This is a genomic window from Arenibacter sp. F20364 (genome assembly GCF_023015905.1).
GTDB lineage: Bacteria > Bacteroidota > Bacteroidia > Flavobacteriales > Flavobacteriaceae > Arenibacter.
On record NZ_JALKBD010000028.1, the window covers coordinates 1 to 57,671 of the forward strand.

Annotated in this window: 51 protein-coding genes, 1 tRNA gene and 1 pseudogene (1 of these 53 running past the window's edge); 31 read left to right on the forward strand and 22 right to left on the reverse strand. The window is 38.8% G+C overall.

Features of this window, described 5'->3' with window-relative positions:
• Window positions 1-89: 89 nt before the first annotated feature.
• Window positions 90-575, reverse strand: a pseudogene (locus MWU84_RS18615) (carboxymuconolactone decarboxylase family protein); the annotation flags it as partial.
• A gap of 55 nt (window positions 576-630) precedes the next feature.
• Here MWU84_RS18615 and MWU84_RS18620 point away from each other — a divergent pair.
• The 3 genes from MWU84_RS18620 to recJ are packed head-to-tail and all read left to right on the forward strand — an operon-like array spanning window position 631 to window position 4,706.
• Complete coding sequence (locus MWU84_RS18620; protein ID WP_246904440.1) at window positions 631-1,050, forward strand: OsmC family protein; 420 nt, start codon at window positions 631-633, stop codon at window positions 1,048-1,050.
• A 21-nt stretch (window positions 1,051-1,071) separates the two neighbouring features.
• Window positions 1,072-2,982, forward strand: coding sequence for a peptide-N-glycosidase F-related protein (locus tag MWU84_RS18625; protein WP_246904444.1), 1,911 nt, complete (start codon window positions 1,072-1,074; stop codon window positions 2,980-2,982).
• A gap of 5 nt (window positions 2,983-2,987) precedes the next feature.
• Entirely contained in the window at window positions 2,988-4,706 is a 1,719-nt protein-coding gene (gene recJ, locus MWU84_RS18630) for a single-stranded-DNA-specific exonuclease RecJ (RefSeq protein ID WP_246904447.1), read from the forward strand.
• 155 nt (window positions 4,707-4,861) lie between these two features.
• Here the strand turns inward: recJ and MWU84_RS18635 are convergent, their stop codons facing one another.
• The 3 genes from MWU84_RS18635 to MWU84_RS18645 are packed head-to-tail and all read right to left on the reverse strand — an operon-like array spanning window position 4,862 to window position 7,348.
• The gene (locus MWU84_RS18635) at window positions 4,862-5,629 is read right to left on the reverse strand and encodes a UDP-2,3-diacylglucosamine diphosphatase (protein WP_246904552.1); all 768 of its coding nucleotides are present in this window, start codon (window positions 5,627-5,629) and stop codon (window positions 4,862-4,864) included.
• A gap of 20 nt (window positions 5,630-5,649) precedes the next feature.
• Window positions 5,650-6,099 carry a 6-carboxytetrahydropterin synthase gene (locus tag MWU84_RS18640; RefSeq protein ID WP_246904450.1) on the reverse strand — a complete coding sequence of 150 codons (450 nt, stop codon included), beginning with the start codon at window positions 6,097-6,099 and terminating at the stop codon, window positions 5,650-5,652.
• A gap of 40 nt (window positions 6,100-6,139) precedes the next feature.
• A complete protein-coding gene (locus MWU84_RS18645; protein WP_246904453.1) occupies window positions 6,140-7,348 on the reverse strand; it encodes a histidinol-phosphatase in 1,209 nt (402 codons plus the stop codon).
• A 194-nt stretch (window positions 7,349-7,542) separates the two neighbouring features.
• On the opposite strand from MWU84_RS18645, the gene MWU84_RS18650 reads away from it, so the two are divergent.
• Window positions 7,543-8,187, forward strand: a complete 645-nt coding sequence (locus MWU84_RS18650) for a 2OG-Fe(II) oxygenase (protein WP_246904455.1) — start codon at window positions 7,543-7,545, stop codon at window positions 8,185-8,187.
• 158 nt (window positions 8,188-8,345) lie between these two features.
• On the opposite strand, the gene MWU84_RS18655 is transcribed toward MWU84_RS18650, so the two are convergent.
• The 4 genes from MWU84_RS18655 to MWU84_RS18670 all read right to left on the reverse strand — a co-directional run bounded on the left by MWU84_RS18655 (window position 8,346) and on the right by MWU84_RS18670 (window position 11,527).
• Window positions 8,346-8,822 carry a DUF4199 domain-containing protein gene (locus MWU84_RS18655; RefSeq protein ID WP_246904458.1) on the reverse strand — a complete coding sequence of 159 codons (477 nt, stop codon included), beginning with the start codon at window positions 8,820-8,822 and terminating at the stop codon, window positions 8,346-8,348.
• A gap of 8 nt (window positions 8,823-8,830) precedes the next feature.
• On the reverse strand, window positions 8,831-9,598 hold the full coding sequence (locus MWU84_RS18660) for an enoyl-CoA hydratase/isomerase family protein (RefSeq protein ID WP_246904462.1): 768 nt from the start codon (window positions 9,596-9,598) through the stop codon (window positions 8,831-8,833).
• Window positions 9,599-9,682: 84 nt separating this feature from the next.
• Complete coding sequence (locus MWU84_RS18665; protein WP_246904465.1) at window positions 9,683-11,017, reverse strand: MATE family efflux transporter; 1,335 nt, start codon at window positions 11,015-11,017, stop codon at window positions 9,683-9,685.
• Between the two features lie 9 nt (window positions 11,018-11,026).
• Window positions 11,027-11,527 carry a GNAT family N-acetyltransferase gene (locus tag MWU84_RS18670; RefSeq protein ID WP_246904466.1) on the reverse strand — a complete coding sequence of 167 codons (501 nt, stop codon included), beginning with the start codon at window positions 11,525-11,527 and terminating at the stop codon, window positions 11,027-11,029.
• A 155-nt stretch (window positions 11,528-11,682) separates the two neighbouring features.
• On the opposite strand from MWU84_RS18670, the gene MWU84_RS18675 reads away from it, so the two are divergent.
• The 14 genes from MWU84_RS18675 to MWU84_RS18740 all read left to right on the forward strand — a co-directional run bounded on the left by MWU84_RS18675 (window position 11,683) and on the right by MWU84_RS18740 (window position 29,478).
• Window positions 11,683-12,480 carry a universal stress protein gene (locus MWU84_RS18675; protein ID WP_246904467.1) on the forward strand — a complete coding sequence of 266 codons (798 nt, stop codon included), beginning with the start codon at window positions 11,683-11,685 and terminating at the stop codon, window positions 12,478-12,480.
• 72 nt (window positions 12,481-12,552) lie between these two features.
• A tRNA-Ala gene (locus tag MWU84_RS18680) sits at window positions 12,553-12,629 on the forward strand.
• 455 nt (window positions 12,630-13,084) lie between these two features.
• Window positions 13,085-13,765 carry a DUF6799 domain-containing protein gene (locus tag MWU84_RS18685; RefSeq protein WP_246904468.1) on the forward strand — a complete coding sequence of 227 codons (681 nt, stop codon included), beginning with the start codon at window positions 13,085-13,087 and terminating at the stop codon, window positions 13,763-13,765.
• A 68-nt stretch (window positions 13,766-13,833) separates the two neighbouring features.
• Window positions 13,834-14,736 (forward strand): hypothetical protein, encoded by a 903-nt coding sequence (locus MWU84_RS18690; RefSeq protein WP_246904469.1) that lies wholly within the window; start codon window positions 13,834-13,836, stop codon window positions 14,734-14,736.
• A gap of 833 nt (window positions 14,737-15,569) precedes the next feature.
• Window positions 15,570-16,277: a VIT family protein gene (locus tag MWU84_RS18695; RefSeq protein WP_246904470.1), complete on the forward strand. Its 708-nt coding sequence runs from the start codon at window positions 15,570-15,572 to the stop codon at window positions 16,275-16,277.
• Window positions 16,278-16,373: 96 nt separating this feature from the next.
• Window positions 16,374-16,952 carry a cytochrome b/b6 domain-containing protein gene (locus MWU84_RS18700; protein WP_246904471.1) on the forward strand — a complete coding sequence of 193 codons (579 nt, stop codon included), beginning with the start codon at window positions 16,374-16,376 and terminating at the stop codon, window positions 16,950-16,952.
• A 343-nt stretch (window positions 16,953-17,295) separates the two neighbouring features.
• Entirely contained in the window at window positions 17,296-17,964 is a 669-nt protein-coding gene (locus tag MWU84_RS18705; RefSeq protein ID WP_246904472.1) for a response regulator transcription factor, read from the forward strand.
• Entirely contained in the window at window positions 17,961-19,334 is a 1,374-nt protein-coding gene (locus tag MWU84_RS18710; RefSeq protein ID WP_246904473.1) for a HAMP domain-containing sensor histidine kinase, read from the forward strand. Before MWU84_RS18705 ends, MWU84_RS18710 begins: the two co-directional genes overlap by 4 nt.
• A gap of 294 nt (window positions 19,335-19,628) precedes the next feature.
• Window positions 19,629-23,963 (forward strand): CusA/CzcA family heavy metal efflux RND transporter, encoded by a 4,335-nt coding sequence (locus MWU84_RS18715; protein WP_246904475.1) that lies wholly within the window; start codon window positions 19,629-19,631, stop codon window positions 23,961-23,963.
• Entirely contained in the window at window positions 23,963-25,126 is a 1,164-nt protein-coding gene (locus MWU84_RS18720; protein WP_246904477.1) for an efflux RND transporter periplasmic adaptor subunit, read from the forward strand. The genes MWU84_RS18715 and MWU84_RS18720 overlap by 1 nt, the downstream gene beginning before the upstream one ends.
• A gap of 37 nt (window positions 25,127-25,163) precedes the next feature.
• Window positions 25,164-25,652 (forward strand): hypothetical protein, encoded by a 489-nt coding sequence (locus tag MWU84_RS18725; RefSeq protein WP_246904479.1) that lies wholly within the window; start codon window positions 25,164-25,166, stop codon window positions 25,650-25,652.
• Window positions 25,633-26,229 carry a hydrolase gene (locus MWU84_RS18730; protein WP_246904481.1) on the forward strand — a complete coding sequence of 199 codons (597 nt, stop codon included), beginning with the start codon at window positions 25,633-25,635 and terminating at the stop codon, window positions 26,227-26,229. The genes MWU84_RS18725 and MWU84_RS18730 overlap by 20 nt, the downstream gene beginning before the upstream one ends.
• A gap of 74 nt (window positions 26,230-26,303) precedes the next feature.
• Window positions 26,304-27,959, forward strand: coding sequence for a glycosyltransferase family 39 protein (locus MWU84_RS18735; RefSeq protein ID WP_246904484.1), 1,656 nt, complete (start codon window positions 26,304-26,306; stop codon window positions 27,957-27,959).
• A gap of 1,378 nt (window positions 27,960-29,337) precedes the next feature.
• Complete coding sequence (locus tag MWU84_RS18740) at window positions 29,338-29,478, forward strand: hypothetical protein (protein ID WP_246904486.1); 141 nt, start codon at window positions 29,338-29,340, stop codon at window positions 29,476-29,478.
• A gap of 220 nt (window positions 29,479-29,698) precedes the next feature.
• On the opposite strand, the gene MWU84_RS18745 is transcribed toward MWU84_RS18740, so the two are convergent.
• Complete coding sequence (locus MWU84_RS18745) at window positions 29,699-30,913, reverse strand: site-specific integrase (RefSeq protein WP_246904487.1); 1,215 nt, start codon at window positions 30,911-30,913, stop codon at window positions 29,699-29,701.
• A 246-nt stretch (window positions 30,914-31,159) separates the two neighbouring features.
• Between MWU84_RS18745 and MWU84_RS18750 the strand changes: the two genes are divergently transcribed.
• The 7 genes from MWU84_RS18750 to MWU84_RS18780 all read left to right on the forward strand — a co-directional run bounded on the left by MWU84_RS18750 (window position 31,160) and on the right by MWU84_RS18780 (window position 35,777).
• Entirely contained in the window at window positions 31,160-31,654 is a 495-nt protein-coding gene (locus tag MWU84_RS18750) for a fasciclin domain-containing protein (protein ID WP_246904489.1), read from the forward strand.
• Between the two features lie 188 nt (window positions 31,655-31,842).
• Window positions 31,843-32,175 (forward strand): metalloregulator ArsR/SmtB family transcription factor, encoded by a 333-nt coding sequence (locus MWU84_RS18755; RefSeq protein WP_246904491.1) that lies wholly within the window; start codon window positions 31,843-31,845, stop codon window positions 32,173-32,175.
• Between the two features lie 63 nt (window positions 32,176-32,238).
• Window positions 32,239-32,874: a hypothetical protein gene (locus tag MWU84_RS18760; RefSeq protein ID WP_246904493.1), complete on the forward strand. Its 636-nt coding sequence runs from the start codon at window positions 32,239-32,241 to the stop codon at window positions 32,872-32,874.
• 10 nt (window positions 32,875-32,884) lie between these two features.
• The gene (locus MWU84_RS18765) at window positions 32,885-33,118 is read left to right on the forward strand and encodes a DUF6428 family protein (protein WP_246904496.1); all 234 of its coding nucleotides are present in this window, start codon (window positions 32,885-32,887) and stop codon (window positions 33,116-33,118) included.
• A gap of 16 nt (window positions 33,119-33,134) precedes the next feature.
• Entirely contained in the window at window positions 33,135-33,908 is a 774-nt protein-coding gene (locus MWU84_RS18770) for a metallophosphoesterase family protein (RefSeq protein WP_246904499.1), read from the forward strand.
• Between the two features lie 88 nt (window positions 33,909-33,996).
• A complete protein-coding gene (arsB, locus tag MWU84_RS18775) occupies window positions 33,997-35,052 on the forward strand; it encodes an ACR3 family arsenite efflux transporter (RefSeq protein ID WP_246904501.1) in 1,056 nt (351 codons plus the stop codon).
• Window positions 35,049-35,777, forward strand: a complete 729-nt coding sequence (locus MWU84_RS18780) for a metallophosphoesterase family protein (RefSeq protein ID WP_246904504.1) — start codon at window positions 35,049-35,051, stop codon at window positions 35,775-35,777. The genes arsB and MWU84_RS18780 overlap by 4 nt, the downstream gene beginning before the upstream one ends.
• A gap of 131 nt (window positions 35,778-35,908) precedes the next feature.
• Here MWU84_RS18780 and MWU84_RS18785 read toward each other — a convergent pair whose 3' ends face one another.
• On the reverse strand, window positions 35,909-36,544 hold the full coding sequence (locus tag MWU84_RS18785; protein ID WP_246904506.1) for a hypothetical protein: 636 nt from the start codon (window positions 36,542-36,544) through the stop codon (window positions 35,909-35,911).
• A gap of 160 nt (window positions 36,545-36,704) precedes the next feature.
• Window positions 36,705-37,073 carry a hypothetical protein gene (locus MWU84_RS18790; protein WP_246904508.1) on the reverse strand — a complete coding sequence of 123 codons (369 nt, stop codon included), beginning with the start codon at window positions 37,071-37,073 and terminating at the stop codon, window positions 36,705-36,707.
• Window positions 37,074-38,098: 1,025 nt separating this feature from the next.
• On the opposite strand from MWU84_RS18790, the gene ccsA reads away from it, so the two are divergent.
• The gene (ccsA, locus tag MWU84_RS18795; protein WP_246904511.1) at window positions 38,099-41,224 is read left to right on the forward strand and encodes a cytochrome c biogenesis protein CcsA; all 3,126 of its coding nucleotides are present in this window, start codon (window positions 38,099-38,101) and stop codon (window positions 41,222-41,224) included.
• Window positions 41,225-41,235: 11 nt separating this feature from the next.
• On the opposite strand, the gene MWU84_RS18800 is transcribed toward ccsA, so the two are convergent.
• From MWU84_RS18800 to MWU84_RS18835, 8 genes are all read right to left on the reverse strand, one after another.
• The gene (locus MWU84_RS18800; RefSeq protein ID WP_246904514.1) at window positions 41,236-42,042 is read right to left on the reverse strand and encodes a GW dipeptide domain-containing protein; all 807 of its coding nucleotides are present in this window, start codon (window positions 42,040-42,042) and stop codon (window positions 41,236-41,238) included.
• 11 nt (window positions 42,043-42,053) lie between these two features.
• Window positions 42,054-43,637: a hypothetical protein gene (locus tag MWU84_RS18805; RefSeq protein ID WP_246904516.1), complete on the reverse strand. Its 1,584-nt coding sequence runs from the start codon at window positions 43,635-43,637 to the stop codon at window positions 42,054-42,056.
• Window positions 43,638-43,644: 7 nt separating this feature from the next.
• Entirely contained in the window at window positions 43,645-44,880 is a 1,236-nt protein-coding gene (locus MWU84_RS18810) for a cytochrome c3 family protein (RefSeq protein WP_246904519.1), read from the reverse strand.
• Entirely contained in the window at window positions 44,856-46,694 is a 1,839-nt protein-coding gene (locus MWU84_RS18815; protein WP_246904521.1) for a cytochrome c3 family protein, read from the reverse strand. The genes MWU84_RS18810 and MWU84_RS18815 overlap by 25 nt, the downstream gene beginning before the upstream one ends.
• 5 nt (window positions 46,695-46,699) lie before the next feature.
• Complete coding sequence (locus tag MWU84_RS18820; RefSeq protein WP_246904523.1) at window positions 46,700-48,040, reverse strand: NAD(P)-binding domain-containing protein; 1,341 nt, start codon at window positions 48,038-48,040, stop codon at window positions 46,700-46,702.
• Between the two features lie 145 nt (window positions 48,041-48,185).
• A complete protein-coding gene (locus tag MWU84_RS18825) occupies window positions 48,186-49,013 on the reverse strand; it encodes a hypothetical protein (RefSeq protein ID WP_246904525.1) in 828 nt (275 codons plus the stop codon).
• Window positions 49,014-49,177: 164 nt separating this feature from the next.
• Window positions 49,178-49,753, reverse strand: coding sequence for a peroxiredoxin-like family protein (locus MWU84_RS18830; RefSeq protein ID WP_246904527.1), 576 nt, complete (start codon window positions 49,751-49,753; stop codon window positions 49,178-49,180).
• A gap of 83 nt (window positions 49,754-49,836) precedes the next feature.
• On the reverse strand, window positions 49,837-50,790 hold the full coding sequence (locus MWU84_RS18835) for a L,D-transpeptidase (protein WP_246904528.1): 954 nt from the start codon (window positions 50,788-50,790) through the stop codon (window positions 49,837-49,839).
• 156 nt (window positions 50,791-50,946) lie between these two features.
• On the opposite strand from MWU84_RS18835, the gene MWU84_RS18840 reads away from it, so the two are divergent.
• From MWU84_RS18840 to MWU84_RS18850, 3 genes are read left to right on the forward strand one after another with little or no spacing between them, the layout of a single operon-like run.
• Window positions 50,947-51,729 carry an ABC transporter permease gene (locus MWU84_RS18840; RefSeq protein ID WP_246904530.1) on the forward strand — a complete coding sequence of 261 codons (783 nt, stop codon included), beginning with the start codon at window positions 50,947-50,949 and terminating at the stop codon, window positions 51,727-51,729.
• A 1-nt stretch (window position 51,730) separates the two neighbouring features.
• Window positions 51,731-52,513 carry an ATP-binding cassette domain-containing protein gene (locus MWU84_RS18845; RefSeq protein WP_246904532.1) on the forward strand — a complete coding sequence of 261 codons (783 nt, stop codon included), beginning with the start codon at window positions 51,731-51,733 and terminating at the stop codon, window positions 52,511-52,513.
• Window positions 52,514-52,517: 4 nt separating this feature from the next.
• Window positions 52,518-53,507 (forward strand): MlaD family protein, encoded by a 990-nt coding sequence (locus MWU84_RS18850; protein WP_246904534.1) that lies wholly within the window; start codon window positions 52,518-52,520, stop codon window positions 53,505-53,507.
• A gap of 56 nt (window positions 53,508-53,563) precedes the next feature.
• Here MWU84_RS18850 and MWU84_RS18855 read toward each other — a convergent pair whose 3' ends face one another.
• The 3 genes from MWU84_RS18855 to MWU84_RS18865 are packed head-to-tail and all read right to left on the reverse strand — an operon-like array spanning window position 53,564 to window position 55,953.
• Entirely contained in the window at window positions 53,564-54,781 is a 1,218-nt protein-coding gene (locus tag MWU84_RS18855) for a metallophosphoesterase (protein WP_246904536.1), read from the reverse strand.
• A gap of 14 nt (window positions 54,782-54,795) precedes the next feature.
• Window positions 54,796-55,392: a CDP-alcohol phosphatidyltransferase family protein gene (locus MWU84_RS18860; RefSeq protein WP_246904537.1), complete on the reverse strand. Its 597-nt coding sequence runs from the start codon at window positions 55,390-55,392 to the stop codon at window positions 54,796-54,798.
• Window positions 55,393-55,443: 51 nt separating this feature from the next.
• Complete coding sequence (locus tag MWU84_RS18865; protein WP_246904539.1) at window positions 55,444-55,953, reverse strand: hypothetical protein; 510 nt, start codon at window positions 55,951-55,953, stop codon at window positions 55,444-55,446.
• 354 nt (window positions 55,954-56,307) lie between these two features.
• Here MWU84_RS18865 and MWU84_RS18870 point away from each other — a divergent pair, with 354 nt between their 5' ends.
• Entirely contained in the window at window positions 56,308-57,174 is an 867-nt protein-coding gene (locus tag MWU84_RS18870) for an OmpA family protein (RefSeq protein ID WP_246904540.1), read from the forward strand.
• 456 nt (window positions 57,175-57,630) lie between these two features.
• A protein-coding gene (locus tag MWU84_RS18875) for a DUF302 domain-containing protein (RefSeq protein ID WP_093977620.1) crosses the window boundary here: on the forward strand, window positions 57,631-57,671 show its 5' end (the start). The gene runs 352 nt beyond the window's last position; the window shows 41 of its 393 coding nt (coding positions 1-41); the start codon lies at window positions 57,631-57,633; the stop codon falls past the right edge of the window.

Below are 57,671 nucleotides of genomic sequence, written 5' to 3' on the forward strand. Positions count from 1 at the left end.
AAAATTGAAATCCGTTTAATCGAAAAACCTCTGTAACTAACTATATTTCAAATATTTCAAAGAACTATTTTAGATTTTAATGGGACAGTAATGAATCCGAACAAAGAAATAACGCCCAACATTTCCACAATTTCACCTTCATCCCAATACTTGTATAAGGTTTTCTTTATTTTGGGATTCATGGTATTGGGTACTTGGGAAGCAGCCAATGCGAAATCCAATGCCACTCGTTCCGCTTCCGAAAAGGCAGCATGTGTTCTGTACGCCCAAATATTGTCCAATTGTTCTTGTTCCGCTCCATAACGCTCTGCCGCCCTAATAGCATGCGCTTGACAATAGCGGCAACCAGTGGCGTTACTGCTCACCCATGCCATCATTCTTTTCAAAGAAGAACTGACCCTTCCTTCATTGGCCATGACGGCCATATTCAAATTAATAAATGCCTTGGAAATAGCTGGCCGATGTTGCATGGTCAATACTGAATTGGGACAGAAACCCAAAGTTTCATTAAAAAATTCGGACAACTCTTTGGTCGCCACATCGTGATCGGAATCTAAAGGCTCTACAAGGGACATGGTTTGTGAATTATGCGTATTTTTGACCTATACAAGTAACGAAAAAAACAGCTACATGACAAATCAAATTACTACCAAATGGCTTGGCAATATGGCCTTTGAAAGCAATAATCCTTCCGGAAACAATCTAATTATAGATGTTGCCCCTGAAAATGGGGGCGAAGGTATGGGATATAGACCAAAAGCGCTAATGCTTACCTCTTTGGCCGGTTGCTCTGGTCTAGATGTAGCTTCACTTATTAAAAAAATGAAGCTGGAGGTGGAAGAGTTTAGAATTGAAACTATTGCCAACCTAACTGAGGAAGACCCTAAATTTTACGACAAGGTGGTGGTAGAATATCATTTTACAGGTGCTAACCTCAATGAAAAAAAATTGCAAAGGGCGGTTGATCTTTCGGTTGAAAAATATTGTGGGGTCATGGAAATGTTTAGACAATTCTCAACCTTGGAGGTTAAGACTTATTTTAATAAATAGTAACTGCCCTTCTTCTTAACTATGATCAAAAGAGTTTTATTCTTTTTAGGTAGCTTAATGCTTACCCATCAAACCTCACAGGCCCAAAATATAGAAAATATTATATCCCACAATCAGGAAACCATTGTTACCGATCCTTCAAAAGGTGAAAATAGTTATAAGCGCTGGGCCGTTTTTCCTCCCACAACCAGAGAAATTCGGCAGATAATCTTAAAACTTACTTTTGAATGCCCGGACAATATGCGCTGTGCGGACTGGGATTATGTTGATCACCTGAAAGTGAGGCAAAAGAATGACACTGTCGACTACGAAATTGCAAGAATGCTCACGCCCTATGGCGGTAGATTTCAGGAAGACTGGCGATTTGATTGGAAAGTGGACATTACGGATTTTAGTCCCATTTTAAGGGATAGCCTAGAAGTAGATTACATACATACAGGTTACGAGGATAATAAAAGTCGTGGTTGGAAAGTAACCGTAGATTTTGAAATAACGTACGGAAAACCCGTTGCAGAACAATTGACAATACATAAAATTTACGATGGCAATTACAGTTATGGCGACAAAACAGATCCCATTGAAAATTACCTGACACCAGTGGCTTTAACTGCCAATGCCCAATCCACCTATGCGAAGGTAAAAATTCATCAGACAGGACATGGAATGGATGCCGATGGCTGCGGGGAATTTTGTGACAAATACCGGCAAGTACTCTACAATGGCAAAGTTTTGGACACAAAACAGTTGTGGATGGAATGTGGCGACAACCCCTTATACCCGCAAGCCGGGACCTGGATCTTTGACCGTGCCAATTGGTGCCCCGGATACTTACTGCAACCTGATGAGGTAAAATTTGATCTGAATTCCGGACAGGAATTCACGATTGATCTTAATATGGAGCCCTACGAAACAGAAAAGCCCAGCGCCAAGGAGCTTTTAGTGGCCTTTGTTCTGGAATACGGAAAGATAAACTCTGACAATGATGTAACTCTAGTGGATATAATATCCCCTAGCAATGAAAAAATCTATAGTAGGAAAAATGAAACCGGAGCTTTAGCGGTTATCCGGATAAAAAATAATGGCAAGGACAATTTGAAATCTGTGCTGGTAAATTATCATTTGGCCGGAGAAAAGCCGAAAGAGTTTAAATGGAAAGGAGACATTCCGTTTGGGGAAACAGCATTACTAACATTGCCCGAAGAAGTATTTAGCGATGAACAGTCCACGCTCTTTTATGTAGAATTAAAAAGACCCAATGGCAGAAAAGATGGATATAAAGGGGATAATTCCAAAAACTCGGTCTATACCAGGCCAAATATTTTGCCAGAATCCAGTATTATTTATTTTAAGACCAATAATAAGCCAGGACAAAATACCTACTCGGTTACCAATAGCTATGGTAAATCTATATTTAAAAGAGACAGTGTAGATCTTAAACCCAACACAGCGTATATGGACACCCTTAAGCTCCAAGAGGGCAATTATACTTTTAAGGTAGAAGATAAGGGCGGGGATGGACTTGAGTTTTGGTTTAAGGCAAAAGATGGCAATGGTACCGTTAAATTATTGGATACTTTAGGGCAGGCCATAAAACATTTCAATTCCGATTTCGGAAGCAATATAATTTATAACTTTAGGGTAAAACCTGGAGCAACCTATCATTTGGACAATGAACCTTCCATAAACATGTTCCCTGCCAGGACACAGGGTCCGGTAACTCTGGATTATTTTGCCAACGACGAAAAGGATGTGGAGGTTATAATTACCCAACAAGAGGATGAATCGAAAATAGTGGAAACCCATACCTACTTAAATTTCAAAAAGGGTATTTTTACATATGACCTCTCCTATTTGCCTAAAATGCGCTACTATCTAAAAGTTGTTATAGACGGCAAAGAAGTATTTAAAAATAGAATTAGGCTAAAGGAGTAATTACCATGCGCTGGACCATTAAACCAAAACCCGAACAACCACAAATTGATGCGTTGGCCACCGCCTTACACGTGGAAGATCTGGTAGCGCAACTATTATTACAGCGTGGCATTGCCAACTATGAGGATGCCAAAAGGTTTTTTAGGCCACAGCTTTCAGACCTTCACAATCCTTTTTTAATGAAGGATATGGACAAGGCCGTAGAACGTATAGAAAAGGCCATTATACAAGAAGAAAATATACTGATTTATGGAGATTACGACGTGGATGGCACTACTGCGGTAGCCTTGGTTTCCTCTTATTTGGAAAGCACCTACCCCAACGTGGCCACCTATATACCAGATCGCTACAATGAAGGCTATGGGGTTTCCTATCAAGGTATAGACTTCGCGGAGGACAACGGTTTTTCCTTAATAATTGCCTTGGATTGTGGGGTAAAAGCCATTGAAAAGGTTGACTATGCCAAGGAAAAAGGTATCGACTTTATTATCTGTGACCACCATAGGCCAGGGAATACTTTGCCCGATGCGGTAGCCGTACTGGACCCAAAAAGAGCAGATTGCGAATACCCCTATGATGAACTTTGTGGTTGTGGGGTAGGCTTCAAATTAATACAGGCACTAGGGAGCAAAAAGGGCGAGACCACCGAGGATTTAGTTCATTACCTAGATTTGGTAGCCACCGCCATTGGTGCGGATATTGTACCCATGACAGGGGAAAATAGGGTGCTGGCCTATTGGGGGCTTCAAGTAATAAATCAAAATCCTAGAGCCGGATTTAAAGCCATTATCAATCAGATAAAGAAACAAGTACTTACCATTACAGATGTCGTATTCATAATTGCCCCACGAATTAACGCAGCAGGAAGGATGGAGCACGGGCAACACGCCGTGAATCTGTTAAAGGAAACCGATTTGAAACGGGCGGAATTTTTTGCCGCCGAAATAGAGCAATACAATACGGACAGAAGAAATCTTGACCAACTCATTGCTCAAGAAGCCCTTTTACAGATACAAGAAAACAAAGAAGAGGAAGGTTTTACTTCTGTAGTCTACAAGGAAACTTGGCATAAGGGGGTAATTGGAATCGTTGCCTCACGTCTTATTGAAACTTATTACAGACCCACTTTGGTTTTTACCAAGAGTGGCAATAAATTAGCAGCCTCTGCGCGATCCATTAAAGGTTTTGATGTATATGAGGCATTGGAGGGGTGTTCCGATACCATTGAACAATTTGGTGGGCATATGTATGCCGCCGGACTTACCTTACTTGAAGAAAATTACGCGGCCTTTAAATCCAAATTCGAGGAAGTAGTTGCCAATACCATGGATCCAAATCTGATGACACCTGAAATAATGGTAGATGCCATAATTGGCATGGAACAAATTACCCCGAAATTAATGCGTATTCTTAAACAATTTGCCCCTTTTGGGCCAGGCAATATGACCCCTGTTTTCATGGCCGAAAATCTCAACGATACCGGCTACGCGAAAGTGGTCGGACAAGAAGGAAAGCATCTAAAGTGTAAGCTTTTTGACAAAAATAACGGCTCCAAGAGATCGGCTATTGGTGCCATAGGATTTAATTTAGGCAAGAATTTACCTACGGTTTTAACTAATTCCGTTAGTGCCGTTTTTACACTGGACGAAAACGAATGGCAGGGTAATATATCGCTTCAAATGAAGTTAAAAGACCTAAAAGACCACAATAGTTATCAATTATAATTTATCAATAAATATTAAGCATCAATAGTATACCACTTTAACAAGCTTAGGCTACATAATTAGATAAGAATAATCTTTCTTTTTACACTGTGCAGTTAAATCGATTACCACTATGCAGATTTTTCCTTTGGATGGATCATAAAATCTGCTAAATTTCAGTTCTGAGATGCCTCATACTTTTTCAGGGACAATGAAGAACCATCAAATTCGCCATAGGTAAAATAAGAAATCCAATCCCCCAAGTTTACATAGGTGGATCGTTCATTCAGGGCAATTTCCAGAGGCAGGTGTCGATGGCCAAAAACAAAATAATCGTACTGCTGTTGTTCCAGTTTTCGTCGGCAATATTGCACCAACCATTCATTCTCCTCTCCCAGAAATTTAATGTCCTCATCACCGGAAATCATTTTGTTCTTTACGGAAAGATATTGGGCCAATTTAACCCCAAAATCTGGGTGCAACCAATTGTATAGCCATTTGGATACAGGGTTAGTGAACACCTTTTTCATCCGCTTGTATCCTTTGTCACCAGGACCCAAACCGTCACCGTGCCCAATTAAAAAAGACATGCCGTTCAAAAGAAAGGACTGTGGCTTATGATATACGGGAATGTTCAGCTCCTCTTCAAAATAGCCGTTCATCCATAAATCGTGATTCCCAACAAAATAATAGACGGGGATTCCTGAATCGGTAATTTCAGCCAGCTTCCCCAAGGTACGGGTAAAGCCCTTTGGCACTACCGTTTTATATTCGAACCAAAAATCGAAAAGATCCCCTAAAAGAAAAATAGCGGCAGCATCCTCTTTTATGGTATCCAACCAAGCCACGAATCTTTTTTCACGTGGAAAACTAAGGTCCTTGGTAGGAGCCCCTAAGTGATTATCACTGGAAAAGTAGATTTTTTTGCCCTTGGGAACGTCGATAGATTTCATTCTGGGCCTATTTAATTATCCGAAGCATACCATTCTGCAAAGGAGGTATCGGTTTCCTGCAGTTTTAAAGAATGTAGGCTTATATTTTTCGGCAACCGGGATTTAATTCTATCTGCAAAATCCAAAACCATATTTTCACTGGTAGGTTGATAGTTGGCCAATATTACATTGTGCCCCCTATCCGTTAATTCCTGCGCCAATTCCACATGCGGAGTATTTTTATTAAAAACGGTAGCATGGTCAAACTGATCCACAATCTCTTCCTTCACGATTCTCTTCAAATCCCCAAAATCTATAACCATTCCCAATTTTACGTGGGCAGTATCGGTAATAGGCTTCCCAATTACGGTTACTGAAAGTTTATAACTATGCCCATGTACATTTCTACATTTACCATCATAACCGAACAAGGCGTGTCCAGTTTCAAAATTAAACTGTTTGGTAATACGAATGTTGCCCATATTATTTATTTGGACTGCAAAGGTAATTTATTCTGGGAAACTAATCATTGAGTATGGGCTGTGTCCAAGCAGATTCGTATTTGATATCCTCTATTGGGTTTTCCTGAAGTTTTGAAGAAGTTATTTTACTTCTAATAAATAGTATATCCTCCGATAGCTCGAAACTGGCAGCACTGCCCTTCACAGCCTTCAACTCCTTGACTTCGGTATCCCCTTTAAGACATCCAAGAAAAGTTATATTATATTCAATACCCGTTTCCGGTTCCACTTCCACCTTCAAGGTCCTGTCCCCAAATTCCAAAGTTTTAAGGGTAACCCCAGTGGTAGAATAGAAGTCGCCCCTTTCCATGGCCTCTATCAATGCAGGGGCCGATAAGGTGTCGGACTGCACCATGACCCAACCTCTGCCAGAATTGCTCCATTTATTACCCATTTTATGGTAATTATGTGAATCATCGGTTGCCAAACCATACATTATGGGTTTTTTGGCCGCTATATAGGAAACATTGATCTGATCCCACATTTCCTCTGTAGAAATATGTGTAGAATCCCCCATATTATGGACCATGGGATGACCGTTGTACACTTCAAAAAAACGCTCTCCCTTTAAGGATATCATATCTTCAAGACTAATACTATAATAAAAATTAGGATGATTTATGTGCGGCATAATAGGCACTCCTGTCTCCTTCCGTTGTTCTAACACCGCATCCAGATTGTTTTGCATGACTTCAGAAATACTATTGCCTCCCTGCGGATCTATCTTTTTCTGAATATTTGTGGCGTTCATATGAACATGCTTGTCTTCGTACCTGTCTGTTATTTCCTCCGAATGAATAACCAAAAACTCCCCGGCCTTTTCAAATAAATCCTTATACTCGGCATAGGTCTTTAATTTTACATGCACTTTCCCAGAGTCCGTTTTATGATCTACCCAATCCTCTCCATAGGTTGTCAGGTAATTCTTGAAACTGTTCTGATAAATGGAATCTTCCCTTATCTGTATCCATTTTTCCTCCATGGAAATGGTATTGTGGTCCGATAGGGCAATGAAGTGATAGTCGTGCGACTTATACCACTCCAAAATAGTCTCTGGAAACTCGTCCCCATCACTCCAGAACGAATGGGTATGTAGATTACCTTTGTACCATATTTTATTTACAGTTACGTCAGTACTTTTATTACTATCTCCACAGCTTAACACTAGAAAAGCCATAATCAACAAAATAGGGGATAAAAAATGTTTCATTTATAAGTCATTTGGAAATTGAAGCCCAAAAGTTAATGAAAATGTATTAGAAATCAGGGAATAAGCCTAAAATCAGTATTAAATATTACAATAACATAATACACCGTTCAGGACAGTTTAAACACCCTTAACACTCCGTGTAAAACCAATGACAATTTCATCTATTTTTGCTCGATTTTTAAAACATCATAAAATTGGTAGAACTATTTGAGCAATTGGAGTTTAAGGAGAATCCACTTTTCGAAAAAGTGATAGAGGATATCCTAATTCAGAAATACAGCGTCGTGGACGACTTTTTCTCTTTGGAAGAAGTAGCCCAATTACGGGATTCCCTCCTTAACAAATACGAAGAAGACCAATTTAAAAAAGCAGCCATTGGGAATCGTGTCAACGAATTGATCATCAAGGCAATCCGTGGCGATTTTATCCTTTGGATGGATGAACGCAGCAATGATGAGCTGGAACAGCAGTTTTTTCTAAAAATCAATGAATTGGCAAATTATTTGAACAAAACCTGTTTTATGGGCATACTGTTCAAAGAGTTTCACTACGCCATTTATCCTGAAGGCACTTTTTACAAGAGACATTTGGATACCTTTCAAAATGATGACCGACGAAAACTTTCCATGGTCTGTTACCTAAACGAGCCCGACTGGGTCCCCGAAAAAGATGGTGGAGAACTGGTACTTTACCTACCCACAGAAAATGGCGAAGAGGCAAAACATATTACCCCCTTTCCTGGAAGGGTCGTTATTTTTGAAAGTCAGGAATTGGAGCATGAAGTAAAACCTGCCCATCGTGAACGCCTGAGTATTACTGGGTGGCTTAAAACTAGATAAGCTAATTACCTTTTATATTTTCTATTGTTTTTAATTCGATTAACGAAATAAACTACCAATAAAACCAAGGCAAGAAGAGGGAATACAAAGTTCCCGTTTAAGAACGATAAAATATCCATTATAAAAGTTTAAAAAAATATAACGACGCACAAGGTTGCTTATTGCTTCTTAACAAAAAAAGCAACTATGGCCGAGGTAACAATTCCCATGGTCAATGCGCCAAAAAGACTTTGAACTATATAGCTTTTCATATTAAAATAGCTCTCGGCAGCCTCTTGCCCCATCTTACCGGAATCCACCACAAACTTAATAATATTTGTAAAATATTCTGGTGTAATTACTGTGCTGGTAATGTATTGTGTAAGTGGACTAATTACAGCAATGATCACACTTAATATAATACCACTGATGAAACCCTGTTTCCAAGTCATTTTTCCATTATAATCAACCTTTCTTTTGTCCAATAAGGCCAAAACGTAGACTGCTATAGCTATAATTGCGAAAAAATTGGTATAAATGGCGTGCTTTTCTATAAGCACATCGTGCCAACCCATAGATTTCTCGAAGACCATCCACAGCAGTGTGGCCAAAGCAAAAATAACTGCCCATTTAATTTCAATACGGAACTTGCTCATAATACTCACTATTTTTTAAATTTTTGAAGCGCTTTTTTCGTCTCCTCAGAAATGGCCAATCGCCCGGTTATTTCTGCCCGGTTGGTCAGTAAAGTGTCCCAATGCCCGGTTCCTTCCCAAAGTACTTTTTTCCATTCCTCCAAAGCCTCAGTATTATACCCTGCTAGTTTTTCTGCAAAAAATTCCAGCTCCTTGTCCAACTCCCCTACTTTATCAAACACTTTTGAAAACAAGCCCTTTTCCTGTGCCCAATAGGCATTTTTCCATTCATTGGGGGAAAGCGACATTTCTGAAAGGGCAGCAACGCCAATTTTTCGCTGTACCGCAGGGGCAATTACCAATGGTGCAATGCCGATGGTAAGTTCTGACAATCTTATGGATGCTGCCTCCGAGGCAAATACATAATCGCATGCCGATATAATTCCCACTCCCCCACCAACGGCCTTACCTTGAACCCTTCCTATGATAAGCTTTTTACAGCTTCTCATGGCATTGATAAGGTGTGCAAAACCACTAAAGAATATCTTTCCTTCAGACAAATTGCTTACTTCTACCAATTCATCAAAGGAGGCACCTGCACAGAAAGCCCTATCCCCTTCAGATTTTAATACGATTACGGATACCTCATTGTTATCCGATAATTCCCCCAAAGTTTTAGTGAGCCTTTCCAACAGTTCCGCTACAAATGAATTGCTGGCAGGATGTCCAAATTCTACTGTGGCCACACCATTGACGATGCTAGTATATAAACTTCCGTTAGATCGGGTAGTGCCCATATGATTTTTTTTGGTTGAAGTCTTTATTAAATTTACCTCCGCACCTGAAATTTTTGACAAATATTGCAGTGTGGTATTTCAAAATTAAACGTTTTGAAGAAGCGGACGAAACTTTCGCCTAAATTTCCATACCAAGGCCCCACCCCTAACAAACATCCATAGGGTAAAAGCTATCCAAATCCCATAAAGCCCCCAACCCAAAAATTTACCAAGGAAGAGTACAGGAACAAAACCGAGGAAAGTGGCCACCAATAAAACATTTCTAAGGTACTTCATTTCCCCCAAACCTTTAAATAGTCCGTCGAAAACAAAAGCGACCATATTCATAGGGATTCCCAAAATAAGAATAAAAAAAACGGAATAGAAGGCTTGCAATACCGTTGTGTCATTAGAAAATATACGTCCTATGGGCCTATAAAACAAGAAGCCCACCGCAGCGAGTATCATACTTATAACCAAACCGTACAACATTATTTTTTTCGCCAATTCCCAGAGTCCGTCGTAGTTCTTGGCACCCAATAATTTACCTCCCATAATATTCCCGGCGGCACCATAGCCATCAATAAAAAATGCCGAAAAAAGCCAAAGGTTTATGGCTATGGTATGCGCCCCAATATATTTGTCACCCAAGGCAGTAGCCTCCCTAACCGCCAGAATTAAGGCAATATTTAATGCCAATGCCCTTACAAAAAGGTTTAGGCTCATAGTCACCAATCTACCCAATTCAGGATGAAGCGGGAATTTTAATGCCAGGCTGATATTTGTTTTTGTTATCAAAAGGACAAATGCCATGACAGCCATAATGCCCTGTGCAATTAAACTGGCCCATGCCGCCCCTTCCAAATACATTGGGGAAATAAGCCCTTCTACACCATATACCAAAATAAAATCGAGCACTATATTCAAAACAGCCCCTGTGATTGCTATTACCATTGGGTAATAGGTATTTTGCAGGCCTCGAAAAATGCCCATTACGGCAAATACAAATAAAGTTAGCGGAAAACCCCATACCCGAATAGAGTAGTAAGAAATGCACAGTTCCAGAATTTTACCGGAAGCGTTGAGCAAAGCAAATATTTCCTCAACCACAAAAACGGTAGAAAGAAGAATCACAATACTTAGAAAAATATTTAGAAAAATGGCCTGTGCAGGGAGTGTTTTAACCCTCTCCAACTTATCCGCACCCAAATATTGGGAAATTATAGCAGAAATTGCGCTGCGCGTTTGCCCTAGAATCCATATCAACATGGACAAAAACGAGCCCACAATACCAGCTGCAGCCAGGGATTCCATACCATCTTGGGGTATGTTGCCCACTATGGCCGTATCGGTTATGGACAGAATTGGTTCCGCAATACCGGCAATGGTAGCAGGTATGGCAAGATTATTTATAGACTTAAAATTTATTACTGTATCCAAAAAAGTATTTTACAATATTAGTTCATAACAATGAAAAGGTAACTCGCTCTGTTTGGGGAAATGAATATCGCCTACAGCTTGGTAACCCCTTGCCCGATAAAAATTATTATTGCGGGCATTTTTACTAAAAGTATCGAGTCTTACGGAAACAAAACCGCCTTTGCGGGCAAGATCTTCGGCAAAATCCATTAATTCCTGGGCATAGCCTTTTTTTTGTTCCTCTGGATGTACGGCCAATCGATGTATATAAATATTATTTTTATTTGGCGTTAACCAGCCAATGGGATAATATTCCGCATCCATGAAGTTGGAGACTACTATAGTTCCAATTATATTATCCCTTATTTCCAAAACATAGAGTTCATTCCTGGAAATATCATTCACAAAGGCCTCTTCCGAGGGATAATATTCGTTCCATTGATAAATGCCCTGGTCTATCATGTTTTTTGCGCAGGCCTTTGTAATATTCAAAATATCGGGAATTTCCAATATCTTTGCCAATCGAATCATGAACGGTTGAATTTAATTTGTAAATTTATGCTATTCATGAACAATTGAAGCATATGTAAGAAAGGAATCCTTTCTTTTATAATAACCTATGTTTACTAACGCCATGTCTGACCAACAAACAAGTAAAAGCGTTAAAAGCTATTAAGACTGAACTTATGAAAAATATCCTTGTTCCTATTGGAACCTCTGAAAATGCCCATGAAACATTACAATATGCGGTAGATTTCGCCACCGAATTCGATTCCAACATTTATGTGATGGAAGTATTTAGTGTTAGTGCGAGTGCCAGCAGTTTGGCCAATATCAGGGAAAAACTGGACGAACGCACCAAGGAGCACATTAAAGGGGTCATCGACAAGGTTGATGCCAGGAATATTAATATTAAGATAGCCACTTATAACGGTGACATTGTTGATGGGCTTAAAGATATTGATAAGGATCTAGGTATTGACCTGATTATTATAGCGCCTAGAAGCAATGACATTCAAGAGGAGTATTACCTGGGAAATACTTCTGGAAAAATTGTAAAACAAACGGATATCCCTACCCTTATAGTACCAAAAGGAACAGTTTTTAAACCATTTAAAACCATCCTAACGGCGTTTAAATCAGGGGTATTAAAGCAGAAGAGCATTTTATACCCACTAGTGGAAATTAAGAAAAAATTTGAATCCAAAGTAAGCCTGTTATTTGTAAAAACACCAGGTTACACCAAGGAGGACCTTAAAATAAACATGTCCTTGATGGGCTTGAGTGCCGAACTTACCCAATCTGAAAACCCATCGACCTATTTGGGGGTATTACAGCATTTTGAGGCGAAACACCCAGACCTATTATGCGTTTTTAGACGAAAAAGGGGTTTTTTTAAAAAACTATGGGAAAAGAACACGATTCTGAAATCGGAATTTTACGCTCCCGTGCCTGTTTTGGTCTTAAGTGTAAAGAAAGATTAATAAAATTGCAATTAGCTGAATTTGTACTTTGATTATGTTGGAAAAAGTATTTTCTTTGCGGCAGCCAAATTTGGGGGATTAGCTCAGCTGGCTAGAGCGCTTGCCTGGCAGGCAAGAGGTCACCGGTTCGACTCCGGTATTCTCCACCAATAAACACAGGGCTTCAAGAGTTTTTAACTTTTGAAGCTTTTTTTATTTGCACTCAATTTGCACGCATTTTTTGGCTTTTTATGGTCTTATTTGGATTGATTTAATGGCCTTACCAAATAAGAGAGTTTTTAGGTTGGTAAAATGAAGCTGCACTAGCTAAGAAGAGTAACTTGTGTTTCACTATAGATTTGTGCCTTGCATATTCTTATGGTCTAGTACCATGAGGTTTGTGAGTTCGAGTCTCTCCGCCTTTACAACAAGGGAAAGCCGACTTTTAGAAGTCGGCTTTTTTTGGTTGATTGAGAAAAGGCACTTCTGTCGTAAAAGTATCTTTTATATGTAACAAAAGTTACACAAAACCCTGGTATTTATTGACTTTAACTGATATAGGTCATTTTAACACCCATAAACGCTGCATACTTTTACATTATTATTAACCCTAAAATTTATTACAATGAAACGAATATTTTTTTTAATGGTATGTGCAGTTCTAGGAATTACAATACTCAATGCCCAAGATCAAGACAAGGTTCAAGACCGTGACCAAGACCGTTTACTATTGATCGATGGCGATGTACTCCAGATCAGAGATCGCGATCAAATACGTTTGCAGGAACCCTTGACCTTGAATGATGGTACGGTAGTGAACCCAAATGGGTCGTACCTGACCAGAGATCGTGACCGTCTGCGTTTAAAGGATGGCGAATGTCTGGACAATGATGGTGTTATGTATAGAAATGAATATCAGTACAGGTATAAAGTTATGCAAGAGAACAAAGGGCTGACCGAAGCGCAAATACAGGAAAGAAACCAAAATCGGTTTCAAGTGATGCTGGTCGATGGTGAGGCCGTTCAGATTAGAAACCAGGCACAGAGTAGATTACAACAACAGCTCGCACTTGCCGATGGTACAACCGTAAACCCTGATGGTACTTATCAAACAAAAGATCGTAAGCAGTTACGACTTCAAGATGGCGAATGCTTGAACATGGACGGACAGAAATTCAAGAACACCTACCAACAGCGTAAAATGATGGTCCAAAAAAACATGATGGGCAATAAAAAGATGATGAACAAAAAAGGAGTCCAAAAACCCAACGTTCAAAAAAAGAAAGGTAATAAATCAACCTTGTAAAACGAGATTTAGGGCTTTGCCACTAAAAAGTGGCAAAGCCACTTTCGTTTTAATAATTTCTTTCAGTCATGAAAACAAGACCCCTATTATGCCTTTTGTTGTTATTGTTTGTAGTAACCAACTTAATTGCCCAAGGCGACAAGAACTCTGGCAAAGTAAAATCAAGTGAGGATAAATCCTATTTTTTGGCCGATGTCAGCTATATCAACGATGCGGTATTTTTGGGCAGGCGTGATTCGATAGCTGCTCCCTATATTTTTCCTTCGATTGGCTATTACGATAAATCAGGTTTTTTTGCGGATGCCTCCATATCATACCTTACAGGCTCCGAGGAGAATAGAATAGATCTTTCCCTGATTACAGCTGGTTATTTGTTCGATACAAAGAACTGGAGCGGTGGCATTTCCGGTACCGCCTATTTTTACGATAAGGACAGTTACAACGTGCAATCGGAAGTTGTAGCCGATATCACAGGTATCCTAAGTTACGATTTAAAAGCCCTCGAAGTTTCCTTATCTGCCAGTACCTATTTTAACAACGGTGGTTCGCCCGATATTTTTGGTGGGCTGATGCTGGATCGTACTTTTTATGCTTTTGACACCAACTTGTTAATCGACCCAAGGGTGTCGTTCTACATGGGATCACAATATTTTTATCAGGAATATTACAGTACCAGTCGTCTGGGAAATCGAAAAGGGCAGGGAAAAGGTTCCGGGAGTTCGGAAACTATTACCATTACCTCCGTAGAGGTTGCTGAGGCCTCAGAATTCAATTTCTTAAACGTAGAGCTTAGTCTACCTGTACAATATTACAACAAGCACTTTATTTTTTCGTTTACACCAGTTTGGGCTTTTCCACAAAGCCAGGCCACAATTACCACAGTGGATGCCGTTATTGAGGAGGATCTGGAAAATGTGTTCTATTGGTCGGTGGGTATAAGTTACTGGTTTTATACCAAAAAGGAGATGTGAAATAATGTTGGGTTTTGATAGAGAACAACTGGAAACTGGAGACCGACAAAAAGGACAATAAGAGAAAGTATACATAAATCTTGAAAACCATAAAATTTTCAAATCCTTAAAAATCGACAGCCCATATAGAAATTTCTTCTTCTTCTTTCATGTTTTTATGATTAGAACAACTTATCTCTAATTTTCTAACTAAACCTATCAATTTAATGCTACACATACATTGATCAATATGGCTTTTCAAAGACTTAAAAAATAGATTGTGGATTATTGAGATATTGATAAAATAGATTAATATACTTAACAAATAAAATTGCAATTTATGTGTACTTCCGTTTATTACAAATGGGAGCACTTAATCCTATACGTGAATTTTAAGCCAATCTTAAGAAAAATCAAATCTTAACTTAATTGAAAATTACAACTTTTACGGGGTCAGTAATTCGGTGCATGAAAATAAGGTGGCTAAAGGCCTTACAACTTAAATGATGTTATGAATTATTATTTAGGTCAATTCATTTTATATCAGAAAATGGGCAAAAACAAACATAATAGAGGAAATAGTGAGGTAAAACCTGTAAAAAGCGCTGTTACCAAGAATGATAAAATAGTTTGGATTATTATTTTAATCGTTTTTATAATTTTAATCTTCTTTTTACTGTTCTTACAATTCCTAAAATACTTTATAGTCCTTTAATCGAAGGTTCACCCTTGATTTTTTTAGTTCGGGTTCTTTTTTGATTAATGAAAAAATAGTACTCATTAATTTTGAAAAGTGACAATGATCACATTTCAACTCAAATACATATTGTATAATTGTAATAAGAAACTAAAGAATGTCAGAATTTGAAGATGATTATCTAGACAATCATTATATACACCGAAGCAATTGGTTAAGAGCAGCTGTCCTTGGAGCAAATGACGGTATTTTGTCAACAGCAAGTCTTGCCATAGGTGTTGCTGCCGCGAGTAATTTTAGAGAGCCTGTTATATTGGCAACCTTAGCCGGATTAGTTGCCGGTGCCTTATCAATGGCAGCAGGAGAATATGTCTCTGTGAGCTCTCAAACAGATGTAGAACAAGCCGACATCGAGAGAGAAAGGCAAGAATTAAAGAAAATGCCCGAAATTGAATTACTGAGACTAGCAGATATTTATGAAAAGAGGGGGTTAAAAAAGCAAACCGCATTAACCGTTGCTAGAGAGTTAACGGAAAAGGATGCACTGGCAGCTCATATTAGGGATGAGTTGGGTATCAATGAAATAAGTCAGGCCAAACCAATACAAGCCGCCTTTGCCTCTGGTGCGGCCTTTACCGTTGGAGGCTTGCTACCTCTATTGGTAACGCTATTTCTACCCTTAAAAAGTATGGAGTATTATCTCTATGGTTCTGCCATTTTATTCTTGATTATTTTAGGGGGTTTAGCCGCTAAAACAGGAGGTTCCAGTATTGGAATAGCAATAATTAGGATAACTTTTTGGGGAACAGTCGCAATGGGATTGACAGCATTAGTTGGATATCTATTTGGAATTAGTTTGACCTAGAAAATGAATGATTCAATTTTTAAAAAAAAAGTGTTTAATAGTCGCTCAATATATTGTTATAAAAAAAGTTAATTGGAAATACAAAAGACAAACATTATGGAAAAAACAAAGTATTCTAAGATATATCGAATAATTCATTGGGCAATAGCTATTTCATTTCTACTACTGTTATTTACGATTTTTTTGCGATTAACTTGGATGAATAAGAATAATGTAGCAGCTATCATACAAGATTATTTGAGTGGGACAGACCAGGTTTTATCTCAGGAACAACTCATTTCTTTAGCTAAAAAGATAAGACAACCTATGTGGAATTGGCATATTTACATTGGTTATATATTGACTGGGTTATTTAGCTTGCGTTTTATACTTCCTATTTTTGGGCCTATGAAGTTTCAAAATCCTTTTGGCAAAAATCTATCCATAAAGGAGAAATTTCAAAAATGGACATATATCATTTTTTATCTCGGTGTCGTTATTTCTTTATTTACTGGACTAATAATAGAATTTGGGCCAAAAGAATTAAAAAGCTCAATGGAAGAAATCCACATACTTGGTATTTATTACTTGATCGGTTTTATTGTACTCCATTTAGCTGGTGTATTTATAGCAGAATTTACAGACCAAAAAGGTATTATTTCAAGGATAGTAAGCGGCTCGAAAAAGGATTATTAAAAAGCGCGAAAACATAACAAAGAAAGGAAATATGACAAGAAGCTTAAATCAAATTAGGTGTACAGAAGATACAGAAGCTTTGGCGAAATTGGCTAAAGTTTTTGGGCACTTCACTCGTATTGTCATCCTTAAGAATTAAAGTAGCTCTAAGTGGATTTCTTACAATTTCTTTTAGAGAATTGCAATATCCCAATTTTATCGGCATTTATACTCGGGCCAATATCAGCCATTATTGTTTGACCTTTGACAACCAATTTTGCGATAATAGAATTTTTGATAATTTTTAAGCCAATCTTAAGAAAAATCAAATCTTACTTAAATTAAAAAACATAACTTTTGTACCATGAGAATTCTAATCGTTGAGGATGAACCGGGCATATATAATTTCCTAAAGCAAGGATTGGAAGAAGAGTCTTATGCCGTAGATGTCGCGGAAGAGGGTCATAAAGGCCTTGCAATGGCACTTTCTGGAGAGTACGATCTACTACTCTTAGATTGGATGGTACCCGGAGTAAGCGGTATTGAAATTAGTCGCCAGTTCAGAAAAGAGTTCAAAGAAACACCTATAATTTTTTTAACTGCAAAGGATACAGTAGACGAAACTATCTTCGGGCTTCAGGCCGGTGCAAACGATTATATTAAAAAACCCTTTCATTTTGAAGAACTTCTTGAACGGATCAAAGTTCAATTGCGCCCAAAATCTGGTGAACATTCCGTTTTTAAACTAGGGGATATCACCCTCAATACGGCAACACATCAAGTTCTAAAGGGAGAGGAAGAAATTAGCCTGACGCAAAAAGAGTTCGCCTTGCTAGAATATCTAATACGGAATAAGGGTATGGTTTGCAGAAGATCTCGAATTATTGAAAGTGTTTGGGATATTCATTTTGAATATAATACGGGGGTTATTGACGTATATATCAATGCTCTTCGCAAGAAATTGAAACTGGCAAAAGACAATAATTATATACAGACGGTTCGAGGAGTGGGCTATATCGCGAAAGAAATATGAGCTTAAGTTTTAAAAACAGGATTGCATTACACTATATGGTTGCTACGGCCATTATAATGGCCGTAGCTGTTGGTACCGTCTATTTTGTAGTCAAAGAAACGGTTTACAAGAATTTGGATGATGACCTGTCATTCGAGGCATTGAAACATACCGGTGAAATAGAATTAGTAGGTGATAGCATACAGATTATCAATAGAGATGAATGGGAAGAAAGAGAGCATCGAGAGCTACAAGTCAATCCTGTATTTATCCAGATTATCGATAAGGAAGGAAACTTTATGGCCAAATCCCCTAATCTCAAAGAAGAGAAGCTTTCATTTAGAAGACAAAATCCTTTCGGCGGTCATTTTAATGAGACTCTTAATGACCGAGCTATTCGCCAGATTCAACTTCCAATTGAAAAAAACGGTAAAATTAAGGGTTTTATAATTGTTGCCATGTCACTGGAATCTTCAAATATGGTTTTGTTCAATTTGAAAAACGTCATGATAATTTCCTATGTACTTCTTTTGGCGGGACTTTATTTTATTTCTAGATATTTAGCCGGTCGTAGCATCATCCCTGTTCGAAATATCACTGAGACAACAAAAAGAATTACAAAGAATAATTTGAACGAAAGGGTCGTTCTTCCGCAGAACAAGGATGAGCTCTACGATTTGTCGTTCAGCATTAACGAGTTATTACAACGTATAGAAAATGCTATCGAGCGAAAACGGCAATTTACCTCTGACGCTTCCCACGAATTGCGAACACCTTTATCAACTTTAAAAGGCACTCTCGAGGTTTTGATCCGAAAGCCCAGGGAGAGGTCTGAATATGAGGATAAAATCAAATTTAGTCTTACGGAAATAGACCGAATGACCGCCACTATAGAACAGCTTTTACTACTTGCAAGACTAGATGTCAATTCAAGGACAGTCGACCAATCTTTGGTTCCTTTGCCTAATATAATTGAAGACATTCTTTCTAGACACAAAAAAGCAATATTGCAGAAAGAACTCTCTTTAGAATTTCACGATTGGGGTTCTATTGAAAATATGGTTCCTTTGTATTATACCAACTTGATATTGGACAATATAATTGGGAACGCCGTTAAGTATTCCAAAAACGGCACTACGGTTCGCATTACTATTGAGCAAATTGCCTCTAAGATTGTTTGTAAGGTTCAAGATGAAGGAATAGGTATTAAAAAAGAAGATTTAAAGAACTTATTCAACCACTTCTTTAGATCTGACGCACTAAACCATAAAAGTATTTCAGGCAATGGTTTAGGTCTGTCCATAGCCAAAAAAGCTGCCGATGCCATAAACGCTAAAATTTTGGTGCAAAGTGAATATGGCAACGGAACAACTTTCACTATTCAATTTTAAGCGAATCTTAAGATTTTCTTTCGCTAGTTTTTAGAGTACATGGCTACTTTTATAACTGAATTAGCAATAGCTCTTGAAAAAGAAAACATATTTAATCCTTTTTTGCCTTTAAATGTTTTGGTTAGTGTTTAATGGTTGTTTGACAAAGGTCCTGGACATTGTTCAGGGCTTTTGTTATTTTATAATCAGGCATCTTTAGTACAACGTATTTTAAGCAAGTCTTAAGAAAAGGCTTAGACAGATCTTAGATACCAGTTCTACATTTGGATTGTTATTCATTTAAACAATCAAAAAATGTTAGAGCGGATCATACAATACAGTATTCATCATAAGCTAATTGTATTGCTATTCACGGTAGGTATCGTGGGTTTTGGCCTATATTCCCTTTCCAATATTCCCATTGGTGCCGTCCCGGATGTTACCAACAATCAAGTCCAGGTTATTACAACCTCCAGAAACTTAGCTACCGAAGATGTAGAGAAATTTTTGACCTACCCCGTGGAATTGGAAATGGCAAATTTGCCGGGCGTCAAAGAAATCCGTTCAGTTTCTAAATTCGGATTGTCCGTTGTGACCGTTGTCTTCGATGATGATTTGGGCACTTACCTGCCCCGTCAACTAATTGCCGAGAAAATTAAAAGTGCCGAAGAGAAAATTCCGGCAGGATTTGGCAAGCCTTTTATGGGTCCCGTTTCTACGGGACTGGGGGAAATCTATCAATACGTTATCGAAGTTGATCCAGACCATAAAGAACAGTATTCATTATCCGACGTGCGTACCATTCAAGATTGGGTGGTAAAACGTCAACTTTCCGGCATTCCGGGAGTCGTGGAAGTAAATACTTGGGGAGGCTATCTCAAGACTTATGAAGTGGCTATCAATCCTGAACGGCTACGTGCCATGGACGTTTCCATCTTTGAAGTATTCAGTGCCTTGGAAAAAAACAATAGTGTTGCCGGGGGCGGTTATATCGAGAAAGCAAATGAAAGCTACTTTATTAGGGGCGAAGGTCTCGTGGGTTCGATACAGGACATAGAGGACATTGTGGTCACAAGCAAAGGAGATGTGCCGGTCTATGTAGGGGATATAGCCACAGTTGGCTTTGGTCATGCTAACCGATTTGGTGCAATCACAGGCAACGGCGAGGGAGAAAAAGTATTGGGGCAGGTTATGATGCTAAAAGATGCCAACTCCAATGCGGTTATTGAAGCTGTAAAACAACGTGTGGCGGAAATACAATCCTCCTTGCCTCCGGGCATTTCAATTAATCCCTTTTTAGAGCGAAGCGAACTTATTGCTAAAACCACTTTTACAATTGCCGAGAACCTGATATTAGGGAGTTTGATAGTGATATTCGTTGTGGTATTGCTTTTAGGTAATCTACGTTCTGGTTTGGTCGTTGCCTCCGTCATTCCATTATCCCTGCTATTTGCACTTTCCTTGATGTACATCTTCGGCGTAGATGCCAACCTAATGAGCCTAGGGGCCATAGATTTTGGGATTATCATAGATGGTGCCGTTATTATTGTTGAATTTATTGCCTTTAAAATTACAAGTCAGCGAGCTAAATTATTGGCACTGCCAAAAAACGAAAGACAAGGATTAGTAGATCAGATCACCTATCAGGGGGCGTCGAAAATGATGAACTCAGCTGTTTTCGGGCAGCTGATTATCATCATCGTATTTATCCCAATTTTATCCTTGGTCAATGTTGAAGGTAAAATGTTCAGACCCATGGCTTTGGTATTCTCTTTTGCCCTTATTGGCGCTATGGTATTGTGTTTTACATATATACCCGTAATGGCCTCCATGTTCCTAAAACCCAACAATACAGAAAAAAGAACTATCTCATCTAGACTGATCGCCTTTCTAGAAAGAAAATACCAACCTGCCATTTCATGGGCGCTGCGTAAGAAGAAACTAGTGTTGGCAATGGCCGTATGTCTATTTGTATTTACGGGATTTCTGTTTACCAGAATGGGTGGCGAATTTGTACCGACTTTGGACGAGGGGGATTTTGTTATTCAGCCCGTATTAAAGACGGGAACATCACTGAGCAAAACCGTCGAAGCCACTACCCGAATGGAGAAAATATTAAAGAAGTTTCCAGAGGTTGAGCAAGTGGTCAGTCGTATTGGAGCTGCTGAAGTGCCTACGGATCCAATGTCTATGGAAGAAAGTGATGTTATCATCAAATTAAGACCAAAAGGCGAATGGGTATCAGCCGAGACTAAAGACGAACTTGCCGATAAATTTAAAGAAGCCTTATCGGAAATTGCAGGCGTAGATTTTGAGTTTACCCAGCCTATCGAAATGCGATTTAACGAATTGATTACCGGTGTACGTGCAGATTTGGCCATCAAGGTTTTTGGCGAAGATCTGGATATACTTTATAACAAAGCTTTGGAAATAGAGAAAGCGATTCAAAATGTGGAAGGAGCTGCCGATATTTCCGTAGAGAAAACCGCGGGATTGCCCCAGATGTCGGTAACATACGACCGTCGAAAAATTGCAAAATACGGGTTGAATATAGAAGATTTGAACAAGATCATTACAATGGGTTTTGCGGGAATGCCCGCAGGAACTGTTTTCGAAGGGGAAAAGCAATTTGATTTGGTGCTTCGTTATGATGATGCCCATAGAAGGGATATCGAAAATATAGAAACGGCTTCGGTATCCCTTCCCAATGGGATGAAGTTACCCCTAAGTGAATTTGCCAAAATAGGTTATACCAAGGGGCCGGCCAAAATTTCGCGCGACAATACCAAGCGGCGTATCGTTGTAGGGGTAAACGTCCGTAACCGCGATCTAGAATCGGTGGTAAAAGACGTACAGTCTATAATTGAAAGGGATATAAAGTTACCTACTGGCTATTCCATAAGTTATGGCGGGCAGTTTGAAAATCTTCGTACAGCCACGGCAAGATTGAAAATTGCCGTGCCTATCGCACTGGTTCTGATTTTTGTACTGCTCTACTTTGCATTCGATTCCGTTAAGGAAGCCTTGATGATCTATAGTGCAATTCCTCTTTCTGCCGTTGGTGGAGTGATGCTACTCTATATACGGGATTTACCCTTTAGCATTTCGGCTGGCGTTGGTTTTATTGCCCTTTTCGGAATTGCAGTGCTCAACGGTATTGTGCTGATTGAAGAATTTAAGGAGCTCAAAGCACACGGTATCAACAACATCAATAAACGAATTTTAATGGGCACAAAGAATAGATTACGTCCCGTTCTGTTAACGGCAACTGCGGCAGCCTTGGGATTTTTACCTATGGCAATTTCAACCTCTGCCGGAGCGGAAGTACAACGGCCGTTGGCCACAGTTGTTGTCGGGGGATTAATAACCGCTACTGTATTAACGTTAGTGGTATTACCAATTTTATATGCAATTTTTGACAGAAAAGGACATCATCCCAAGGTTAAGACAAAAGTAAACTTTAAGGCTCTTGGCATTATTGCCCTTTTAGGTTTACCGATTGTAGGCAGCGCCCAACAGAAACCGATTAGTGCAGATCAAGCGGTGGTAATTGCAATTGGGAATAACAAAGGACTTCAGGCCAATGCAAAAAGGGTGGATCAATCCAAACAATTGGTAGGGAGCGCCTTCAACCTGGATAAAACTCAGATGTACTACAATTCAGATCAAAATAACATTGCAGAAAATGGTCTTCCATTGGAGGTCTTTGGGATTAGTCAATCCCTACAATTTCCAACGATTTATGGTGCCCAGCTAAAAGTGGAAAAACAAAAAGTTGAGTTATCTACCCAACAGTACCGATTAAATGAAAGAGTCTTGACCAAGGAGGTTTACAAGGCCTATTACAATGTGGTATACAATAACGGTCTGGTACGGCAATACACTTTCTTGGACAGCCTTTACGGTCAATTTGCCCAAGCTGCGAATAAAAGATATGAAGTAGGAGAGACAAATCTGTTGGAAAAGTTAACTGCAGAGGCAAAACAAAAGGAAATTTCCATATTACTTGCCCAATCAAAGGAAGATGTCACCAAGGCTTATACAATGCTATATCAATGGATGCAGACAGATTCATTGGTTAACGTAGAAGAAAATAACTTGCCCAGGCTGGAGTTACATCAACCGGATTTTGGTGATAATCCTGGAATTCTTTTCTACGATTCAGCCCAAAAATTAAGTAAAGCTTCCCTCAATTTGGAAAGGCAAAGATTACTTCCCGATTTACATTTATCAGTCTTCCAAGGCACTAACACTGGTGTGAATGCAAGGCGATACAATGGTTTTCAAGCGGGTGTATCGATTCCGTTATGGTTCGGAGCGAATAAATCAAAAATCAGCGCTGCAAAAACGGAGACTATGATAATAGCCGATGAATCCGAAAATTACAAGATAAAGCTTGAATCAAAATATCAAGGTCTGTTATCCGATTTAAAGAAATTTCAAGAAGGCGTTGATTACTATGAAACCACAGGCAACAAACTTGCAAAGGAATTGACCTCGAGTGCATCGAAATCGTTTAAAAATGGCGAAATCGATTTCTTGCAGTACGTACAGCTCTTGGAAAGTGCCAAGAATATTCGAATTACTTATTTACAAAACCTTAACGGGTATAACGCTGCAGTTTTAGAATTAAATTATTTAACTAATTAATGATGAAAAATATAGTCAACAATTTTACCAATTTTGTAAGCTTAACTAGCATTTTTTTACTGCTAACGCTAGCTTCCTGTAATTCAAAAGACAGATCGGAAACATCCTATAAAGATACAACTTTAGAGAATGTAGACCCAGATGCAATTACCATAACCGAAAATCAATTCAAATCTGGTAAAATGGAATTGGGCAAAATAACAATGCAGCAATTTAATACCGTTGTGAAAGCCAATGGTATGTTTGCCGTACCTCCACAGAACCAGGCCGATGTCAGTGCCTACTTTGCCGGCTACGTAAAAGACATCGATCTATTGCCAGGGCATGCGGTTAAAAAAGGCCAAGTATTGTTTACGATAGAAAATCCAGGATATGTTCAGGTGCAACAGGATTTCTTGGAAGCCAAAGGGCGTTTAACCTATTTGAAATCCGACTATGAAAGGCAAAAAGAATTGATGGTGGACAATGTGACCTCCAAAAAGAACTTCTTAAAGGCAGAATCGGAATATACCGTGACTTTGGCACAATACCAATCCCTTAGAAAGAAACTAAGCCTTATGAACATCGATGTGAATACCTTATCCGGTGATAATATTCGGTCGGTCATTAGTGTACCATCTCCACTATCGGGTTACACCACAACCATCAACGCAAGTAGAGGAATGTACCTAAACCCATCCGATGTTGCGGTGACCGTTACCAATACGGATGATCTTCATATTGAGTTGAAGATTTTTGAAAAAGACCTTCCAATGGTCAAGGTGGGTCAGCAAATCAATGTGAGATTGCAAAACGATAGGGAAAATGTATATTTAGGGAAGGTGCATTTAGTTAACAAAACTATCAATGACCAAGAAAGAACGGTAGCTATTCATGGGGATTTATCAAATGAAGAGGATACCAAATTGTTCGCTCCTGGAATGTACATTGAAGCAGAAATTGTGACTACCTCGGCAGATCACCCTGCCTTACCTTCGGATGCGGTTGCGAACATTGATAATGATTTTTTTGTTCTTGTAAAAGAAGATAATACAAATTTCAAAAGAGTATTGGTCAAAATAGGTACTGTAAACAATGGATTTACCCAAATACTGAATGCCGATGATTTTGAACCGAACACGGAATTTTTGACCAAAGGGGCATTTAATCTTATAACTGAATAAACCTTGAAAGAAGAATATTAATTGCAAAAAAAATACAATGAACGATGTACATATTCATTTAGCGCTAAACCATCTTCCCACTGTCGGAGTATTGATCGGATTTTTGGTATTATTGTTTGGTTTAATAATCAAGAACCCCCAGGTAAAGAATACGGCACTAGGTATTTTCATTTTTAGTGCCTTGACCGCTATTGCCGTTTTTTACACCGGCTACGGCGCTGAGGAAATCGTGGAGAATTTACCAGGAATCAGCGAAACCTTGATCCATGAACATGAAGAATATGCGGAGCTTTTTTTTACAATGATGTTGATTTTAGGAAGCTCATCTCTAATAACCCTAATTCTCCAATACAAAGAATATGGATTTGGCAGATACGCTTTTGGTTGTGTTCTACTTCTTTCGATTGGTTCCATGGTCATTTCAAATTATGCGGGAACTACTGGTGAAGAAATAACGCACATCGAAATTGGAAGTGATACTAGTTTGATACAAATAGATTCGAACAATGACAGCACTGACAATTAAAAGTATTACCAGGTATTGTTCAGACATACTTCATAGTGATAATTGCAAAAATCTGCCTTTCCACAACTTTGCCCATACGCAAGAGGTAATTGATAACGTTTTTTTGATTTCCGATGCCATTGGCATACGACCTAAAGAAGCGGACTTTATAGCTATTGCTGCTTGCTTTCATGATACTGGATTTTCAGAAGTCTATTATGGCCACGAGGAGGTAAGTAAACAAATTGCAGCAAAGTATCTGGAGAAAGCCAATTGTATCAAAGCCGAGATTGATATGGTACGCTCTTGTATAGAAGCCACAAAAATGCCACAGGATCCCCATGACATTTTTGCTGATGTACTTTGTGATGCCGATTTGTTCCATTTGGGAACGACAAATTTTTTGTATAGGAATATGCTCTTGCGAAAGGAATGGGAACTGTTTTGTGACATCATAATGACTGATGTCGAATGGCTATTGTTCAACATTAAGTTTTTGGAGGAGCACCAATTCAAGACAGCTTATGGCAAAGAAGTTTTGGAAAGGGGAAAACAAGAAAATCTAAACAAACTAAAACAACTGTTACGAATAAAATGAGAATAAAACATTTCATATCGGATTACATTGTTAAAAGGTTTTGTTCCCAATTAGTATATCTTAGTTCAGTCCTCATGTCAAAAAAACTGTTGCCATTTTTACTTTTTACATTTATAATTCTCAACATAGGATTGGGCAGTTGGGGCCTTACCGAATCCAGCGAGGCGAGGTATGCAGAGATTAGCCGCGAAATGCTGTTAAGTAACGATTATTTGAACCCAACGCTATTGGGGATTTACCATTACCACAAACCTCCCGTTACTTACTGGATAACTTCCTTGGGGTATAAAATTTTTGGTATAAGCGAACAAGGGGCACGTTTCTTCCTACAGCTGGCCATCCTGATTCAACTGCTCTTGGTTTATAAAATAGCCCAATTACTTTTTAATGATAAAAAAGTTTCCCTCCTTGCCGCATTAATCTATTTTTCATTTCCCATTGTATTAATCTCAAGTAGAAACCTTACAACCGATGCATATCTGACCCTTTTTATTATGGCTGCCATCTATTTTTGGCTGGCTCGGACTAAGAATGTACTCGGGGTGTGGGCACTATACGCCTTCTATATATGTTTGGGGTTCGCAATACTTACCAAGGGACCGGTGGCATTATTGTTTGTACTTACCTTTATTCTAGTGCGCCACTGGTTGCTTAAAAAGAAAATAAAAACTTCCTTTCATGGAATTGTGGGCTTACTTTTGTTTTTTGCTATTTCCACGAGTTGGTTTCTATTCCTGTGGATGCGAGACCCCACATTTCTGGATTATTTCCTGCACCGGCAAGTGACGGATAGGATGTTTTCAAATTCCTTCAACAGGGGCAAACCTTTCTATTTCTATATTGTTTTATTGCCAGCTATATTGTTTCCCTGGGTACTTTTGCCCTTCCAAAACACCCATGGAAAATGGAAAGATTTTTCAGGAAGAAAGGACGGGACTGATGTTTTGGTCTTTTCGACAGGCATTCTTATTTTGCTCTTCTCCCTCTTTAAGACTAAACTTATTCTATATATCCTTCCCCTATTTTGGATGGTGGCAATTGTAATAGCCAAAAAGCTGGTAACGGCGGCAGCGTCAATATTAAGGACTTTAAACATTGCATACGCCCTAATGTGCCTGTTGCTGTTGCTGGCCAGCTTTTTGATTTATTTATTTGATATTCCATATATCAGCATTTCAAAGTGGGAGGTTCTGTCAACATTTGGGCTGGTGGCACTGTGGTTCATCATTTATTCCAAGATGAAAAAAACAAGGCCGCTGACCATTGGAATCCTGGCGGTGGGGTTCAGTTCGATCCTTTTAATATCCAGTATGTTTGTTATGGGGGATAATCCCGGTGAAATCAACAGTATTAAAGAGGTCTCAAATTTTGTTGAAAAAGTGGACCCTTCTCCCAAAAAATCCGTGCTGGTCTTCAATTATCTATTGGATTCCGCCCCCTTCTATCTCCATGGCAGTATAGTGACCATAAACGCTGGCCACAATACCACCCAACGCGACGTCCAATTTCAACCAAACGATCAATGGAAAAATAACCTCATCAATTGTGACGACAGATCACAGAAACCGTACCTCGATTCGCTGCTAGGTAATCCAAACAGTTTTTTGTTGCTCCGGAAAAAAGATAGTGAAAATGAAAAATTGAAAAGCTTGTTATACCACTTCCAAAAGAGAAAGGAGTTTGAAAAATGGATAGTTTATTATCACAACTATCCCAAAGTTGAAAAATAAAGTAGTATTAGTTTCTTTTATTTTTAGCACACGAAAACAATTTTTAAGGGACTCTTCAGACACATTTAAAAAGGTCATTGGTCACATGGTGTTTATAAAAGTCAATGGTGTGGAAAGTAATATTGAAATAGATTTAACAAACAATATGTTTAGAATTGGAAGAATTTCAGAGGAAATGAAGTACTAGGGAACACCATCAACTTCTGGTCAGCAAACAGCGTTCGGTTGCGGGATTATTTACGACTGGATGCCTCCGTTCTGTACAAATGGCAACTCATTGAAGGATTTCGTAACGATTTCGTTGCATCTGTTTGGAACGTGCTTGACTAGGAAAACGCAATCATTAATATCTACCGCGTGTGCTAAGGATGAAGCTGATAGACTCACACGTTTATCCATGGAACTGACCACCAATTTTATGGTCCGGTTTTATTTTTGATGGATTTAAAAACCGTCATGCCCTACTGAAGGAATTGGAGAATATGGGACAGGGAATATCAACTATGGTTTTTCATACAACAAAAGACTAAACTACTTAACTATTTTTGAGATAGATTTTTGATCGTAATGGCTCAAGAGTATTTTTAAGTTGAACTTTGAAAACGGGTATGATTCTTATGTTTTGGGCATGGATTGTAAGTTTTAAAAAAGAACAGAAACACTAGTACTTTTATACCCAAGCCCTTGCGGAAGTCGGGCAAACCTTACACTCCGATACTCCCTATTAAGACACGTTAAGCCGGTCACCCGTGGAAATCATTCCGTTCCAGTTTTGCCTTGACCTCCTCGTGGCCGCTGGAAAGCAAAAGCGGAGAAATACCCCTTGACCTTTCCTCCCCCTAACCACAATCATTCTTATTCATTGAAATGTTCCATAGCCACCCGGTTGCACTTGGAACGGTTATTTACAACAAATAATATATGGATTGCTGCAGTCACGATATATGGACATATTCAAATATACTAAAATAAATATATGGAAATATATACATAGGTAAATATGATTTGCGTAATTGGGCGGTATTTTTGTTTTATAGTAGGAAAAAAACCGACCCGCCCTTTTTGAGTAATATATCATTAAAAAAATTGACTATATATTAATCTTCAGAGAAGATAGCAAGTTATGTTTTAAGCATCTTAAAACTCCTACTTCTGGCGAAGTGAAAACCCTGCCTGGCGGCTGGAAGCTGATAAATATAGAAGGAGAAAATGGTAAATTAAACAGAAATCTTTAAAGATATCAAGACCCACGGTAGGGACAATTTAAAAAATCTCTGGTCCAGGTATTTGAAAAAGAGAGCAATATAAGAAGGTAGCCTATCTGTTAGTGTTAGAAAAGTTAAGGCTCGATTTTACTTTACCGCAATAGGAGCATCAAATGAAAAACGGATTAAAGGTAACCGTACTTACAGTATCCAAAAAAAAGACCGATGCCGAACAGACCTATTTCCTTCGACATGGTGTTTATTACAGGGCAATGTCTTTGGAAGCAAATATACAACGGAGGTGGTGGTTTTAACGGGTTAAGGCTGAGCAGACGGATCATTCCAAGCACAAGTGTAAGTGACTTTCGGTTTAGCGATTTGTTAAAGTGATCCCTTATAGAATCCGAATTTCAATAGTTGAATTTTTTTTGATAGGGGAAAGAAGAAAAATGGTTAATGTATGGTCTCCTTTTATACAGATAATTCCCGACAAAATTTAGAAGAAATCTATTATTACATGCTTTAATGCGAAACTTAAATTTCCAATCTTTCCTGATATTCATCCATTATATGCGTAGGGAGATTTTTAATATATATTTCAGTTGTACTGATATCACTATGTCCAAGCATTTTGCTCAGAGCATTTATTGGAACATTATTGAGAATCAGGTTTGTTGCCATGGAATGACGACTCACATAACTAGTTAAATTTTCTTCAATTTCACAAAGTCGTGCAATCTCTTTTAGACGTTTGTTGTATCGCTTTCTTGCCCATCTTACATCTTTATATTGATCCTGAATTTCATCACGTTTTATAATAGGAAATATATATGCTGTTTTAATTTTATCTTTCAAATAGTGGTTCACTATAGATGATAATTGCTCCGTGATCTTAATATCATAAGGTCTGGCGGTTTTTTGTCGACGATATTGAATACGACCATCAATTATATTATCAATTTTTAAAAATGCCATATCAATAAAAGAAATACCGTTCATAAGGTATGAGCAGAGAAAATAATTGCGCGAATGGAATAAAGGAGAATCAGGTTCTAATTTTAAATCCAAAATACGTTTGATCTTATCTTTACTGATTGCTCGTTTGGCTGTTGGTTGAGTTTTTATCTTATATTTTCTGAAAGGATAAGAATCTGCTGACACCAATTCTTGATGAATTGCTTTATTGTATATAGCCCTGAAAGTTCTCATGTACGTAGATAGTCCATTGATGCTGTTTCCTTTTTTTAAATGAGCGGTTTCAAATCTTTTGAGATAGGCATAGGTCATTTCCTCAAATCGGAGACGCTCTTTTTTATGAAAGTTCTTTAAAACTCCCAATGCACCTATGTAGGTTTGAGCATTTCCAAAACGATTGGCCTCTTTCATTTCATCTATCAACCTCTGGCCATATTCAAAAAAACAAATGGAATCCGATGTTTTGGTCAAAGTATATTTCAGCTCCCTTATGCTTAACCCATCTAATTGACCGTTTTCCTCCAACGCATTTATGCCGTCTCTTAACTCCGTCTTTTTTTTCATCAGCAGGTTGTTTAGACGAGCAACGGAGGAAACACCTTTATAAGTTTTTTTTACATCACGACTCTTTTCATTCCAGAATTCGGGAGGAACAGCGAAACCTGTAGAAATGGCAATGGTTTTACGATAATGACTTAATCTGAAAACAATGGGGCAACTGCCATTTTTGCGTTTGCGTCTTGTGTCCATCGAGAGCGTGATATTTGTTTTCATATTTTAAAGATATAAAAATTTGCACTCAATTTGCACTCAAAACAATGTTTAATATGGTCTTATATGAATTCATTTGAAATTTATATTGCTGAAATACAATGTTTTACATAAATATGAAATCATAGAAATATAATAATCCTGTGCCTGGCAGGCAAGAGGTCACCGGTTCGACTCCGGTATTCTCCACGATCGAGCGCAATTGGGTATTGCGTTGTAAAACTAAAGAAAACCACCAAATTTATTTGAGTGGTTTTTTTCGTTTTGGAATGCCATGGTTCAACCTTTCCCAATTGCAACTGCCTACCGGCAGGTTTCCAGGAAGAAGTTAGAGAAACATTGCAATCGGAGACACATAGGATTAATACGGATACAAACATATACCTACAAGATAAAACTGAAAATGCTTCTAAGGTGAAGGAAGCCTATAGCAAGGCCCAAAACGGAATAGTACATATTATAGACAAAGTTCTTTTGCCTCAATCGGTTTTGGATGAATTGTTTCCCAAACCCAGCTTTTGCCAGCTTATCGCCGGTGATGAAAACCTGGAACTTTTTAAATTGGCAATCATTAAAGCGGATATGGTTTCGGCATTTGATGGGGAAGGACCTTTAACCGTTTTTGCCCCAAACAGCGATGCGGTCCAACTCTTGTTCGATTACCCGGTAGCAGAGTATAACGATTTCAACAATCCTCAGGAAATTCAGGTTTTAAGGGAAATTGAATACGTCCCTATCTGGTGACTTCATCGAACTCAAGGCAACACAAGGAGCTTTCGAAATTAAGGACATCACTGATGTAACTGCAAATTTTATTTCTATGGATCATGGGGCCTCAAATGGAAAAATTTATAAAATATTGCTTCCTCAAAAAATAAAAGATTTTATAGAATAAGATATTAATTGTAATATTGCAATTAATTAATACAGTTATGGGCCATACCAAATCAGAAATATATACTGACAAGCAAAACCAAATTGCAATTTTTGCCAAGGTTTTTGGGCATCCGGCCCGTGTGTCCATCCTTCAACATCTGTTTAAAATGGATTCCTGTTTTTGCGGAGATTTAGTAGATGAGATTGGATTGGCTCAGCCAACGATCTCCCAGCATCTGAAAGAGTTGAAATATCTTGGCCTTATCAAAGGTAATGTGGAAGGAACCAGTGTATGTTATTGTATAGACAGGGAAAATTGGACGGCAATGAAGGAAGTAATGTCCGACTTTTTAGATCAGGACCTTCCATCCAACCAAGATTGTTGTTAAAAAATTTGTTTTTATTTATCGTTTTATTGCAATTAATTAATATAAAATTTTAAACTATAGAAAATGAAAACAAAAACTTTTGTGCTATTGATCACACTACTAATTGGCTTCCAAGAATTGGCCATGGCCCAAGACCTCAGAAACAAAATAAAAAAATCCGTAATCAGCATCGAAGATACCTTTTCAGAAATTCCAAAGGAAAGGATTATATCTCTAGACCAATTGGCATCTACTATGGAAAAGAAATTTTCCGATGGGAAGCAGCTTAATGTGGTATTTATTGACAAGGAAAATCTAGTAACGAGCCAACTGGCTATGGTTTGGCTAAGGACCGGGCTATTATACTACGGCGTGGATAAATTTTCCATACACTCCGCTGGAACAAATGCGGAACGGCAACCACTTACGAAACTTGCCCTCTTGGAACAATACGGTTTTAAGGTAGCCAATGCAGATGGCAAACAACCATTTACATATAGCGTCAATTACGGTAAGGATAATTGGATCTTACATTCCAAAACCATCCAATCCCTTGACTTATTTACTGATCAGGCCGTAGTGATCTTTGTAGAAAAGGGAAATTCGCCAATAGAAAAAACAAATAAAGAAGAAATTCTATTTCCTTCCAACGAAACAATAGCTCGAGACATGCTCTATGTCTCCAGCCGTTTAAAGAACCACTTAACTACAGAACAATAATATAGATTATATGACCCTATCAGAAGTAAAGAACAAACTAAACCAATTGGAAAAAATTTACTTTCAATTACCTAATGGAGAGATGGTCCCAAATCACTTCCATGTTACGGAAGCTGGAAAAACCACAAAACAAACCGACTGTCTCGCAAAAGACCAATGCGGTATTCCAGCAGAAATATCGAAAAAGAATCTTTCAGAAGTACAAACCACTAACGCCTGCGCACCAGGAAGCGGTTGCTGTTAACCCATAATATAACGTTATGAAAATTATTTTGTTCAGTGATATCCATGCAAATTTACCGGCACTAAAGGCATTTTTTGAAGATATTGACAAGAGGGAATACGACGCTATCTATTGTCTAGGAGATTTGGTAGGCTACAACATTTGGCCGAACGAGGTTATCGAAGAAATCAGGAAGCGAAAAATACCAACAATTGCCGGTAACTACGACTTCGGCATTGGCAGAAAAAGCGATGATTGTGGTTGTGCCTACAAAACCGATGAAGAAAAAGCGAACGGTGCGATTTCAATTTCATTGACCAATGAATTGGTAAATGATAAAAGCAGGGCATACTTAAGAACACTTCCTGCCCATATAAAAGTTGAATTTCAGCTTAACAGCGACCAACTAAATTTACTTTTGGTTCACGGAAGTCCACGCAAAATAAACGAATACTTATTCGAGGACAGAGTCGAAAAAAGTATGGTACGGATAATGGATCAAGCCGATGCGGATATTATGTGTTTCGGACATACCCACAAACCCTATCACAGAATTTTCAACTCCAACGATAACAATACCTCTCGTTTTAGACATGCCATTAATTTGGGCTCAATAGGCAAACCAAAAGATAACGATAAGCGTGGTAGCTACGTCATTTTAGAAATAGACGAAAATGCCTCAGTGTTGGACAAGGATAGCATTTCGGTTGAATTCGTCAAGTTTGACTACGACATAGAAACAGCCGCAAAAGCAGTAGAGGACAGTATTTTACCCAACAGTTATGCCGAAAATTTAAGAAACGGTTTTTAACAACAAACAATATTGAAAATTAACGCCTTGGACGAAATTTCAAACCTTTTGAGCCAAGCAGAGTATAAAAAAATAATCACACAATAATATGACTAAGAGAAAATTAAGCTTTTTGGATAGAAACCTAACACTTTGGATTTTTGTCGCTATGGCAATTGGCGTTGGAATTGGGTATTTTGTGCCAACATTTCCCAACATTATAAATTCATTCAATAGTGGAACTACAAATATCCCTATTGCAATTGGTCTAATATTAATGATGTATCCACCTTTGGCAAAGGTTAATTATGCGCTCTTGCCAAAAGTTTTCCGAAATACCAAGATCCTTTCAATTTCATTGATCCTTAACTGGATTATCGGTCCAGTCTTAATGTTCATTTTGGCCATCACCTTTTTACGTGATTACCCAGAATATATGGTCGGACTTATTTTGATAGGGCTGGCCCGCTGTATTGCCATGGTTTTGGTTTGGAACGACCTGGCTGAAGGCAGTAGTGAATACGGAGCAGGTTTGGTTGCCTTGAACAGTATTTTTCAAGTTTTTGCTTATAGTTTTTATGCATGGATCTTTATAACTGTTCTTCCTCCCTATTTTGGGTTTGAAGGGGCCATTGTTGATATTTCAATCGGAACCATTGCAGAAAGCGTAGCTATTTATTTGGGCATTCCGTTTGCGATGGGAATTTTAAGTCGATTGATTTTAGTAAAACTGAAAGGCGAGGAATGGTACAGTAAAAAATTCATTCCAACTATTTCGCCCATGACCTTAATTGCACTTTTGTTTACCATAGTGGTTATGTTCTCATTAAAGGGAGAATTGATAGTGGAAATTCCAATGGATGTTCTGATCATTGCAGTACCGTTACTCATTTATTTTAGCTTAATGTTCATCGTTGGGTTTTTCTTTACCAAAGCAACGGGAGCAGAATATGATAAAACTACAGCTGTGGCATTTACTGCGGCTGGAAACAACTTTGAGTTGGCCATTGCCGTTGCCATTGCAGTTTTCGGCCTTAATTCGGGACAAGCCTTTGCAGGTGTAATTGGCCCATTGGTTGAAGTACCTGCATTGATTTTGTTGGTTAGAGTTTCATTTTGGTTGAAAAAGAAGTATTTCAATTCCCCCAAACCAGCGTTAAAATGAAAATAGCTTTCTTTTCGGACAAACACGCCAACCTACCTGCACTTGAAGCTTTTTTCAAGGATTTGGAATCTGTAAATGTAGATGCTGTTTATTGTTTAGGAGATTTGGTTGGCTACAATGTTTGGCCAAATGAAGTAGTGAATGAAATTCGAAAAAGAAACATTCCTACGATTATGGGAAATCATGATGAGGCTTTGTTAAGTCCCATTTCCAAAGAGGTACAACCATCAAACAGAGGGTTGACAAGAGCCATGGTAAATGATCAAAACAGGGAGTACCTCATCAACCTGCCAAGACATTTATCCCTATCATTTCTCACCAACAATGAGCCTTTTAATCTCTTATTGGTACACGGAAGTGTAAAAGCCATCAACGACTATATGCTGATAGACTATCCCGAGGATGAAGTAATAGAGATGATGCAACCGCATAAGGCCGATGTACTACTTTGTGGACACACCCACAAACCTTTTCATAGGGTAATCAAGACTGGTGAGGGTTTCAAACATGTGGTGAATATCGGTTCCGTAGGTAAGCCCAAAGATGGCGATCCAAGAATTTGCTATGCTATATTGGAACTGGATCTATCCACTTCTTCCTTTAACTCAGAAACGCTTAAGGTTTCTTTTAGAAGAGTGGTATATGATGTAGAGAAAGCTGCGACCGCTGTGGAGAATTCCGAATTTCCAAATTCATATGCAGAGGCTTTAAGAATTGGAAAATAAGCTATTTACAAGGCTTTAACTGTTCCCCCATCCACCTTTATAACCGATCTCAAAAAAGCCAAATAAAAGTTTAAAGTCAATTACCCCAGGCCAGGCCCTTGAGGCATCGGAAGGAAACTACTAATAACATATCAAGTGTTTCCCTCGGTAGGCTCCCTTTTTGGATTTTCCTTATAAAAAACAATAAAGAGAAATAGAAAACCTATGACAATCAATAATGCAACTTCTAGCCTTGAAAGCAGTAGGTTCATACTTAAGGATTTCCTTGACATATGCGTCAAGCGGCGACCTTCCGAAAATTGCACTTCTGAAAGCTTATTGAGATTCCTATTTATTTTCTGAAGTACAACTCCTATTTTTTTCTTGGATTCAATATCAATAGAATTTTCAACTTCCATGAGAGTAATCTCAAAAGTTTGAAGTTCAGCGTAGTTTTCCTTCAAATTATTAAAGTGATCGGATTCCTCCGTAGTGAGTTTGGTATTACCATAATCGGTCAAGAGTTTGTTTATGGCGTCAGTCGTTTCTACATCGTTCCTTTTCCATTCCGTCTTGGCCAAAAGCAATTCTTTCTCATGAAAAATGTTGTTCAGTTGAAAGATATATTTCTGGACCAAAATACGGTCCTTAAAAACGGAATTGACCGTATCTTCCAAGGTGGTTAAATTACTTCGATTTAATTGGTTGGACCCAAGTAACAATAAAAATGCCATGACTAAGATTAATCCGGCATAAACACGCTGCTTAGTCATCTTTTTTTTAGTCATGGCATTTTTATTGGCTCACATCTGTATTAGAGTAATTAAACATGCACTTGCACAATAGACTTTCCTTTTAGGTCATAACATTCGCCTAGTCCTCTTAACCAACAACGAAATTTGAGCAAATCAATAAATGGTAGGGATTGTACTGATTACAACAATCAAACTATAAAACACGTAGCTCTCCCGATTGTAGCGCCTTTTTCAGATCTGCCGACACCACAGTCTGACTTTTAAAGAACTTACCGCCATCTACTTTTTTAATTTTTACCTGCACTGTGCCGTCCTTCTTCTCCTTTATCAAGGTTACGACTACCTTGTTACCCTCAACCCTTTTATAATTGGCAATTCCACCTCTCTTGATAATGAAATTTGGTTTTGGAAAGTCAATGTGTTTGTAAACTGGGGCATTGGGCCTACCTATTTCGAGCACATCACCTACTTTTACCTCGGGCAGAATTACATCTTTGTCATTTTGACCATTTACACTAACCGTTGCGACCCACATTAAAACTACGAATAATAATTGCTTCATAAATAATTTTTTAAATTTTATAACTAATTTTGGTTTAACTCCTTTTTGGAAATGCATTGCGTACTACAAACCCGTGAACAATTAATGCTATTTCCCAACTTTGCTTTTGATCAAGGCACCAAGGTGGGCATCATCTTTTTGGCACCAACGAGATTTCATGGCTTGTTAGAACTATACATAATCCTTTTGCTATTTTTTGCCATGAACTAGCAAAGCCTGTGCCATTGAGAATGTCAAAGACAAGGCCACAATTATAAATAGCATAAAATCAATACATTAAAAAAAAATTAAACACTTCGATTTAAATAGTTTTGGGGAGTTTCTCCCCAGTTGAGAAAATATTCCCCAGTGATTATTCAATTTTTTACGAAGCATTTTGCGGTAGATACGGAAGACTCATGCATTGTTGGCTCGGAAAGGATAATCGTCTTCTCATTACCATCTACTGCATTGCTTTTTAAATAGTAGAAATATTTTTTATGTTAGGATGGGTCGCTAACTTGTAGTACTTGGTCAATTCATCAGAAAATCCCTATTCACTGTTAGTAGTCATGGTAAAGTAGTATGGCTTGGCTGTACAATATAAACTACCTCGGGGCCGTCTGTCTGCCAACAAAGGCAGGCCCGCGAAGCATTTAAAAAACCCTTAATTTAGATTTCGACGCCCGCCTTAACGGAACGGGCAGTATAAGCTTTAATAGGTCTATAGATAATTCCAAGGCTGATTGTTTTTCCTGCAAAGATCAGGCTCCTATTTCAATTCACACACAACTTTTGGGATTGATCCCTTTAAAATCCCCAAATCCCTTGCTCAAATAAATTAATTTAAGAGATAGCGAATTCAAGCTCCCTTACCTTAACAAATTTATTTGTGGGTAAATGCAATCCAAGGAACGGACTTTTTACAAAAACAGTCAACATTACTTGAAAAAGAATTAATGCATCAGCCCAACGAGATAATCCCTTGACTAGCAAAATTTTAATTTTTTTTACTTTAACTTTGATGGACCCACATCAACGTTTTTATGAAAAACCTGTTAGTCAATATTAAAAAGTATATATCCCCACTTTTTAATACTAGGGCAGCTGGAATTTATATATTACTATTCGCTTTGTCCATAGGAGTAGCCACATTCATAGAAAATGATTTTGGCACCAGTGCTGCCCAAAAAACCATTTTCAAGTCTTGGTGGTTTGAACTATTGCTTCTTCTATTTGGTATTACGATCATCGTGAATATTTTCAAGTTCCGAATGATCCCCCAAAAAAAATGGCCCTTGCTACTTTTTCATGGTGCCATAATTATCATTTTGCTCGGAGCAGGAATAACCAGGTACCTCGGTTTTGAAGGGATTATGCACATTCGCGAAAATACTGCTTCCTACAATTTCCTTTCTTCCAATACTTTTTTAAAGTTTGATGTAAGCCAAGATGGCCAAAATTATAATTTCGACGAACCAGTCCTTTTTGCTTCCCTAGGGAACAACAACTGGAACGGGTCCTATTTAATTGGCAATGATTTGATAAATGTTCAAGTAAAAAAATTTATCCCCAATCCTAAACAAATACTTGGCCAAAGTATTGATGGGAAACCAACGCTTCAGATTGTAATGGCAGGAGCCAACGGGAGGGAAGAGTATTTTATCAATGAAGGCCAGACCAAACGTATAAAGAACCTCATTTTCAATTTTAAGGACACCCAATTGCCAGATGCCATTAATATTGCTTATAGAAACGATTCCATTTTGTTCGCTTCCGATAGAACATTTTCAAGAACCGTTATGGCCACACAGAAGAAGGACACCTTATATCCTTCCCAAAATTATAGTCCCTTATTGCTGCGCTCACTTTATTCTGACGGGGCGAACAATATAGTCTTTTCCAATTTCGATAAAAATGGAAATGTCCGTATCGAATCTGAAGATCCCAAGGTAAAAAATGAAAGTCTCACTGCCCTTTTGATGGATGTTTCCGTAAACGGAAAAACCCAAGAAACACTTGTCTACGGTAGCAGGGGCATGGGAGGTAGGCCCGAATTGCTTAATTTTGAGGGTTTAAGCGTATCCGTTTCCTATGGTTCCAAAGAAATACAGCTCCCTTTTTACATTAAGTTGAACAAATTTATTTTGGATAAATATCCCGGTACCAACAGTGCCTCCTCCTATGCTAGTGAAGTTACCTTGGTGGATGACAAGAACAATGTGAACATGGATTATCGAATATTCATGAACAACATTTTAGACTATGATGGTTATAGGTTTTTCCAATCTTCCTTTGACAAAGATGAAAAAGGCACCTATTTAAGTGTAAACCACGATTTCTGGGGCACTTGGATTTCCTATATTGGATATGCATTGTTGACTATAGGCATGATATGGACATTGTTTAGCAGAAATACCAGGTTTTATCAGGTTACTCAGAAAATCAAGAAACTACGTGCCAAGAGCGGTACTTTCATCTTCCTATTATTTATTGCTACAACTTCCTTTGCCCAAAAAACACAGGATGATTCCTTTGTTAATCATACAGTTTCCCTGGAACATGCCAATGAATTTAGCCATTTGGTGGTACAGGATTTTAAGGGCCGAATGAAACCAGTTCATACCCTGTCCCGAGAAATCATGCGTAAATTGGCACGCAAGGAAAGTATGCACGGCTTAACCGCTGACCAAATTATTCTGAGTGTTTTTACCAATAAACAGGAATGGTATGGTATACCCCTCATTAAACTGGGCAAGCATGAAGACATTAAAAAGAAACTCAGTGTAGAAGGTGACTATGCTTCCTATAAGGACTTTTTTGATACCAATGGAAAATATAAATTGCGCGATGAAATGCAAAGAATCTATGGCTTGGAGCCCATTGATCAGGGTGTTTACGAGAAGGAACTTCTAAAAATAGACGAAAGGGTCAATATTATGAGTATGGCCTTTTCGGGTACCTTACTTAAAATAATTCCAAATCCCGAAGATCCCAATAATACCTGGCTTTCCAATACCTCCCATAACCACGGTGCCAACGATGGGCACAACCATGAAGTTAGCACTGCCGACAAATTTTTTAGTGCTTATACCTCGGCATTAAAGGAGGCAATAAATTCAAAAGACTACAAAAATGCGGATCATCTTTTAGAGGAGCTTAAAGCCTACCAGACCAAAAACGGGGGGGGAATAATGCCCTCTGAAGCAAAGATCAATGCCGAGATTTTATTGAACCAACTAAATGTGTTTACCCGCCTGGCCATAAGCTATATTTTTTTGGGACTCGCATTATTATTCTTTTTGTTCCTATCCGTTTTTAAGCCGGATGTAAAGTTAAAAAAAGTATACTTGCTACTATTCTCATTGGTCCTCATAGGTTTCGCCTTTCATACCATAGGACTCGGTTTGCGCTGGTACGTTTCCGGAAGGGCACCATGGAGCAACGGATATGAGTCTATGATCTATATTGCCTGGACATCCACCTTGGCAGGAATTTTATTTACCAGAAAATCCTTTGGTGGACTGGCTGCAACTATGGTTTTGGCCGCTACAATTCTTTTTGTTTCAACCCTAAGTTTTCTTGATCCCGAGATTACGCCTTTGGTTCCCGTATTAAAATCCTATTGGTTAACCATCCATGTTTCTTTGGAAGCAGGTAGTTACGGATTTTTGATGTTGGGAGCTATTATTGGATTGATCAATTTGATTTTGATGGTTTTCCTTAAGGAAACCAACAAGGCACGAATTAAGAGAATTGTTCAGGAAATGTCTTACATCAGTGAACTTACATTGATCGGTGGACTATTCATGGTTAGCATTGGTACTTATCTGGGTGGTGTTTGGGCCAACGAATCTTGGGGTCGATATTGGGGCTGGGATGCTAAGGAAACATGGGCCTTGGTAACCATTCTTGTATATGCTTTTATTTTGCATATGCGCATTATTCCAAAGCTCACCGGACTTTTTGCCTATAACGTGGCTACTATTTTTGGCCTGGCCACGGTTATCATGACCTATTATGGGGTCAACTATTATTTATCCGGTTTACATTCTTATGCCACCGGAGATCCGGTGCCCATCCCGAATTGGGTTTATGTAGTGGTAGTTTCCATAATTATAATCGGCAGTGCGGCCTATTATAAAAAGCGGAAGTATCCAGTGATTTCGTAGAGGAGTTAAGGTTATTGTACAAGTGTGCCATTTTCCAAAATCAAGTCATATGTATAGCCTGCCCCAAAATCCCGGTTGAGACTAACTACAGCTCTAATGGTAATTTTGGAACCCTCCGGAACAAAGGTATTGGACGTGACAACCAAATCATAATCGTTCTGACTACCATCTTGAACGTGGAGCCAATTACGTTCCATAATATTGGGGTTTACTTTAACACATGTTCCACTAATTTGGACGGTATGGCCTTCATACTTTTTAGGATCCTTTACCAGTTCAGAAATTTTTAAAGTACCCTTGTGCTCTACCAATTTTTCGGTATGTGTAGGGATGTCTTCCTTAGTTACCGCAGTTTGCTCCATCTTTGGGACAGTCGATTTTAAACCCCTTACATGTTTCGAATGGTCTTGGGACACCAAATTGGAAACCAGATATATAGTATCGAATTCCCGGTTGTATTCCTTGCTTTCAAAGTTGGTCTTTAACAGGGGTCTTTTATAAAAATATACCTCCCCTTTTTTGGCCTCTTGTTTTCGGGTTGCGATCCAGAACTGACCATTCCCTTCCTCTTTTACTTTGAGATATACATAGCGATTGGTCGGCAAAACCTCTTGCACTTCCACCTTATGAAGATCCTCATTGAACGAAATGTTGGAATTAGGAGTTACTTGAGTAGCGGGATTGGTGGTAAAGATTCCGCTCCCATTTTCCGAATCTTCGGTCTGGGTGGAGGGGGCAATAACTTTAGGGCTATTGTTGCAGCCCATTGCCAATAAACAACCCATCATCAATAATCCAAATTTATAAGAAGTTTTCATGTTTTAAAATTTTAAAATCGTTGTACGAGCCTGGAATAAATTCTATAATTATTTTCTTGATCGTAAGTGGTCATTTCTCCGGAGATGTTGAACATCAATTTTCGGTCTATGTAATAAGAAAGATTGGCTCCCACATAATGTTGACTTAGCGGATTTAAATTATTGGAATAATCATAATGCACAAATCTATAATAAAAATCAGCGTTCAACCTTCCATCCATATAGGAATTCGAATGCCGTATAGCGGCAACATTACTTTTCAAATAATTGGACTCATTCATGTTATAGGATAATGATAATCTTCCTCCGATGGCAGGAAGTTTTGAAAGGGTAATAAAGCCATAGATATTATCCGATCTATTCTCACTATTATTTTGGAACCGTTTGCTGTAACTTGCTCCAGCAAATATATTTTTAAAGGGCCTAAAATTAATCCGGGCACGCGCCCCTTGGCGGGCCATGTCATCATCCAAAAGTCGTTCTATCTCTGTCTGGAAAGTTTCATAGTACAAAATTCTTTTTCGTGAATCATAGGAAACCATCATATTGAATTTTCTGCTAAATCTGTATCGGACGGATAGATATAGATTGGTCAATCTAATATTATTACTGACCACTTCATTGAGTTTACTGTACAGGTCCATTTCGAGAGATGAAAACAGGTTAAGGTTCTGGAAAATGGTACTGGTATGTTGAAAATAAACATAGCGCCGATCTATTTCACCACTATTTTGCTGTTGAATGAATCCCAATGTGTTCTGGGAATAAAATGAAGCGCTTTCGGTCAGAGTACCTATATATCCCCCATATTGCAGCAAATTGGAATTAAATCCATAATCCAATATGTCCGGGCGAAATCCTGCAATGGCACCTAAGTATTGTTTCCCGAAGAATTTTTCTGCCTGCAGGCCATCTATGGCTCCCAAAGAGGATATTTTGGAGTTGATGTTCCTTCCCAAGGTAAGAGACAAAGTTGGTGTTGCATCGTAATGTGCAGCGAGATTATAAATTCTCAACAAACTATTTTTCAGATAGGATGAAGTATCCTTTAGGCCCAAAATACTCTGATAATTCAAATAGGTATTAAGCGAGAACTTTGACCCTTTAATATGTTCTGCATTCATCGAAAGACGCCCCACTAAACGATGTCGGTCATCCCTTTGGCTATTTATAGTATTGTAACTAGCGGCTGATACACTTCCCCTGATCGTTTCCTTATACAATGGCTTTTCCTCCAGTTCAATGATAGGCTCTATTACTACCTTCTTAGGTGTCTCCTCTTTTTTTTCGGGTATTTTTGGGGGTATTCGGTATATTACTTTATCTCCTTTTTGAATGGTACAGCCCTCGACTACAGTACAAACACATGAGGTGGTAGACTTGTTCTTAATCACCAAACAGGAATTATCTGTTCCTTCCAAACGCAATGAATCCCCAACAATTATAGCTCGGGTATCTTGAAATTTTACATAGATATTCTGTGTCGTAACAAACGAGACTTCCCCACTTAACAAGGGTGCAGGTACAGGATCCTGCCCATATATGTTGTAGGTTAAAGAAACAATGCTTATAAAGAAACTAACTTTAAATCTCATGTTCTTATTAATTACCATTGGGATGGCATTCTAGGCATGCAGTGCTTACATATTCATATCCATTTTCTTCTTTGTGTTTATCGTCCATTTCATTTTGCCCATGACACTGGAAACAGGAAAAATCCGCATAACTGGCCGGATTGGCATGACATTCCACGCAATCGTTCCAAACCTCTCCTTGCCTATGTTTTCCTGAATAAATAGGGAAATATTGTGCATCGTGGTCAAATGTTGCAGGCGTCCATCCAGGATTGGTAGTATGACAGGCCACACAATCGGTAGGGAAAGTGGCTGCCAGGTGATTGGGGTTGCTGGTTTGTTCATAATTATCCTGATGACAATTTACACACTCAGGAGAAGTATCCGAATAATTGGCCGTGGTATGGCACTGGGAACAATCCTGAATGTCATGCCCTTGGGTCAAGGGGAAAAAGTCATGGTTGATGGTCGCTGGGGTCCATCCAGGAGCAGTCGTATGACAGGAGGCACAGTCCGTGGAAAAGCCAGAAGCAGCGTGATTTGGGTTTTGGGTACCTGCATAATCGTCTTGATGGCAACTAACACATTCAGGTGATGCATCTGCATAATTTCCCGTAGTATGGCACTGGGTGCAGTCTTGAATATCGTGCCCTTCCGTAAGCGGAAAAAAATCGTGGTTACCAGCTCCTGCCGAATCCCATCCAAAACCTAGAGGATTATGGCATTCTATACAATCTGTAGAAAATCCCGAGGTTTCGTGATTGGGGCTCTGTGTACTGGCATAATCGTCCCTATGGCAACTAATACAATCGTTCCCAATCCTATCAAACCTTAAGGTCGTTTCCGAAGTGTGGCATTCTACGCAGCTAAGATTACCATGGGCTCCGATCAAAGGAAAACCATTTTCTTCGTGCAGTTCTGGAATATTGTCTACCAACCAAGTCTGGGAAGTATGACAACGAACACAATCGTTGCCCACCGATTGGCTGTGAATATCAACATGGCAAGAAACACAGTCCGTAGAAGGCACTTCATTAAAAACTAATGTACTGTGACAAAGTTTACAATCTACTTGGGCATGGGCACCTTCCAATGGGAATTCTGTTTTATCGTGATCAAACTGAAGCGCGTAATTATCAATAGTCCACCCCGAAGGATTATGGCATTTGGCACAATCCATTCCAAGCTGGTCACCATGAGGTGATTGCGCAAACAAATGCCAAACGCCCATAAGGGCAACTATTGTAAGTGACAGTCGATACATCTAAATTTCTGTATTTTGTATACTACTTCTACTTCTCCGTTAGCATTGGCTATCTCGTGACATGCACTACATTGAATTTTGGCATGTCTACCTTCCAAAGGAAAATTGGTCAAGTCGTGATTGAACGCTTCCGGGAACCAGCTTGAAGTGATATGGCAACGTTTACAATCGGTAACCCTGTCAATAGCAAAGGTGTCATCATGAATATTTTCATGACAGGTGGCACAATTACTCTCTAAATTAGCGAATTTTTGGCCCTTAATTGGTTCGTTCACAGTTAATTCGTTGAAATGACATGCCCTGCACTCCACCTCGGTATGTTTACCGGTTAATGGCCAATCTGTTTTGTTATGATCAAAATTCACGGAACTCCATGCATCATTGGCATGACAGCGCGTACAATCGTCGTTGGGGTAGTATTTTTCACTTATGTATCCCTCATGGACATCCTGATGGCAATCTACACAGTTGGCCCCCATATTTCGAAAAGTCCAGCGATCATCACCTTCGCTAACGTGACAGCTAAAGCATGGGGTCGCAATATGTGCCCCTTCCAAAGGAAATTCAGTTTCTTTATGCTGTTCCAAAGTAAATAGGCTATAATCAAAGCCTTTTTCCAAGGAATGGCATTGAACACAATCTGGCGAGACGCCGTTCTTTATGAATTCTCCCTTGTGATAGTCGACATGACAGTTGGTACATGCCCCAAAATCTATGGGAGTGGTGAACCTTTTTTTATGGCATTGTTTACAATCTACCTCTACATGTTTTCCTTCCAATGGATAATCGGTTACACCATGGTCAAAGAAATCCATCGAGCGAAGGGCCAAAAAGCTAGTCTCCCTATGACATTTTACACAGTCCGTTCCAAATTTACCTTCGTGAACGTCCTTATGACACTTTACACAACTATTCTCATTGATATTATTTCTGTCCTGAAAAGCTTGTAAAGGTTCACTGGACCGGGAATGACAACTGAAGCAGTCTGTCTTTTGATGGCTACCTTTTAAGGTGAAATCAGTAAGGTTATGATCAAATTGGTCCTGTCCCGAAAAGGTTGCAAAAGAGGTTTCAGTATGACACTGAGCACATTGACCGGGTATTTTGGCATCGTGGGGATCTTCGTGACAAGATATGCAATCCTCAAATGGTATATCAGTAAATTCTTGAAATTCCTTACCATTTTTGACGGTCATCTTATGACATTCAATACAATCTACCGTGGAATGTTCCCCGCTTAACTGAAAATCGGCTTGGTCATGATCAAATTTGGGTGCCGGTTTAAAGGCTTCCATATCATGACAGTCCACACAGTTGCTTGCCAAAGTTTTTTGATGGTAATCATCATGACACGATAAGCAGGTCTCATCCAAACCCAAATACGTTTTTTCCCTTTGTTTAAGATCGTTATTTACAATATTTTCAGATATGTGGCATTTCCTGCAATCGACCGTCTCATGGGCACCTGCCAATTCGTAACCTGTGCTTTCATGATCAAAAGCGTCCTCATCGAGGTGAATCATATCGAATTTTCTTCCGTGATGTTCACTATGGCATTGAAAACAATCCTGTTTTATAACATCGGTCTGACCATGCAGCCCTTGTTTTTTGTTGACCAAACTTTGAATTTCCTTATGGCATTCCAAGCATTTTTTGTCGGTAACCTTATTCCCCAAATCATGGCATTGGGTACAATTGGACATGCCTTCCAAATCGGCATGGGCCTTGGTCAGGTCACCAGGAGATATCTGGCCATATCCCATGTAGATGGTCAATAATACAAGTAGGGCGGTATATATGGAAATGGATTTCAAACCATTTATTTATGTTTTTTCATTACGTGTCCAAAACGTTTGGATATTTCTACCCCAGCGTTCTGTAAAAAGCTTGTTGGCAGTTCTCCCCCCGCAAAAATATACACTAGGTCATTCTCAATTTCGATTTCGATATCCTCATCTTCCAACTTCATCAAAACCGTATTATCGGCAATTGACACTAAGTTAGAATTAAATTCAACACGAATGGATTTATCGGACATCGACTGTTCAATTTTTTTCTTGTTCTTAGGTTTTAACCTAGAGAATTTATCTTTTCTATAGGAAAGGATTACTTCGTTCTCATCTTTTAATAGCAATGCCGATTCAATTGCCGAGTCTCCCCCTCCTACAACGATTATTTTCTTACGGGAAATTTGCTCCGGCTCCAGCAAACGATAGGCAACCTTTTGTGAATCTTCACCTGGAACACCCAATTTTCTTGGGGTACCCCGTCGACCAATGGATAAAAGCACTTGATTGCATAGGTATTCATCGCCAGTATTGGTCATTATTTTAAACACCTCATCATCAATAGGAACTATACTCTCCACCTTAATGTTTTCAATAATATTCAAATTGTGTTCGGAAATTACCGTTTTCCACAATTGTAATAATTCATCCTTGGAGGTATTGTACAATTTGGCTTTCCCATAAAGTGGCAAATCCATGGGAGCTGTCATTACGATTTTCGACCTTGGAAAAGTATAGACTGTTCCTCCCAAAGAATCCTGTTCAAGGGTCACAGAGCTAAGTTTATGCTCTTTAGCGGCAAGGGTGGCGGAAATACCCGCGGGACCAGCTCCTATAATTACCACATCCAATACATTTTCTTTGGACGGCTTTTTATTCTTGGCAATATTTTCCATAGCCTGCTGGCCTTGTTCCACACTGTTTTTTATAAGTCCCATACCTCCCAATTCTCCAGCAATGTACATGCCTTTGATATTGGTTTCGTAGTCCTCGTTAACATGTGGCAGTTCCACGCCCCTTGATTCTGTACCTATACGTAAAGTAATTGCTTCAACCGGACAGGCATGAAAACAGGCTCCATGGCCAATGCAATTTGAGGTATTGATTACTGTGGCAATACCATCAACAATCCCTAAGATATCTTTTTCCGGGCAAGCAGTAATGCAGGCACCACTGCCAATACAGGTACCAAGGTCGATATGGGGATACAATGAAATTGGTTCATAAAGTCCCTCTTCCTTCGCCACTTGAACCTTTACCTCGGTTTTGGCAGATTTTACTATTTTCTTCCTCAGATATAAAAAAATAATGACGGTACATAGAAGAAATACGGTACCATAAACTAGCAGCTGTTCCAGTAAAACTTCATCCATCGGAATAATATTTATTATTAAAACAACTGAAAGTTGTTATTCCCTACTTATAATTGGAACTTTTTCAATAAAAGTTACACTCGTCCAATTTTTATGACAATAAGCTGTAAAATTTAATACTTTTAACAACTCCCATTCCTAATTATTAGAAAATCCATCTATAGCCAAAAGCCAAGGTTACGGCCACATGAATAACCACAATGACAAGCATTATTATAGCAAAGGGCATGTGCACTACATGCCAATATTTAAAAAGTTTTTGCATCCTTTCCAGTCGCTTTATTTTTTTGGAAAGGGATATTTCTTGCTTGACCATTTTTAAAATACCTTTTCGATCTTCTTTGGGCAAATCACCTCTATTGAGCACTTTTCTCAAATAGCCCATCTTCTTTCCGCTGTCCAAGGTGTTTTCCTCTTTCATCAAATTGGAAATGATATCCAAGGTATTGGATTCCAAATGAAATTTCTGGTGTATAACAACCGCAAGATCGGTCTGCATACTCTTAACCTCGTTCATTGTCAATTGCCTACCTTCTATGGTCTTGGGAATCTGATTGTAAATAAATCTACCTACAACACCACTTAAAACAACGGCGACCATGCTCCAAAATGCCACGGAAACAATACCTCCAAATTTAAAAGCGGTATGAAAAAGCACTAGGACAGGACCCAAAGTGCAAAGAAAAATATGAAATTCCAACAGGTATTTAAGACGAATATATTTGGCTAAAAAGTTATATCGCTTTCTGGCGATGTAAATTGACACTCCAAATACTATCAAAAATGTACCAATAATTCCCAATCCTTGGCCATAAATCCCGCTAGGTTTAAACCAATTGTGTCTGGGGTGATAGAAACGTTCTTCCAAAGGGGTTCCATAGTAGGTATAACCTGTATAAAGAAGGTAAACAGTGACCAAAACGGTAAGGGTCACCATTGTAAAAATATATACCGTATGTACTGATTTATTCACTCTTCAAAGCACCTTTTGTAAGTGATAGTGCTATTGATTAAAACGGGTTTTTTTAGGAATTATTGGATTTCACGTAAGTATGTATTATTAACAATTGGAATTAGCACGGTATTGGACAAATAGGCATTCCCAAAATGTACCTGACAGCCATTTATATTAAACCGCTAAACCTTGTTACCCATCCCCTTAAGCACCTCTATTATTTCTGTGGGACCCATCCTTTCTGTATAATTAGCCTCAACATGTGCCTCTTCAATGATTTGGTTAGTATTTACTATGAACGTAGCCGGAACTGGTAAGGTTTTTAAACCTCCACCGTTCAAAACGGTCAAATCCCGCCGCTGGTGATAATCCTCTCCTGGATCGAACTGAAGGTTGTACACTTCTATCACTTCCTGATCTGCGTCACTGAGCACCTCATATTCGAGTTCATTTTTTTGAATAGCCGTTAGTGCATCATCCGGTTTTTGCGGACTTATAGCAATTAAGGAGGCACCATAAGACTTGATTTGGGGCAGGTGATTCTGTATTTCCCGAAGATCTAAATTGCATATAGGGCACCATTCGCCACGATAAAATTTTATGATCACAATTCCTGATTTTAAGGCTTCGGATAGTGATATATTTTTACCAGATGCATTGGGCAGACTAAAATTGGGCGCCCTATCTCCCTTAGAAAGCCCTTTTACTTCAGAAGCATTGGCGATAACCAACTTTTGAAAATCCTTTAATTCACTCATAAGAAACTATTTGAAGCGCAAAATTTTTAATAACAAAATCTGCGGACAGCCAAAAATAGTCATTTCACAATAGATTAGGTAAGCTATTGATAGTTATAGATGTCCTTCAATTTCTGTACTTCCCCATTTTCATCCAAAATATCCAGATCATAGCGTATTTGGACAGGGGTATTTAAGGGCGCATGGTAATAAATTATCCACGCATCTGCCTCGGTAACCCCAATACATCCATTGGAAGATGCCTTGCCCAATGTTTCTGGATTAGTCGTGGGATGTATCATCTGCCCGTTGCGAATACCATTAATTTCTGTTTCTATCCATGGAATGGTGGGCATTATGGTCGTTTTTTTGTCATCCCTTCTGGTCACATAAAACCGCTTGCCTGTAACTGGATTATAAAAACTGGGATCCCGCTCCAACCTTACAATCTTGCCTTTTCCTGTCTTGGTCCTTAGATCTGTAACGCGATCGCCCATGGCCAAATATCTTTTTCTGTCCTGTCCTACCCTGATCGGAAAGGTATATAACAACAAGGAATCTTGATAAATGCGGAGCCTATATTCGGGAATATTTACAACTATCAATGTATTTTCCATATCAGTAATAAGTTGCTTCCCCATTTCTGTATCCGGTATCAACAAAGAATCATTGGCCCTTAGTACAATCATTTTCCGTTGATCGTAAACAAAGGAATCTTTTGCCATTTGCCTATAATAATCCGTATTGGCCAAAGTATCCATTATCCAAGGATTGGCATGTACCAGCACATGTTCGGACAAAGAATAGGGCACCAAGGAATCGTACTGCTTAACCAAGGCATCCATATAATCAAAGTAATTGGCCACCCTAATGTCCCGATCAACATATGCCTTTAGGGGTCTGGCTTTCTTAGGGATATTCTTTTGCCGCACCACCTCTTTCCCAGGGGAAGGGCGTTTTGAATCGGAGAATCTTTCTGTGGAAATAGGTCGGTTAACATTACAGGAAACCATCAAAAGAACTAATAGCTGGAGAAGGATCACTTTCGATTTAACCATATTGGTAAAATTTGGTGTTATTTTAATCAAAACTAATACGGCTCAAAGAATTATAAAATGACATTGGTCACACCACACCATATGACATTCCTCATTTTAAGCCCTTTTCTTTCATGCTATCTTTGATGAAATAGACCCTTACAAAGGGATTTAGGTATGGGCAACACATCTACATTATTTAAAGGGGTGAAGGAATTTTTCGTAGAGATAGGGGATCTCTCCCATTTTGCTGCCCGATTTTTAAGGGAGGTCTTAAAACCCCCATTCGAGTTTAAGGAACTTATACGCCAATGCTATCAAATGGGAAATAGGTCCCTAATGTTGGTAACAGTAACAGGCTTTATTATTGGACTGGTACTTACCCTACAATCTAGACCCACCCTTATTCAATTCGGAGCTGTTTCCTGGATGCCCAACATGGTAGGAATCTCTATTGTAAGGGAAATAGGACCTGTAATTACCGCTCTTATCTGTGCGGGCCGAATTGCATCAGGGATAGGGGCCGAATTAGGTTCCATGCGGGTTACCGAACAAATTGATGCCATGGAAGTCTCAGGGACCAACCCCTTTAAGTATTTAGTAATAACGCGTATAATGGCCACCACTTTAATGCTCCCTATTTTAGTGCTTTATGGCGATTTGGTAGCGCTTTACGGATCGGCACTGGTAGAAAATTTAAAGGGAGATGTTTCCTTTCAACTCTATTTTAATACGGTCTTCGATGCTTTGTCCTTTAGTGACCTGGTACCGGCCACTATTAAATCGTTCTTTTTTGGATTTGCAATAGGATTGGTGGGCTGTTATAAAGGCTATTATTCCAAAAAAGGAACCGCAGGCGTAGGGATAGCGGCCAATACCGCCGTGGTCATGGCATCCTTACTTCTGTTTGTGATAGATTTTATAGCGGTATTTATTTCGGATATTTTTTATGAGCTTTAATATGACAGACCCGGACCAAATAACAACTTCAAATGAATCTGCCAAAGGCGGAAAGGCGGTTATAGAGATTAAGGACCTTTATAAAAGTTTTGGGGACAATCACGTCTTGAACGGATTTAACATGACCTTACTGGAAGGGGAAAACCTAGTGGTCATGGGGAAGTCGGGCTCCGGCAAATCGGTAATGATCAAATGCCTTGTTGGTTTGGTAAAGCCCGATAGTGGAACGGTTAAAGTGCTGGGCAAGGAAATAAACACTTTGGACCAGCAAACCTTGGATGAATTGCGTTCGGATATCGGATTTCTCTTTCAGGGAAGTGCGCTATACGATTCCATGACGGTACGTGAGAATTTGGAATTTCCCATGCGCAGGCACAAAGAAAAATTGGGAGTAGTTTCGGATACTGAACCGCTAGTGCGGGAAGCACTTGAAAATGTTGGATTGGCACATACCATGGATCTAATGCCCGTTGAATTATCCGGGGGTATGAAAAGAAGGGTTGCCCTGGCCCGCACCCTAATCTTAAGACCAAAGGTAATCCTCTATGATGAACCTACCAGTGGCCTGGACCCCATTACCTCCAAGGAGATTATAGAATTAATGCGTTCTATACAAAAGAAATACGGGACTTCTTCCCTAATTATTACCCACGATGTGGATTGTGCCCGTGTAATTTCAGAACGGATGATACTTTTGGTAGATGGTATTAATTATGCCGAAGGTACCTATTCAGAATTATCAAAATCCACAGATCCAAAAGTAGATGCGTTTTTTAAAAAATAAGATCATGGCAAAGACAAAACTAGAAAATTTGAAACTTGGGATATTCGTCGTCATCGGCACGGCACTACTCGTAGTTGCCGCCTATTTAATTGGGAACAGACAAAATATGTTTGGAAAGACCATTCCCATAACCGCAATTTTTAAAAATGCAAACGGACTTCAAAATGGTAATAACGTACGCTTTTCAGGTATAAATGTAGGCACAGTGAACAAGATTGAAATGATCAACGATACCACTATTCGAGTACATATGATTATTGAGGAAAAAATGCAAAATCACATTAAAAAAGATGCCGTAGCCACTATTGGTTCCGATGGACTTGTCGGCAGCATGCTGATCAATATTGTTCCCGGAGAAGGAAAGACAACCCACATTGGCCCAGGGGACGAATTACAATCCTTTAGCAGGGTGGCTACCCAAGATATGTTGAACACCCTTAACCAAACCAATGAAAATGCTGCTCTATTAACGCAAGACCTGCTGAAGGTAACGAGATCCCTGACCCAGGGCAAAGGCACCTTTGGCAGGTTGTTGAACGATTCCCTTATGGCCGAGGAACTGCACCAAACCATTACCAATCTTAAACATACCAGTAATGAGGCCAATATAATGATCGCAGAGATAAACCAGATTGTAAAGCAGTTGGATTTTGATAATAGTACTGCCGGTGTTCTTTTAAAGGACTCCATTACCGGCGATAAAATGAGCAATATTATTTCCCATCTAGAAAATTCCAGCATAGAGATCGAAAAAATGTCCAAGGACTTAAATTCGGTCATCGGGGATATTAAAACAGGGAAAGGAGCTATTAATTATTTGGCCACAGACACCGTATTGGTAGGTCAATTGGAAACCAGCATGGAAAACATCACAGAGGGAGTCAAAAATTTCAACGAGGTTACGGAAGCCTTAAAGCATAACTTTCTCACCCGCCGCTACTTCAAAAAGAAGGAAAAAGAGGAAAAAAAGAAGCTGGAAAAAAATGATGAATAAGCACCTTGAAGGCCGTTATACTTTGAAACAGGTAGATGGAAAACAAAATAATCCCACTATTCTTTCTCAAGCTCTATTAGGGTAATTTCCGGACGCATGCCCAATCGGCCAGGAAATCCCATCCACCCCAATCCACGGCTTACATATAGAAATTGATGGCCCAATCGATATAGTCCTGCCCAATGTTTGTATTTGTATTTTATGGGACTCCATTCTTTGTTTTTAATGTTGATTCCCGCCTGCATACCATGGGTATGCCCTGAGAGCGTAAGCGCTATATTGGTCTTATTCACCACTTCCTCGCTCCAATGCGAGGGGTCATGGGACAATAAAATTTTAAACCCTACACCCTCTACTCCCTGTAGGGATTGTTGAAGGTCCCCGTATTGTTTAAAGGGTGGATTCCCCCAGTTTTCCACTCCCACAATTGCAATTTTTTCTCCGTTGTTTTCAACGCATTCGGCTTCATTCAGCAAAAGCTTAAACCCAATTTGGGCATGAAAGTCTTTAATATCCCCAAAATTGTTGTTTCTCTCCTCTTCGGATTCCCATTTACTATAGTCCCCATAATCATGATTTCCCAAAACCGAATATTTTCCCTGTTGGGCGGTCAGCGTCTTTAATACATCCTCCCATCCATTTAATTCCCAAGCATAATTGTTAACTAAATCGCCAGTAAAAAAAATAAAATCGGGCTTCAAATCATTTATGGTTTTAATGGCTCGACGCAGTATATGATACCGATAATTGAAACTCCCCAAATGAAGATCGGATATTTGAACTATGCGCAGCCCTTTAAAATTTTGGGGGAGCAAATCCGATTTTATAACTACATGGTGTACCTTAAATCTGTACACAGCCCTGAATACGGCATACACAATAACGAAGAATGGTAAAAAACCAAAAAAAACACCTACTAAAGGAATGATGAGCAAGGATTTCTCCCCTGAGATCAAAAAATTTGAAAAATAAAGTGTGGAAATAACTACTACAAATATTAGCTTGGGAATAAAGGAGGAAACCGTTAGTCCATATAAGGATGATATAAGAAGTTGCTTTCTATAAGGTGATATACTTTCCAGTCTAATTTTCAAAACCAAAATAGAAACAATTAGTCCTATGGTAAAAAACCAAAAGGCGATAAAAATACTGTTCTTGATGTTGGAAGAATCAATAGGCTCCATGATAGATTTAAGCCAGAAAAAGGCCAAGGAATCTATTAGTAATAAGGCCAAACATAAAAGGGCTATTGCAAAAAAAGTGTAGGATCGCATTAAAAGGGGTTTTGCTATTGGTTATTGTTATTCGCAAGTCGTCTTTTATCCTTCAACGCCCAGAAATAACCTTTTACATCCTCTACCCAGCTATCATACATAAAGATAAGAGTAATTTCCTCAACAGTTTCCAGTACCCCCAAAACAATCATGGCATAAAACAGCCAATATACCGGTCCAAAAAACAATAGCCATAAAATAAAAATCCCTTGGGTAATGGCAGATAATTTGGCTAAATAGGTATGAAAGGCTGTGGCCTTACCGTATTTCGCAAAAGCAATGGACATCTGAATCAAGTATGGTACAAATGCAATTATTATTAGAAGTAAGTTTTCCTTGATGAAATTATTTTCAAAAAAGAAAAGACCTATCAATCCAATAATAAGGGTTACCTGGTCTCCCATAGAATCCAACTGCGATCCCCTAGCGCTCGAAATTTTTAATCTCCTGGCCAAAAACCCATCAATGGCATCGGTAGCATAACTTATAAGTAGCATCCAACTAAACCATTCCCGTTCCCCATACCAAATTAGAGCAAGCAATAGGGGTACGGCCATAATGCGATAAAAGGAAAACCAATCGGCAATATTGAAGTTTTTTATATTATACATAGCTATTCATCAGTATTATTAATCCTATGACAAGAAAGCGTATCGCAAAACTTACAACTTTAGCATAGGATTTAATTTTTCAATAATTTCACCCACGTACCTGGGAGTTTCGTCCAAAATAGATTCTCCCGTCAAAGCATCCACGCCTTCCATTTTGTAGGAGCCTTCGCCCGAAGTGGTCAGGACAACCATCTTGTCCCTATAATCGGTGGTTCTGTCCATAAACGATTTAACCGCTGAGGGTGGCTTCCAATTCTCCCAGGTGTGGATTACCAATAGGGCATCGTAATTGATAGGATTTACACCCACCAAAGCGGAAACATCGATTACCTTAATATACACCGCCTCCGTTTTGTAATAATCCACAATGGCCGTAGTAATCATATTTTTAAATTCACTTCCCTGTGTAGCCACAAGCAATCTGGAATTTCCCCCAGGAGTATTTACCTCGTATTTCTGGGCCTGATCCATAGCGTATTCATTTTGATACCAAAACATAAACACCAAGAAGACCACAGCAATCGATAATAGCACAAGTATTATCTTTCTAAATTTTTTCATATAATTCTATCTTTTAAAATACCGCCATTAAGAAGGAAAAGTACAAGTAGCACGTATCTTTAACCCTCTAGTATAGGGTTGTGGACAGAACCTATAATTCCTACTAAGGATTATAAAGCTATACCTTAACTGTAGACCGCCCTATGACCATTGTCAGTTATGCATTCAACCCACATATTTAATTTAATATTAGGCAGATCCAGTTCAGGCAACCTAATTGATGAAGTGTTTGGAATAAAGAATACCGAACTCTAAAAACTTAAAGACCAATACCCTACATGATATTTATCATTTGATACCTTTTGAATTGTTACTTTCTTTAGGGGACTACTATTATCCCGTAAACTTATGACTATGAAAACACTATTTCTTTATGTATTGGCACTTACACTTTTTACTTCCTGTGTAAGCCAAAAAAAATATACTGCTATGCAAGACCGGGCAGTAAATTGTGAAAATGAATTAAATACCAGCAAGAACCAAATTAGTTTACTGGAAGCCGGATTGGCCAATGAGAAAAACAGATCCAAATCCTTGGAGCAACAAATGGAATACTTTAAAAGTACCAATACGGACCTTTTGGCCCGACTTTCAGATCTATCCGTAGTGAGTAAATCCGGAGCGGAGAGCATTAAAAAGTCTTTGGAAGCCCTAAACGAGCAGAATAAATACATAAAGGACCTTACCAGTAACATGCAGCGAAAAGACTCTATAAATCTGGTATTGGTCATGAACTTAAAAAGGTCCTTGGACAATTTTGACGATGAGGATATAAATATCGAGGTGAAAAAAGGAGTAGTCTATGTCTCTATCTCGGACAAAATGCTTTTCCGTTCTGGGAGTTATAATATAAGCAACAGGGCAGAAGAAGTTATTGGCAAAATAGCCAAAATTATTAATGATCATAAGGAACTGGATATTTTAGTGGAGGGACATACGGACAATGTACCCATATCTACAGACTGTATGACCGATAACTGGGATTTAAGTGTAAAAAGGGCGACCTCCATTGTACGATTGATGCAAACTAAATTTGGGGTACAACCCCTAAGAATGACCGCTGGGGGAAGATCTGAATACCTTCCCAAGACTACCAATGCCACCAAAGAAGGCAGAGCAATTAACCGTAGGACAGAAATTATCATTTTACCCAAGCTAGATCAATTCTTTGAACTGCTAGAACCTCCAACCACGAATGTCGAGGGGCAGGGAAAAGGATAATATACTTAAAAGGAAACGTAATAATCCTACTTCCTTTATTAAAAAATCAGAAAAAAACACCCAACTGATCTATGTCATTTCGTATCCAATATGATAGCCGTATCTTACTATTATTAAAAAAGCAATCGTTCTTTGAAAGAAATAAAAATAAAGTTTCTAAGCAGTAATGCCTTAGCGACCATAAACCGGCGCACAAGTAACCACTTGAGCCTTATTACCCTACCCCCTTGCACCGCTGTTACATTTGTAGCTTGTTGCTCGGGACCCGGATAAGTGCACAAGTGCTGCCCAAGCCCGGACATTAAGGATTGGGATATCTAGATATCCCAATCCTTTTTTTGTATATCGTCCTTTTATGGAAGGACTATCTTAACTTCTTTAGGTCAGAGACCGATTTAAATGGATTAAAAAAACAGCAGATTAATTACTATATTAAAACACAAAAATATTTTCATTATGGAATACTATTTTAATAAAACAATTGGAAATACCCCTTT

Bases quoted from the DNA above. Each gene is read 5' to 3' on its own strand.
- MWU84_RS18695 (WP_246904470.1), top strand. From the start codon at position 15,570: ATGTCAGAATTTGAAGATGATTATCTAGACAATCATTATATACACCGA.
- MWU84_RS18850 (WP_246904534.1), top strand. From the start codon at position 52,518: ATGGCAAAGACAAAACTAGAAAATTTGAAACTTGGGATATTCGTCGTC.
- MWU84_RS18770 (WP_246904499.1), top strand. From the start codon at position 33,135: ATGAAAATTATTTTGTTCAGTGATATCCATGCAAATTTACCGGCACTA.
- MWU84_RS18710 (WP_246904473.1), top strand. From the start codon at position 17,961: ATGAGCTTAAGTTTTAAAAACAGGATTGCATTACACTATATGGTTGCT.
- MWU84_RS18625 (WP_246904444.1), top strand. From the start codon at position 1,072: ATGATCAAAAGAGTTTTATTCTTTTTAGGTAGCTTAATGCTTACCCAT.
- MWU84_RS18670 (WP_246904466.1), bottom strand. From the start codon at position 11,527: ATGATTCGATTGGCAAAGATATTGGAAATTCCCGATATTTTGAATATT.
- MWU84_RS18725 (WP_246904479.1), top strand. From the start codon at position 25,164: ATGAACGATGTACATATTCATTTAGCGCTAAACCATCTTCCCACTGTC.
- MWU84_RS18700 (WP_246904471.1), top strand. From the start codon at position 16,374: ATGGAAAAAACAAAGTATTCTAAGATATATCGAATAATTCATTGGGCA.
- MWU84_RS18780 (WP_246904504.1), top strand. From the start codon at position 35,049: ATGAAAATAGCTTTCTTTTCGGACAAACACGCCAACCTACCTGCACTT.
- MWU84_RS18745 (WP_246904487.1), bottom strand. From the start codon at position 30,913: ATGAAAACAAATATCACGCTCTCGATGGACACAAGACGCAAACGCAAA.
- recJ (WP_246904447.1), top strand. From the start codon at position 2,988: ATGCGCTGGACCATTAAACCAAAACCCGAACAACCACAAATTGATGCG.
- MWU84_RS18800 (WP_246904514.1), bottom strand. From the start codon at position 42,042: ATGAAAACTTCTTATAAATTTGGATTATTGATGATGGGTTGTTTATTG.
- MWU84_RS18755 (WP_246904491.1), top strand. From the start codon at position 31,843: ATGGGCCATACCAAATCAGAAATATATACTGACAAGCAAAACCAAATT.
- MWU84_RS18835 (WP_246904528.1), bottom strand. From the start codon at position 50,790: ATGGTTAAATCGAAAGTGATCCTTCTCCAGCTATTAGTTCTTTTGATG.
- MWU84_RS18845 (WP_246904532.1), top strand. From the start codon at position 51,731: ATGACAGACCCGGACCAAATAACAACTTCAAATGAATCTGCCAAAGGC.
- MWU84_RS18715 (WP_246904475.1), top strand. From the start codon at position 19,629: ATGTTAGAGCGGATCATACAATACAGTATTCATCATAAGCTAATTGTA.
- MWU84_RS18810 (WP_246904519.1), bottom strand. From the start codon at position 44,880: ATGTATCGACTGTCACTTACAATAGTTGCCCTTATGGGCGTTTGGCAT.
- ccsA (WP_246904511.1), top strand. From the start codon at position 38,099: ATGAAAAACCTGTTAGTCAATATTAAAAAGTATATATCCCCACTTTTT.
- MWU84_RS18730 (WP_246904481.1), top strand. From the start codon at position 25,633: ATGACAGCACTGACAATTAAAAGTATTACCAGGTATTGTTCAGACATA.
- MWU84_RS18740 (WP_246904486.1), top strand. From the start codon at position 29,338: ATGAAAAACGGATTAAAGGTAACCGTACTTACAGTATCCAAAAAAAAG.
- MWU84_RS18830 (WP_246904527.1), bottom strand. From the start codon at position 49,753: ATGAGTGAATTAAAGGATTTTCAAAAGTTGGTTATCGCCAATGCTTCT.
- MWU84_RS18720 (WP_246904477.1), top strand. From the start codon at position 23,963: ATGATGAAAAATATAGTCAACAATTTTACCAATTTTGTAAGCTTAACT.
- MWU84_RS18620 (WP_246904440.1), top strand. From the start codon at position 631: ATGACAAATCAAATTACTACCAAATGGCTTGGCAATATGGCCTTTGAA.
- MWU84_RS18840 (WP_246904530.1), top strand. From the start codon at position 50,947: ATGGGCAACACATCTACATTATTTAAAGGGGTGAAGGAATTTTTCGTA.
- MWU84_RS18690 (WP_246904469.1), top strand. From the start codon at position 13,834: ATGAAAACAAGACCCCTATTATGCCTTTTGTTGTTATTGTTTGTAGTA.
- MWU84_RS18760 (WP_246904493.1), top strand. From the start codon at position 32,239: ATGAAAACAAAAACTTTTGTGCTATTGATCACACTACTAATTGGCTTC.
- arsB (WP_246904501.1), top strand. From the start codon at position 33,997: ATGACTAAGAGAAAATTAAGCTTTTTGGATAGAAACCTAACACTTTGG.
- MWU84_RS18820 (WP_246904523.1), bottom strand. From the start codon at position 48,040: ATGGATGAAGTTTTACTGGAACAGCTGCTAGTTTATGGTACCGTATTT.
- MWU84_RS18660 (WP_246904462.1), bottom strand. From the start codon at position 9,598: ATGGGCACTACCCGATCTAACGGAAGTTTATATACTAGCATCGTCAAT.
- MWU84_RS18640 (WP_246904450.1), bottom strand. From the start codon at position 6,099: ATGGGCAACATTCGTATTACCAAACAGTTTAATTTTGAAACTGGACAC.
- MWU84_RS18860 (WP_246904537.1), bottom strand. From the start codon at position 55,392: ATGTATAATATAAAAAACTTCAATATTGCCGATTGGTTTTCCTTTTAT.
- MWU84_RS18675 (WP_246904467.1), top strand. From the start codon at position 11,683: ATGAAAAATATCCTTGTTCCTATTGGAACCTCTGAAAATGCCCATGAA.
- MWU84_RS18765 (WP_246904496.1), top strand. From the start codon at position 32,885: ATGACCCTATCAGAAGTAAAGAACAAACTAAACCAATTGGAAAAAATT.
- MWU84_RS18655 (WP_246904458.1), bottom strand. From the start codon at position 8,822: ATGAGCAAGTTCCGTATTGAAATTAAATGGGCAGTTATTTTTGCTTTG.
- MWU84_RS18790 (WP_246904508.1), bottom strand. From the start codon at position 37,073: ATGAAGCAATTATTATTCGTAGTTTTAATGTGGGTCGCAACGGTTAGT.
- MWU84_RS18685 (WP_246904468.1), top strand. From the start codon at position 13,085: ATGAAACGAATATTTTTTTTAATGGTATGTGCAGTTCTAGGAATTACA.
- MWU84_RS18735 (WP_246904484.1), top strand. From the start codon at position 26,304: ATGTCAAAAAAACTGTTGCCATTTTTACTTTTTACATTTATAATTCTC.
- MWU84_RS18870 (WP_246904540.1), top strand. From the start codon at position 56,308: ATGAAAACACTATTTCTTTATGTATTGGCACTTACACTTTTTACTTCC.
- MWU84_RS18855 (WP_246904536.1), bottom strand. From the start codon at position 54,781: ATGCGATCCTACACTTTTTTTGCAATAGCCCTTTTATGTTTGGCCTTA.
- MWU84_RS18705 (WP_246904472.1), top strand. From the start codon at position 17,296: ATGAGAATTCTAATCGTTGAGGATGAACCGGGCATATATAATTTCCTA.
- MWU84_RS18865 (WP_246904539.1), bottom strand. From the start codon at position 55,953: ATGAAAAAATTTAGAAAGATAATACTTGTGCTATTATCGATTGCTGTG.
- MWU84_RS18805 (WP_246904516.1), bottom strand. From the start codon at position 43,637: ATGAGATTTAAAGTTAGTTTCTTTATAAGCATTGTTTCTTTAACCTAC.
- MWU84_RS18785 (WP_246904506.1), bottom strand. From the start codon at position 36,544: ATGACTAAAAAAAAGATGACTAAGCAGCGTGTTTATGCCGGATTAATC.
- MWU84_RS18645 (WP_246904453.1), bottom strand. From the start codon at position 7,348: ATGAAACATTTTTTATCCCCTATTTTGTTGATTATGGCTTTTCTAGTG.